Genomic DNA, 51,429 nt, shown 5'->3' with positions numbered 1-51,429 from the left:
CAGGACCGGCTTTTCATAGGTCTTCTTCATATCCAACTCTCCATTAATCGCGGTCGGATGATGTCAGACTCTCGTCCCCTGTCAACCTGAAGGCCCGATGTTGCCGTCTATTCTTGGGGAATCCGGCGTTTCTTCTGTCGTTATCCCAGTTGCGTTGCATCAAAGACACTCCGTGAACCCGGATAGTCACGTGGGGCACTGTTCTGCCGAGCGGATGCACGGATCACAATTTTAATCCTGCACGTGTGATTTCCGACACTTAGCCTGCGCGGAAAGCTGGGCTAGGATGTCGACATGGTCTTCTCCATACGCGGGAGAGGGTGGCCGGGGGGCATCATATGAACAGATCGACGGACAGGTTGCTCTCGCTTCCCTTGTTGGCGGCGGCCATCGCCTGCGTCATGCATGCCTGGCCGTTTCTGGCCACCGGGCATCCGCTGGCCGATTCCGCCTCGATGCGGCTGACCGGCTTCCTGGTGGCGGCGCTCGCTCTGGTGGTCGGCGCGTTGCTGTTCCTCGCCGGCCTTCTGCCGGGACGGCCGGCGCATCAGGCCGGAGCGCCACTGTTCGGCCGTGCGGCGGAGGTGCAGGAGCTCGGCCGGCCGCATCTCAGGCGCTTCTTCCAGGTCCTGCCGGCGGTCACTGTGCTGGCGCTGCTCGCCGACCAGCCTTGGCGGGGCGGCGAGGCGGCGAACGAACCGAAGGTCGGACAGGATGTCGTCAGCGCGCCGCCGGCCCTCGCAACGCCGCCGGCGGAGCTGGCTCTAGCGCCCGCGCCACCGGAGCAGGCGGTAAAGACGCCGCCTGCGGCTGAGCCAGCGCCGGCAAGTCCGGCCGTGCCGGCTTCGCCGCCTGCCGCGCCTGCCGAGCCGCCGAAGACCGTGCTGGCGCCTCCCGCCGCGCCACCCGAGGCTCCTTCGCCACCGCAACTGGCACCGCCACCCGCGACGGCCTCACCGCCCGAGACCGTCGCTCCGCTGCCGCCCGCGCCGCCGCCGCTGCCGACCCAGGCTGAGGGCCACCGCGACGCCGTCGTCTGGCTGGCGGTCTCGCAAGACGGGCGCGAGGTGATGAGCGCCAGCACCGACCGCATGATCAAGCTCTGGGACATCGACGGCAAGCGGCTGATCCGCAATCTGGGTGAGCACAAGGACATGGCGCGCACGGCGCTGTTCATGCCCGACGGCAAGACGGCGCTGACCGCTGGCGACGACGGCGAGATCGTGCTGCGCCAGCTTGCCGACGGCGCCGTGCTGCACGTCTTTTCCGCCGGCCAGAACGGCGGCGTCAGGAACATGGCGATCAGCCCCGACGGCAAGCTGGCCGTCAGCGGCCACGACACTGGCGCCGTCATCGTCTGGGATCTCGAGAAGGGCGACGTGCTGCACGTGCTGCCCGGCCATGACTGGTCGGTGAGCTCGGTCGCCGTCTCGCCCGACGGCACGAAAGCCCTGTCGGGCAGCATCGATGGCGAGCTGAAACTCTGGGACATCGTTTCGGGCAAGCAGCTGCGCAGCTGGCACGGGCACGAACAGGGCGCCTATGGCGCCCTCTTCACCGCCGACGGGCACCATGCGATCACTGGCAGCGGCGACTATACGATCAAGCTCTGGGACCTCGACAGCTTCAGGGAAGTGCGCCGCTTCGAAGGCCATTCCGGCACCGTCTATGAGATCGCGCTGTCCGCCGACGGCAAGCGGCTGGCATCGGTCTCGCTCGACGGCACGGCGCGGATCTGGGACATGGACACCGGCAATCAGATCGCCGAGTTCGACCCCGGCACCGGCCCGATCTATGCGGTCGCCTTCGCCGCGGACGGCACGCTGCTGACCGGCGGCTACGACCGCACCATCCGCGACTGGCCGGCAGCCGGCGGGGAGGGGGTGGTGCTGTTTGCGGGGGCGCCGCAGGAGTGAGGCTTTGCTGCTCGGCGCCTAGGCACCCCCCTCTGGCCTGCCGGCCATCTCCCCCGCAAGGGGGGAGATCGGCAGTGCTGGCGGCGGCGCCTTTCTTGCAACGTAGGTGATTGGCGAAAGCATGGCGACATCCGATCTCCCCCCTTTTGCGGGGGAGATGCCCGGCAGGGCAGAGGGGGGTGTGACGGAACGCGACCTGCAAATGTATGCCTGCTATGCAGCAATGAACATGACGAGCCGCAATTCACCCATGACCGACCTCCACCTCGTCGAAGCCTCGATCGCCGACCTGCGCCGCGCGCTGGAGGAAGGGACCGTCACCAGTGTCGAACTGGTGGGCGCCTACTTGCGGCGCATCGCGCATTACGACCGCCATGGCATCGCGCTCAACGCCGTGCCGGTGCTCAATCCCGACATGTTCGCGGAGGCGGAGGCTTCCGACCGGCGGCGGCGCGAGGGCAAGACACTCGGGCCGCTCGACGGCATCCCCTACACCGCCAAGGACAGCTACAAGGTGAGGGGGCTGACGGTGGCCGCCGGCTCGCCTGCCTTCGAGCATCTCGTCGCCAATGAGGACGCCTTCACCATAGCGCGCCTGCGCGCCGGCGGCGCGGTTCTGATCGGGCTCACCAACATGCCGCCGATGGCCAATGGCGGCATGCAGCGCGGCGTCTACGGCCGCGCTGAAAGCCCCTACAACAAGAACCATCTCACCGCCGCATTCGGCTCAGGCTCCTCTAACGGCTCCGGCACCGCCACGGCTGCCAGCTTCGCCGCTTTCGGCCTCGGCGAGGAAACCTGGTCGTCCGGTCGCGCGCCGGCCTCCAACAACGCGCTGGTCGCCTACACGCCGTCGCGCGGCGTCATCTCCGTCAGGGGCAACTGGCCGCTGGTGCCGACCATGGACGTGGTGGTGCCGCACACACGCTCCGTCGCCGACATGCTGGAACTGCTCGACGTGATCGTCGCCGACGATGCCGAGGCGAGGGGAGATTTCTGGCGGCTGCAGCCCTGGGTGCCGATTCCGAAAGCCTCGGCGCTGAGGCCGGCGAGCTACGCCGGGCTTCCCCTGGCGGGCGCGCTCAAGGGCAAGCGGCTCGGCGTGCCGAAAATGTACATCGGGCGCGACGCGCAAGCGGCGAAGCCGATCGAGACGCGCGCCTCGGTGCTCGACCTCTGGCGGCAGGCGGCGGCGGATCTTGAGGCGCTCGGCGCCGAGGTGGTCGAGGTCGACTTCCCTGTCGTCTCCAACTATGAGCGCGACCGCCCCGGCGCGAAGACCATGGTCGAGCGCGGGCTGGTCCCGCAGGATTTCGCCGAGCGCGAGATCTGGGACCTATGCATCTGGTCCTGGGACGATTTCCTGCGCGCCAACGCCGATCCGGCGATTCCCGATCTCGCTTCGGTCGACGGCGCAAAAATCTTCCCGCAGCCGCCGGGCGCGCTGCCCGACCGCTACGGCGACGACGGCTTCGACCTCGCCGACTATGTCGAGCGGGCGAAGCAGGGCGTGACGCCGTTCGAGCGCATCCCGACAATGCACGCCGGCCTCGAGGGGCTGGAGCAAACGCGCCGCCTCGATTTCGAGGATTGGCTGGACGCCAACAGCCTCGACGCCGTGGTGCTGCCCGCCGCCGCCGATGTCGGCCCGGCCGATGCCGACGTCAACGAAGCCTCCGCGCTGCTGGCCTGGCGCAACGGCACCTGGGTCGCCAACGGCAATCTGGTGTGGCGGCATCTCGGCATCCCGACGGTCACCGTGCCGATGGGCACGATGGCCGATATCGGCATGCCGGTCGGGCTGACCTTCGCCGGCAAGGCCTATGAGGATGTGGCGCTGCTCTCGATGGCCGGCGACTACGAGCGCGCCACGAGGCGCCGCACCACCGCGCCACGTACGCCGGCGTTGGCGGACGATGTGTTTGCGGGTGGCGGCGTCATTCCAGCACGGTCCGGCGACACGCCACTCGCCATCACGCTCACCGCCGAGACCATTCCTGCCGGCGACACCGCCGAGATCGTCGTCACGCTGGATGCCGGCGCTGCCGATGGGGCAAACGTCAAGGTTCACGTCAACGGCGAGCCGATGGCGATGCGGCGGGACGGCAACCGCTACACCGGCCGCGTCTCCGTGCCCGCCGCCACGCATCAGGGCTTCCACAGCGTCTGGCGCGGCGCTTATGGGTCGATCGTCACGGTCGTGGTGCGGCTGCCGGATGGGCGCAGCGCTGGCTCCTATGCTGTGGCGGGCGGGATCGGGTGAGGGGTTGAAGCTGCCAATCTCCCCCCTTGTGGGGGAGATGGCCGGCAGGCCAGAGGGGGGCGCTGCCCCGCCGACTTCTCAGCTAATCTTACGGCGCACGATTTAGGGTTCTGAGGAACAAGTGATCGAAGGCCGCGATCTTTCGCGCCCCCCTCTGCCCTGCCGGGCATCTCCCCCACAAGGGGGGAGATCATTTGTCATCGCCGCTTTCGCCAATCTCCGCCTTCGGGTGAAGCATCCATCCTTGACCCACCCTCCACCCACGCTATCTTCCCGCCCATGCCAGAATCCAGCCTTGCTCCGCTCATTGTCATCGATCTCCAGACCGGCATGTTCGACGGCCGCTTCGAGCCGCCGATCCATGACGCGGAGGGCATTGTCGCCCGTGCCCGCGCGGTGATCGACTGGGCGCGAGAATCCGGCCGCAAGGTCGCTTTCATCCGCCATGACGGCCCGCAAGGCGATCCGCTGGCGCCGGGCGCGAGCGGCTGGCCGGTATGGCCGGGGCTCGGCCAGGCCGATGACGAGCCGACCTTCGGCAAGCGTGTCGGCGATGCCTTCTCCAATGCCGCACTTGGCGAGTGGGTGGCCGGCCAGGGCGCCGGCGCTGTCATCCTGCTCGGCGCCCAGAGCGACTTCTGCGTCGCGGCGACCCTGAAGGGCGCGATGGCGCGAGGTCTCGGCGTCACCGTGGTGTCCGACGCGCACTCGACGCTGGATACGCCTGCCGAGAGCGCCGCAGCGATCATCGCCCGCCACAACGCGGCTTTCGAAGAGGCCGGCGCGAAGCTGGCGACGGCGGCGACGCTGAGCGGACGCTGAACCCTCTCCCGGAAGGGAGAAGGCAGGCGCCCTTCAACCAACCCGGGGAGGCCCCACCATGCCAAGCCTCAACCTGCCCGCCGAAGGCGGATGCCGCTGCGGCCGCGTTCGGCTGCGGGTCACCGCCCCGCCGCTGTTGACCATGGCCTGCCATTGCACCGGCTGCCAGCGCATGGCGGCCAGCGCCTATTCGCTGAGTGCGGCGATCCCGAGCGAGGCCTTCGTGGTCACCGAAGGCGAGCCGGTCATTGGCGGACTGCACGGCGCATCGCACCACTATTTCTGCCCGCATTGCATGAGTTGGATGTTCACCCGGCCGGAGGGGCTCGACTGGTTCGTCAACCTGCGCCCGACCATGCTCGACGATCCAGGCTGGTTCACGCCCTTTGTCGAGACCTGGACCAGCGAGAGACTGCCCTTTGCGGCGACGCCCGCCGTGCACAGCTACGCGGCGTTGCCGGCGATGGAGGAATACGGCGCGCTGATGGCTGAGTTTGCCCAGGCTCTCGCGAAGGAGGCTTTTGCAGCTGGTGGCTCCGCCGGCTGAGCGCATTGTTGGCGCCTTAACCGGCGGAGCGGGGGGCTGCCACCACTCAATCTCGTCGATGCTGCCCTTGGCATTTTTCGAACAGCAGCATTTTCGAATTGGATAATATTGCGGAACGTCCAGCGGACATTCCGTGAACCAATCGAAACCAAAACCCTCTACGACCGCGCCATGCCAATGGCGCGGGCCGTTTTGAAGAGAGCCGGCCGTGGTCGACGGGGCCGCGGGGGCGCATGTTGGGGTGCTTTCGGGCCCGCGTCGACCAGGGCGGCTCGTACCGCCGCGAAAACACCATCGCATATCGGCAACGAAGCGGAACTTCCGCGATAGCGGAATATGCCGGCGGGATTGTGCGGATTCGGGCCTGGAAGTTGCCACCCTGGCGCGAAAATGGCGATCGCCGGTTGCGTCATCGGCAAGAAACAGTTTCTCGGCCGGCTCGCATTGACCTTGGCCGGCCGAGCGGCGACGACTGGCGCAGCAACCAGACCGGACGGCGCCCTTGACCGAACAGACGATTTTCCGCAAAGCCAGGCTGGCCGATGGCTCGCTGGTCGACCTCCATGTTATGGACGGGCGCTTCAACGCCATCACGCCCGCCTCAGCGGCCGGCCTGTCGGCGGGCACGGATCTCGGCGGCCAGCTCGTGCTGCCGGGCTTCGTCGAGGGGCATATCCATCTCGACACCTCCTTCTACGGCGATGCCTGGCGACCGCACATTCCCTGCACCAACGGCTTCGACGTGCGCGAGCGCGTTGCCTTCCAGGCGCGCAACCTCAGCGCGGCCGCACCGATGGCAGAGCGCGCGAAAAACCAGCTCGAGCTGTGCATCGGCCACGGCAGCCTCGCCATGCGCAGTCACGTCATGGTCGACGGTTCGGTCGGCTTGAAGCATCTCGAAGTGATCCTCGCCATATGCGAGAAATATCGCGAGCTGATCGACATCCAGCTCGTCGCCTTCCCGCAGAGCGGCATTCTGTCGTCGCCCGGCACGCCGGAGTTCTTGGACGAAGCTCTAAGGCTCGGCTGCGACCTCGTCGGCGGGCTCGACCCGGCGAGCTTCGACCGCGATGTGAAGGCCCATCTCGACGTGGTGTTCGGCCTCGCCGGAAAGCATGGCGTCGGCGTCGACATCCATCTGCACGATGGCGGCACGCTCGGCCTGTTCCAGATCGAGGAGATCGCGGCGCGGACCACGGCATTGGGCATGGGCGGCAACGTCGCCGTCAGCCACGCCTACGCGCTGGGCGACATCCCGGCCGACGCGCTGGCCAGGGCCGGCGACATGCTCGCCGCCTCAGGCGTCGCCATCATGACCAACGCGCCCGGCAACCACGCCTTCCCGCCGGTGGCGGCACTGCGCAAGGCCGGTGTCACCGTCTTCAGCGGCTCCGACAACATCCGCGATTCCTGGTGGCCCTATGGCGATGGCGACATGCTGAACCGCGCCAGCATGATCGGCTGCCGCTCCGGCTTCTACGAGGATTGGGAGCTGGAAGCCGCCTATGACGTGGTGAGTTATGCCGGCGCGAAGGCGCTTGGGCTCGAAGGCTACGGCATCGAAGTCGGCGCCAGAGCAGATTTCGTGGTGCTCAAAGCCGAACATGTGCCGGAGGCGGTGGTGGCGGTGCCAGGGGAGCGTACGGTGTACCGGGCGGGCAGGGTGGTGGCGAAAGATGGGGCGGTGTTGTAGGCCGCGCGTACTCCAAATCAATTTGTATGCAAATGTTTCGCGCTGGCCTGTTTTGTGAAGTCTTTCACCGTTCTCGTGCAATCGATCGGATACACACGCGGCGCAAAACCGGTGCGGCGTGAGAGGGCAGCATCGCTCTTTGCGCCGCAGCGATACGGAGGATATCGATGTTCAAAACCCTTCGCAGGCTTGGAGCTGCTCTCAAGCGAGCCTCCAGGCACAAAGAAACAATGCGTGAATTGAACGAATTGCCGCCTGAGACCCAGAAGGATATCGGCTGGACGGAATCGGTTCAGCCCCACGAAATACGGCTGCCGTTCTAGGAGGCCGGCGCGCGGCGATCGACATGCCGCCGCGCGTCCAGCCGAACGGCGACGGCCGAGCGCCCGGCGGCCCGGCCATCGCAGATTGGCGACGCGCCCTAGTTTATTTCCGCGACGACCGTCCCCGACACCGGGTCGGTCACGCCGAGATCGCCGCCGAGGTCTTCAAGCATATCGCGAAACGTGTCGAGGACGCCGATCATCGACGGGCGCGCCGCCGCGAGGCTGTCCATGTCGTCCCATTCGCCGACCATGCAGAACGTGCGCTCGCCGGTCTTGATCAGGGCGCCCTTGCGAAAACCCTTGGCCGTCAGTGAGATCTTCTCATGCGCATCGACGAAGGCCTTCTCTTTGCCTGGCTTGGTGCGAAAGCGGACGACGTTGTAGGCGGTCATGGCTTGCTCCGATCGGTTGCGGTCAGCCGGCTGGCTTGTAGGCGCCGGCAGCCTTGTTGGCGGCCGCGAGCACGGCCTTCATGTCGAGTTCTTCGAGGATGACAAAGTCGCTCAACGAGCCGCTTGCCCGCACGGCAAGGGCGATGCCCATCCCGGCAGCCTGGTCCGGCACCTCACCATTGACGACGACGTCATAGGCGCCGCGCGTGAACATCAAGCCGGTCATCTTGCCGCCGACGCTTTCAAAAAGCGCCTTGACTGCAGCTTGCCGGTCCGAGCCCTGCATCAGTCCTTTGGCGGCGTGGGATGCATAATTTGCCAACACGGTGACCTTCATGGGTATCTCCTCCAAATATCATTGTCCCGGGCTGCCGGATTGTTTGAGCAGCACCCGAGTTGCTTGTCCTTTCACTGACATTTGACGTGGCCTCGACCGCCCGGCAGCCATGCCGACAGCGCCTTGCAACCGGAGCGACGCTTCGGCCTTCAGCAATATGCGCCTATTCTAATATGACGACAATCCCGCCCAAGGCGCGGTTGCATCGACGGTCATGAAGCGCAACAACTTTCCATGCATCGTCGCTGATATGCTTTTTTCTCCCTGGGCCACGCGGAACGCCCTTCTGCCTATTCCAACCGGCGATGGAGCCTGATAATAGGTCAGCTACATTGACCTAAATGCGCATGATCGCGGAAACCGGGAACCCGGATTTGCACAAGATCATGCCCGAGCAAGAATGACCATCCACTGGGAGGTGGGCCTTGACCCTGATGAACCTGTTGGCGTCGCGCGCTTCGCGCATGAAGGCGTCAGAAATCCGCGAGCTGCTGAAACTGCTCGACCAGCCAGACATCATCTCCTTTGCCGGCGGCATTCCGGATCCGGCGCTGTTTCCGGCCGACGCCATCAGCGATGCCTATGCCTCGGTGCTCGGCGGCCCGGAGGCGGGCGCGGCGCTGCAGTACCAGGTGAGCGAGGGCTACCTGCCGCTCAGGAAATGGCTGGCGGGCCAGATGGGCAAGCTCGGCGTCGCCTGCGATGAGCACAACATCTTCATCACCTCCGGCTCGCAGCAGGCGCTGGATTATCTCGGCAAGCTGTTTCTTTCGCCGGGCGACACCGCGCTCGTCACCTGGCCGACCTATCTCGGCGCGCTGCAGGCCTTCAACGCCTATGAGCCGCGCTACGACCGGTTGACCCCAGATGGCGGCAACATGACGCCCGCTGCCTACCACGCAGCGGCAGCCGCCGCCGGCGGCAAAGTGAAGTTTGCCTATCTGGTGCCGGACTTCGCCAACCCGACCGGCGAGACGCTCAGCCTGAAACAGCGCGAAGCGGTGCTCGACCTCGCCGGCGAACTCGACATCGCCGTCATCGAGGACGCCGCCTACCGCGCGCTGCGCTATGACGGCGAAGGCGTGCCGCCGATACTGGCGCTTGACTGCCAGCGCTCGGGCGGCATCGACAATGCCCGCACGCTCTATTGCGGTTCGTTCTCGAAGATCCTCTCGCCGGGCATGCGCGTCGGCTGGGTCTGCGCGCCGCGCCGCGTGGTGGAGCGCCTGGTGCTGATGAAGCAGGCCTCCGACCTCCACAGCCCCTCGATCAACCAGGTGGCCATGCATCGCGCCGCCGAGGCGATCTTCGACCAGCAGGTCGACAAGCTGATCGGCGCCTATCGCGCCCGCCGCGACGGCCTGCTCGGCGCGCTGGAGGCCCATATGCCCGAGGGCGTGACGTGGAGCCGGCCGGATGGCGGCATGTTCGTCTGGGTCACCTTGCCCGAGGGCAGCGACGCCACGGCGCTGCTTGCCCGCGCCGTCAAGGAAGTGCGCATCGCCTTCGTGCCGGGCAATGCGTTCCATGCCGACGGCACCGGCCGCAACACGCTCAGGCTGAGCTTCACGCTCGCCGACAGCCGCGCCGTGGGCGAGGGCATTCCGCGGCTGGCGAAGCTGCTGGGGTAGCGGGGCAGCGACACCGGAACCTGCAGGGGCGTCCTGGCGTTTCATTCGCACCGGGCTCTGAACCCAAGGAGAGCAGGGATGACGATGATCCTCATCGGTGCGCTGCTGGTCGTTGCCGGCGTCGTCTATATGGCCGGCGCGGCGCTCGGGCGCGGGCGGCTCAGCGAGCCGACACCGCTCGGCACAGCCACCGACCGGACGGCGTCAAGATTGGCCGCGCCGACACTCGAGCCGCGGCGGCGCGGACTCGGTTTCCTCGGTCTGTCGCGGAACTGGCCGGGCCTGCTGATGGCGGGCGTCGGCGCCATGCTGCTGCTGTCGGCGATGCTTTGAGGCGTCTCAGCGTTTCAGGGAAACGCTGAGACTGAACACACTTCCTGGAATTGCTGGGCCAAACTCCAATCCCGGAGATTGGCTCCTCATCCCTCAGCTTGCCTTGGCCAGAAGCTTGTCCTGCGTCTTCGTCTCGAAGTCGCTGGCGTCGTGGCGCTCGTGCAACTGGAAGGCCGGGTCGCCGGAGAGGCGGTTGACCATGCGGCCGCGCTTCACCGCCGGCCTCGCGTCGATGGCGTCGGCCCAGCGCTGCACATGTTCATACTCATGCACCGACAGGAACTGGTGGGCATCGTTGTAGCTGCGGCCCTTGGCCAGGCCGCCATACCACGGCCACACCGCCATGTCGGCGATCGTATAGTCCGGCCCGGCGAGGTATTCGCTCTCTGCCAGCCTGCGGTCGAGCACGTCCATCTGCCTCTTGGTCTCCATGGCGAAGCGGTCGATCGCATATTCGATCTTCTCGGGCGCATAGGCGTAGAAATGGCCGAAGCCGCCGCCGAGATAGGGGGCAGACCCCATCTGCCAGAACAGCCAGGAGAAGGTTTCGGCCCGCGCCGCCGGATCCTTCGGCAGGAATTCGCCGAACTTTTCCGCCAGATAGGTCAGGATCGCGCCGGATTCGAAGACGCGGATCGGCTTCTCGCCGCTACGGTCCATCAGCGCCGGGATCTTGGAATTGGGATTGACCTCGACGAAGCCTGAGCCGAACTGGTCGCCTTCGTTGATGCGGATCAGCCAGGCATCGTATTCGGCACCCTTGTGGCCGCGCGCCAGAAGCTCCTCAAGCATGATCGTCACCTTCTGGCCGTTGGGCGTGGCCAGCGAATAGAGCTGCAGCGGATGCTTGCCGACAGGCAGTTCCTTCTCATGCGTCGGGCCGGCGATCGGCCGGTTGATGCTGGCGAAGGTGCCGCCATTGGGCTTGCTCCAGGTCCAGACTTTCGGCGGTGTGTATTGGTTCATCGGGAGGCCTTATGGGGTTTGGCGGGGTGCGGGTTGATCGGTCGGTTCGAGCTAAACTTAGGTGCGACCGAGCGCGCGTCAAATAGGGAAGTCCAAAATTTGTTGAACTATTGTCGAGGCGCAGCCATTTCCGTTCTCACCCGCAAGGGGAAGGGGAGAGCAACCCTTGCGCCTCCCCCCATCCGCCATACCTATAGAGGAAACGATCTTGCCAGGATGAACCGATGACCATCGACCAGATTTCACGCTCCGTCGTGGCCGTCCGCGCCACGGTTCCCGACGATGCCTTCACCGCCAACACGCTAGGCACGCGCCGCGAGGGCAGTGGCGTCGTCATCCGCGACGACGGGCTGGTGCTGACCATCGGCTATCTCATCACCGAAGCCGAGGAGGTCTGGCTGACCGACCAGGACGGCCGCGTCGTGCCCGCGCATGCGCTGGCCTACGACCAGGAATCGGGTTTCGGCCTGGTCCAGGCGCTGTCGCCGCTCGGCCTGCCGGCGGTGGCGTTGGGCGACGCCCACAAGGCCAAGGTCGGCGACGCCGTGACGCTCGTCGACGGCATCGGCCAGAGCGTGCGCTCTCATATCGTCACCAAGCAGGAATTCGCCGGCTACTGGGAGTATCTGCTCGACGAGGCGATCTTCATCGCGCCCGCCCATCCCTCATGGGGCGGCGCGGCGCTGTTCGGCAAGGACGGCAACCTGCTGGGGGTCGGCTCGCTGCGCCTGCAGATGAGCCGCGCCGGCGAAGTCGCCGACATCAACATGATTGTGCCGATCAACCTTCTGCCGCCGATCCTCGACGACCTGCTAACGCGCGGCCAGGTGGTCAAGCCGCCGCGCCCGTGGCTCGGCGCCTTCTCGGCCGAGTCGAACGGCGTGGTGGTGGTGATGAGCGTCACCGAAGGCGGCCCCGCCGCCAAGGCCGGCCTGCGCCAGGGCGACATCATCTCCGACGTCAGGGACGGGGAGGTCGACGGCCTTGCCGATTTCTACCGCAAGCTCTGGCAAAACCCGGCCGGCTCCGAAATCCCGCTGCGCGTGGTGCGCGACGGTCGCGAGACCTGGCTCCGCGTGAAATCCGCCGACCGCAACAGCTTTCTCAGGAAGCCGCATCTGCAGTGAGGTTGAAGCTGCCGATCTCCCCCCTTGTGGGGGAGATGCCCGGCAGGGCAGAGGGGGCGCGAAGGATCGCATCCTTTGATCTATTCTCTACAGAGAATCATGAACGAAGCCGAGATGTAACTCGCTGATAGGCTGGCGGGACAGCGCCCCCCTCTGGCCTGCCGGCCATCTCCCCACAAGGGGGGAGATCGGCGGTTTCGGCGCTGCGCAACGAGGACCCGTCTGATGCCGCCCGTAAAAGTCGATCCCGGCAAGGTGCATGAATTCGCCGATGCCGATCGCTTCCGTGCCTGGCTCGCCCGTCACCACGCCAGCGAGACCGAGGTCTGGATCAATATCCACAAGGTCGGTTCCGGCCTGCCCTCGATCACGCCGAAAGAGGCCATCGACGTCGCGCTGTGCTTCGGCTGGATCGACGCGGTGCGCAAGAGCCTGGACGACAAGAGCTACCTGCAGCGCTATACGCCGCGCGGCAACAAGAGCACCTGGAGCAGGATCAACGTCGACAATGTCGCCCGCCTGGTCGAGGCGGGTCGCATGACCGAAGATGGGCTGCGGCAAGTCGAGGCGGCCAAGGCCGACGGCCGCTGGGCGCGCGCCTATTCGGCCAAGGAAATGACCATCCCGCCCGACCTGCAGGCCGCCATCGACGCCGAGCCGAAGGCGAAGGCGATGCTGGCCGGGCTCAACGCCCAGAACCGCTTCGCGCTCACCTTCCGCACCCACAACATGAAGACCGAGGCCGGCCGCAGGAAGAAAATCGCCGACCTCGTCGAGATGCTGAAGCGCGGCGAGACGATCCATCCGCAGGGCAAGAAATAGCTCGGCCGGCGCAGCCCGGCATCAACGGAAAACGCCGCCTCGGGTCGGAGGCGGCGTTTCCGGGGTGGGATGGTCCAGGGGGGTCGGGACCATCCGGCCATGAAAAAGCAATCCCGGTGGGAGGAGATCGGGACTTAGGCCGCCTTCTTGGCGACGTGCTTCTTCACATGGTGCTTCTTCACGTGATGCTTCTTGGCGTGATGCTTGCGGTGCTTCTTCAGGTGATGCTTGCGGGCGTGATGCTTGTGATGCTTCTTGTGATGGGTGGCCTTGGCGGCGGGCTTCGCCGTCTCGGTGGTCGCGGCCGGAGCAGCAGTGGTCGTGGTGGTGGTCGTCGTCGCGGCAGGGGTGGTGGTGCCCGCGTTGGCGGCGCTGGTGCCGAGCGCCGGCACCGCGAAAGCGAGCGCGACGGCCAGGCCGAGAACGGAGAGAAGGGTCTTTTTCATAATCGGCATTTCCTTTTCGAAGATCGATATGTCGCTGGCCGCACCCGGCTGCTCCGGGAATGGTTATGCCACCCGGTTTTTTCGCGAGTTTTTCCCAACTGTTGAATCTTGTTTCTGGATTGTTTCCGCCGGGCGGGGCCACCGCTGGCGCCAGATGTTCGCGGCAGTCCAGCCGGAACTGGCGCAACGAACGAAATCTTTTCTCTAATCAACTGGGCGCGGCAGTTGGAATGTCGCATTCTGGTTGTGAGGACGTTGAGGGAACAACATGACCGGCACGACAGCACACTCCGGCAAGGTCGCCCTCGTCACCGGCGGCAATCGCCATATCGCGTTGGAAACCGGCCGCCGGCTCGCGGCGCTCGGCTTCACTGTGCTCGTCGGCGTGCGCGACCTCGCCAAGAGCGGGGCGGTGGCGAAGAAGCTCGCGGGCAATGTCGAGGCGATCGCGCTGGACCTTGCCGCGCTTGATGGACCGGCCCTTGCCGCGGCCGAAGTGGAGCGCCGTTTCGGTCGGCTCGACGTGCTCGTCAACAACGGCGCCATCCGCTACGACCTGTCCGCTCGGGCCTTGCTGCCCCACCGGACGTTGGGCCGCAAGGCCTTCGAGACCTATGTCGTCGGCGCCTGGCGGGTGGCGTTCGCATTCGGGCCGCTGCTCGGCGCCTCCGGTCATGGCCGGCTGGTCATCGTCTCTCCCGAGGCCGGTTCCTCGGCCTCGACGGACGTCGGCGCGCCGGCCTATTCGACCGGCAGGGCGACGCTCAATGCGCTCACCCGGATCCTGGCGGACGAACTGCGCGGCGCCGGCGTCCTGGTTAACGCGATCAGCTCTGACTGGGTGGCCGACAAGGGCAAGCCCGACGGCCGTCCGGTCGCGCCAGGGGCGGCCGGCATCGTCTGGGCCGCGACATTGCCGGACGATGGCCCGACCGGCGCCCTGTTCCGCGACGGCAAAAGGCTGCCGTGGTGAGTGGGAATGCTCACCCCACCGGCACCTCCAGCCCGACCTTCACCCGGTCCATCGCCACAAACGTGCGAAACCGCTTCACGTTGTTGTTTGCGAAGAACAGCCGCCTTGTCAGCGCCTCGTAGTCGGCCATGGTCGCCACGGTGACGACGAGGATGAAGTCGGCCTCGCCGGTCACGTAATAGCATTGCTGCACCTCAGGCACTTCGGCGAAGCCGCGCTTGGCGGCGTCGATCAGTTCGGCGCGCTCGCTCTCCACCTCGACCTCGACGAAGATCGTGATCGGATGGCTGACCTTGGCCGGATCGACCAGCGCGACATTGGCGCGGATGACGCCGGTTTCTTCCAGGCGCTTTATGCGCCGCTGCACCGCCGGCGCCGACAGGTTGACGGCCTCGCCGATCACCCGCTGCGGCGTCGTGTTGTCCTTCTGCAGGACGGCGAGGATGGCGCGGTCGAAAGCGTCGAGATCGGGTGAGGCGGACATGGCGAGGGTTCCAAACGAAACAAACTTGCATTTCAGGCAGCAAAACAGAGCGCCTTTCTCGCCCTCCTTGCAATAAATTTCCGCCATCAAGACGGAGGAAGCCGGCCCATGTTCCTTAACCACCACCCGGATCATCGCCAGCCGCTGACCGAGCAAGACGCCGCGACGCTCGGCACGGCCGGGGCCGTCGAAGCGGAACGCTTCCTCGCCGCGCGTGACAACCATGCCGAGACGCCGCTGCACGCCCTGCCGGCGCTCGCCGGCGAACTGGGCATCGGCGCCCTGCACGTGAAGGACGAGGGGCAACGCCTCGGCCTCGGCAGCTTCAAGGCGCTGGGCGGCGCCTATGCCGTGATGCAGCTGGTGCTGGAGGAGGCTGGCAGGAGGCTTGGTCGCACCGTCGATGTCGCCGAGCTGCATAGCGCTGACGTCAAGGCGATTGCCGCCGGCATGACCTTCGCCTGCGCGACCGACGGCAATCATGGACGCTCGGTCGCGCAGGGCGCCGGCTTGGTCGGCGCGCGTTCGGTCATCTTCGTCCATTCTGGTGTCAGCAACGAACGCGTGGCGGCCATTGCCCGCTTCGGTGCCGAGATCGTGCGCATCGCCGGTGACTACGACCAGTCGGTCAGGGAAGCCGCCCGCGTCGCCGCCGAGCGCGATTGGACGGTCGTCTCCGACACATCCTGGCCGGGCTACGAGCGCATACCGGGACTGGTGATGCAGGGCTATACCGTGATCGTGCGCGAGGCGCTGAAGCGCTTGGCTCAGCCGCCCACACACATCTTTCTGCAGGCCGGCGTCGGCGGCTTCGCCGCGGCGGTGGCCGGCCATTTCGCCATCGTGCTTGGCGAGGGTCGCCCGCGGGCAATCGTGGTCGAGCCCGCGCGGGCGGCCTGCCTCTATGAAACCGCAAAGGCAGGACATCCCATCGCGATAGCGCACAGCAAGCCCACGGTAATGGCGATGCTCGAATGCTATGAGCCGTCGCTCGTCGCCTGGCGGGTGCTGTCGCGGATCGGCGATGCTTTCATGACCGTGGACGAGGCCGACGCGGTTTCGGTGATGAGCCGCCTGGCGCGGCCTTCAGGCGATGATCCGGCGATCGTCTCCGGCGAGAGCGGCGGGGCAGGGCTCGCCGGGCTGATCCGCGCTGCCGGCGATAAGAAGCTGCGGGCCGCCCTCGGGCTCGATGCCGATTCGCGCGTGCTCATCGTCAATTCCGAAGGCGCAACCGATCCCGGCCGCTATGCCGATCTGGTCGGGATGGCGCCGGAGGAGGTTGGCCGGGCGAGGCAGCCGGCATGAGCAATCTAACGATAAACGCCGACCGTCTTCTGCGCCGTATCGATGAGCTCGGCAGCATCGGCCGCGATGCGCAGGGCCGGCTCGTCCGCGTCGCCGCTTCCGATATGGACAGGCTCGGCCGCGACCGCCTCGTCGGCTGGCTGCAGGAGGCAGGGCTCGAAGTCGCCGTCGACCGCATCGGCAACATTTTCGGCATCTGGCAGGACGATGCCAATGCCGGCCAGCTGCCGGTCATGCTCGGCTCGCACATCGACACGGTGATCGACGCCGGCATCTATGACGGCTGCTATGGCGTGCTCTCGGCGCTCGAGGCGATCGAGAGCCTGAAGGAGGCAGGTTTCGCGCCGGCGCGCCCGCTCGTCGTCGCCGCCTTCACCAACGAGGAGGGCGTGCGCTATTCGCCTGACATGATGGGCTCGCTGGTCTTTGCCGGCGGCGTCGGGGTGGACGAAGCGCTCGCGGCAGTCGGTACCGACGGCTCGGTGCTGGGCAAGGAGCTGGAGCGCATCGGCTATGCCGGCCGGCATCAGCCGGGATTCCTCAAGCCGCAGGCCTATGTCGAGCTGCATGTCGAGCAGGGGCCGGTGTTGGAGCGCGAAGGCATTGCCATCGGCGCGGTCGAGAACCTGCAGGGCATTTCCTGGCAGCGCATCATGATCGAAGGCGAGGCCAACCACGCCGGCACCACGCCGATGTCGATGCGCCGCGATGCCGGCGTCGCCGCCGCGCGGGCGATCGGCTTCCTGGCGGACCGCGCCGGCGCCTCGCCGACGCCGACGGTCGCCACCGTCGGCACCATCGCCTTCGAGCCCAACGCCATCAACGTCATTCCGTCGCGGGCGACCTTCACCGTCGATCTCCGCGATCCCGACGAAACGCACCTTCGCGAGGAAGAGGCGGCGCTCGCCGCCTTTCTCGACGACCTTGCTGCAGGCGCCGGCGTCACCGCCCGGGCTGAAAGCCTGGCGCGTTTCGGGCCGGTGACCTTCGATGCCGGCATCGTCTCGCTGATCGAGGAGATTGCCGGAGCCGCCGGCCTTTCCTGCCGGCGCATCACCTCGGGCGCCGGCCACGACGCACAGATGATTGCGCGCATCGCGCCGTCCGCGATGATCTTCGTGCCGAGCCGCGGCGGCATCAGCCACAACCCGGCAGAGTTCACCGCCGCTGGCGAACTGGTTGCCGGCGCCAACATTCTGCTCGGCGTCGCCGCGCGATTGGCGGCCGATTGAGCAGCAGAAAACGCGGCTCGCCGGCTTCGGCGGCACAGTGTTGCCAAGCCATGACACCACCAAAAATAGTCAGGCCGAAGGCGTCGAGTCTCGCAGGGGTTCGCATCCGGCGACATCGGGCCGAAACAAACTTCAATCATTCAGCGAGTTTAGACAGCGAATTTTCGCGCGCGCCAATAAGTTCAGTGCCTCGAAGAAAGAATGCCATGCTGCTGCTCAACCAACGACCCGAACATAACCAGCCGTTGGTTGCGGCCGATGCCGAGTCCCTCGGCGTGGCGGGAAGCGAGCGGGCCGAGCACTATCTCAAGGCGCGGCACAACCATGCCGAAACGCCGCTGCACGCCTTGCCGGCACTGGCTAATGAGCTCGGCATCGCGGCACTGCACGTCAAGGACGAGGGCCAGCGTCTCGGCCTCGGCTCTTTCAAGGCGCTGGGTGGCGCCTATGCCGTCATCCGGCTGGTGCTGGAGGAGGCAGGCAAATGGCTCGGTCGCATCGTCGATATCGGCGAGATCAACGACGCCAAGGTGCGCGAGATCGCGTCCGGCATGATCTTTGTCTGCGCCACCGACGGCAATCATGGCCGCTCGGTCGCGCAGGGCGCCGGCCTGGTCGGCGCGCGCTCTGTGATCTTCGTCCATGCTGGCGTAAGCCGTGAGCGTGTCGCTGCCATCGCCCGCTTCGGCGCCGAGATCGTCCAGGTCGAGGGCGGCTACGATCATGCGGTGCGCGAAGTCGCCCGCGTCGGCGCCGAGCGCGGCTGGAAGATCGTCTCCAACACGTCCTGGCCGGGCTATGAACGGGTCCCCGGCCTGGTCATGCAGGGCTATACGGTGATCGTGCGCGAGACGCTGCGGCACATGGCCGAGCCGCCCACGCATATCTTCCTGCAAGCCGGCGTCGGCGGCTTCGCCGCGGCGATCGCCGGCCATATGGCGATCAGGCTTGGCGGGCGGCGGCCGAAGGCCGTGGTGGTCGAGCCGGGGCGCTCGGCTTGCGTCTACGCCTCGGCTGAAGCCGGGCGTCCGGCAACGATCGCGCATCAGCAGTCGACGGTGATGGCGATGCTCGAATGCGCTGAGCCGTCCCTGGTCGCCTGGCGCGTGCTGGCGCGCGTCGGCGATGCCTTCATGACGGTGGAGGAAGAGGATGCGGTCGCCGTGATGAGGCGGCTGGCGCGACCCTTGGGCAACGATCCGGCAATCATCTCCGGCGAGAGCGGCGGTGCGGGGCTCGCCGGACTGATCCGCGCGGCAGGCGACAGGCATATGCGGGCGGCACTCGGCCTCGACAGCCATTCGCGCGTGCTCGTCGTCAACTCGGAAGGAGCGACCGACGCCGGCCGCTATGCCGAACTGGTCGGCGTGAGGCCGGACGACGTGCTGATGCAGCTTGCCTGAAGCTTCGCCGTAGCAGGCTTGGCGACTCGCCGTAGCAGGCTCGGCGACTTCGCCGTAGCAGGCTTGGCGACTTCGCCGTAGCTTCCGTCCGGATGCGTAGAGAACAGACTTAGGGACGAAGATGGCCAAGCTCGACGAACTGGCACTGCACCGCGAGATGACGGCGTGGCGGCATGATCTCCACACCCATCCCGAATTCGGTTTCGAGGAGAAGCGCACCGCCGCTTTCGTCGCCGAAAAACTGCGCGAATTCGGGCTGGAGGTCGCCGAGGGTATTGGCGGCACCGGCGTCGTCGGCACGCTGACCAGGGGCAGCGGCAACCGCGCGATCGCGCTGCGCGCCGACATGGATGCGCTTCGCATCGCCGAGCAGGGCACGATGGACTACCGCTCGCAGACGCCCGGCACCATGCATGCCTGCGGCCATGACGGCCACACCTCGATGCTGCTCGGCGCGGCCAAGCTGCTCGCCAATGAAGGCGGCTTCGACGGCACGGTGCGATTCATCTTCCAGCCGGCCGAGGAGTGGGGCAGGGGTGCGCTCGCCATGCTGGACGACGGGCTCCTCGAGCGCTTCCCCTTCGAGGAGATCTTCGGCCTGCACAATATGCCGGGCCTGCCCATCGGCCATTTCGAGACCCGCGTCGGGCCGATCATGTCGGCCGAGGACAATTTCGAGATCGTGCTGAAGGGTGTCGGCGGCCATGCCGCGCGTCCGCATGCCGGCCAGGAGACGCTGGTCGCCGCCTGCGCGCTGGTCGTCAATCTGCAGACCATCGTCTCGCGCCGCTTGAGCCCTGCCGACATCGGCGTCGTCTCGGTCACCGAGCTGATCACCGACGGCACCCGCAACGCGCTGCCCGGCTTTGCCCGCATCCTCGGCGACGCCAGGAGCTTCCGCCCCGAGGTGAGCGCGGCGATCGAAAGCGAGATGCGCCGCATCGCCCAGGGCACCGCGCAGGCCTATAACGTTGCTGCCGACGTCACTTACACGCGCGAGTTCGTGCCGCTGGTCAACGACGCCGGCCTTGTCGACGAGGCTTTTGTCGCGGCCCGAAGCGTGCTGGCCGACGACGCCGTCGGCGCCGCGGCGGAGCCGATGACCGGCTCGGAGGATTTCGCCCGCTTCCTCGTCCACGTGCCCGGCTGCTTCGTCTTCCTGGGCAATGGCGCCAGCGCGCCGCTGCACAACCCGTCCTACGACTTCAACGACGAAGGCCTGCTGCACGGCGCGCGATTCCATGCTGCAGTGGCGCGGCGGCGGCTGGCGGCAGGGTCATAGGGGCTCCTACACCCCATCCGCCTTCTCGATCTCCTCGAGATAAAACATCTTGCTCGGCTGCAGATGGTCGACGCAGAGCTGCGCCAGCACCCAATTGTCCCGGCGCTTCATCGCCTCGATCATGAACCAGTGGTGCTGGCGCGAGACTTCGAGCTTGTCCGGGTCGGCGAGCGAGTTCGCCCGCACCGGCAGGCTGAGCCGCATGTAATGGTCGATCGACGACACCAGATAGTCGTTGCCGCAGGCCGAGAACATGGTGAGGTGGAAACGGTCGTTGGCCTCGTGGATGCCGCGTAAATAGTGGGCGTCGACATGGGCGCTGTAGATCCGGTGGATCTCCATCAACTCGTCGATCAGCGCATCGCTTGCCGGCAGCGGGATCATCAGCGCCGCCTGCCGCTGCAAGAGCTCGCGCACTTCGTAGATCTGGCGCACCTCTTCCGGCGATAGCCGCCTCACCATCGCGCCCTTGTTGCGCTCGCGGGTGACGACGCCGAGCTTCTCCAGCTGATAGAGCGCCTGGCGGATGGTGTGGCGCGACACCGGGAAGCGGCCAAGCAGCACGTCCTCGACCAAACGCGTGCCGGGCGCCAGGCGGCCGAAGATGATGTCCTCCTCCAGCGCCCGCACGACGTCGGCTTCCTTGCCGCCATAGTCTGCCACGTGGAGCATTCCCTTGTCCTTGCCGCGTCCTTTGCGGTCACTCTAGCCGCAGACAGAGCCTTTCCGCAACTGCAGGGAACGGTCACGATAATCGATAATACTACACGCATAGCAAGTCAAAACCGCCCATATCTTGGGTATTCCCGCCGGAGTATAGTTCATAATTATTGACAATATGAGCCGTTGGCCTATGATTCCGGTCAGCGGCAGCCCACCCGGGCGCCCGCAGTCAGCGTGAGTTTCAGCCCAAAGGTGTCGATTGCCGTATCGCGGCCTCAGGAAGGGAGTGACCAGCTACGGCGACGCGGCCTTCTCGCTGTTCCTGCGCAAGGCCTTCATCAAGGCGGCCGGCTATTCGGACGATGCGCTGGAGCGGCCGATCGTCGGCATCGTCGACACCGCCAGCGACTACAATCCCTGCCACGGCAACGCGCCGCAGCTGATCGAGGCGGTCAAGCGCGGCGTCATGCTTTCGGGCGCGCTGCCGATGGTGTTCCCGACCATCTCCATCCACGAATCCTTCGCCCACCCGACCTCCATGGTGTTGCGCAACCTGATGGCGATGGACACCGAGGAGATGATCCGAGCGCAGCCGATGGACGCGGTGGTCGTCATCGGCGGCTGCGACAAGACCTTGCCGGCGCAGATCATGGGCGCCATCAGCGCCGACCTGCCGACGGTCGTGGTGCCGGTAGGCTCGATGGTCGTCGGCCACCACAAGGGCGAGACGCTGGGCGCCTGCACCGACTGCCGGCGCCTGTGGTCGAGCCACCGCGCCGGCGATATCGACGCCGCCGAGATCGACCTCGTCAATGGCAGGCTGGCGCCCTCGGTCGGCACCTGCATGGTCATGGGCACCGCCAGCACCATGGCGATCATCGCCGAGGTGATGGGCTTCTCGCTGCCTTTCGCCGCCTCCATTCCGGCGCCCCATGCCGAGCGCGTCCGCTCGGCGGAAGCGAGCGGACGCGCCGCCGCCACGCTTGCCGTCTCCGGCGCACCGCTGCCCGGCGCCATCGTCACGCCGGCGGCCATCCGCAACGCCATGGTTGTCATGCAGGCGATCGGCGGCTCGACCAACGGCATCATCCATCTCTCCGCGATCGCCGGCCGGGCCGGGCATCCGGTCGATCTCGCCGAGTTCGACAGGATCGGCCGCGAGGTACCGGTGCTGGTTGACCTGAAGCCGTCTGGCGAACACTACATGGAGCATTTCCACCAGGCCGGCGGCGTGCCCAGGCTGCTGGCCGAGCTCGTCGATGTCCTCGACCTGACGACGCCCATGGTCGAGGGCGGCACGCTCGGCGACCGGGTCATGAAGCCCGGGGACATGCATGCGCAGGACGTCATCCGGCCGCTCGGCCGGCCGGTGACTGGGCAGGGCGCCATGGCCGTGCTGTCGGGAAATCTCTGTCCGCGCGGCGCGGTCATCAAGCATTCCGCTGCCTCGCCGGCGCTGATGCGGCACAGCGGGCGCGCCGTCGTCTTCGAATCCGTCGCCGACCTGGCCGAGCGCATCGACGATCCGGCGCTCGACGTCACCGCGGACGACGTGCTTGTGCTGCGCAATGCCGGACCGCGCGGCGCGCCCGGCATGCCCGAGGCCGGCTACATCCCGATCCCGAAGAAGCTGGCGGCGCTCGGGGTGAAGGACATGGTGCGTCTCTCGGATGCCAGGATGAGCGGCACCGCCTTCGGCACGGTGGTGCTGCATATCTCGCCGGAGGCGGCCGCCGGCGGTCCGCTCGCTTTGCTGCAGAATGGAGACATGATCCGCCTCGATGTGCCGGCGCGGCGCATCGACATGCTGGTCGACGACGCCGAACTGGCGCGCCGGGCGGCGATTGCCCGCCCGGCGGTGGAGCGGCCGGCGCGAGGCTATGCCCGGCTCTACCACGACCACGTGCTGCAGGCCGACCAGGGCTGCGACTTCGATTTCCTGACCGCGTCCGGCGTCGCCGCGGAGGGCCCCGAATGAGCGCCGCGCATCTCCCGGCGGGGACGGAGCCCGGCAGTGCCTGCCGCCGCTGGCGCCGGCGCGGCGCACCGCCCTGCGCCTGCCGGAAGGCAGTTGCGACGCCCATGCCCATGTCTTCGCCTCGGCCTGTCCGCTCGACCCGGCGCGGCTACACGCCGGCGATGGTCACGGTCCAGGACTACCGCCGGGTCATGGACGCCTATGGCATCGATCGCGCCGTGCTGCAGCCAAGCGTCTACGGTTTTGACAACAGCGCGCTGCTGTCGGCGCTCGCGGCCATGCCCGGCACGCTGCGCATCGTCGATGAGGCCTATCGCAGGCCGCGCCCGGCCTGATCCAGGCGGTAACGGTTTCTTCTCTGGTTTTGTGCACACTGCCCTGCAACAGGGCGGATAAAAACCGGGCATGGCGGACGACAAGACACGCAAGGGGGAGTTCTGGGCGCTGGCGCTGGAACGTGCTCATCTCGGCGTCTGGGACTGGAACGTCGCCAGCGGCGATTGCTACTACTCGCCGACCTGGTTGAAGATGCTCGGCTACGCCGAGGGCGAGCTTGCCGCCACGGCGGATCTCTGGCTGACGCTCACCCATCCCGACGACCGCGAGCGGGCGCTGGCCAGCGGCGAGCGCCACATCGCCGGCCTGACGGAGTCCATCGAGACGGAGCTGCGCCTCAGGCACAAGGATGGCCACTGGGTCTGGGTGCTCGACCGCGGCGGCATCGTCGAGCGCGACGCCGAGGGCCGGGCGCTGCGGCTGATGGGCGTGCAGACCGATATCACCCGGCGAAAACAGGCCGAGGCGGCACTCGATGAGGTCAATGTGCGCTTCCGGCTGGCGCTCGCCGCCAGTGGCACCGGCATCTGGCACTATGACATCGCCACCAACAAGAGCTTCTGGGATGCCCGCAGCCGGGAAATCTTCGGCCTGGTCAGCGATACCGACGAGGTCTCGGCCGGCCTCTGGCACACCTATCTGCATCCCGATGACAAGGAGGCCACCGAGCAGGCGCACCTGCCGCCGCCCGGATCGGAGGCGGTAACCGCTTCGCAATACCGCATCATCAGGCGCGACGGCGAGATCCGCCACCTTGAATCGCTGGTCCGCTTCATCGCCTGCGCCGGCGGCGCCGGCCAGATCCTCGGCACCGTGCGCGACATCACCGAGGACAAGAAGCGCTCGCAGGAACTCACCTACGCCGCCAACCACGACGCCCTGACCGGCCTGCTCAACCGCGCCGCCTTCGACCGACTACTGGCTGACCACATCGCCACGCAGCGCCGGCTGCCGCTCGCCGTCTTCTATGTCGACCTCGACTACTTCAAGGCGCTGAACGACTTCGCCGGCCATGCCGCCGGCGACCTCGCGCTGAAGAGCATCGCCGCCGGCATCCTCGCCAGCCTGCCGTCATCGGCGCACGCTGCACGCCTTGGCGGCGACGAGTTCGCGCTGCTGGTGCCGAACTGCGGCCAGGCCGAGGCCGAGCGGCTGGCCGGCGCGGTGCTTGCCGCGGTGCGCGACGCCGAGCTCGGCGCCACGACGCGAAGGCTCGCGGCCAGCATCGGCATCGCCTTCGTCGCCCATCGCGACACCACGGTAGCCGATGCACTGGCCTGCGCCGACGACGCCTGCTACGCGGCCAAGGCCGCCGGCCGCAACCGCTTCGCGGTGTTCTCGGCCGAGACGGCTTCCGGCTCCGGCGGCCTCAACGCGGCGCGGCTTGCCGCCGACCTCGTCGATGCCATGGAGGACGGCAGGCTGAAACTGTTCGGCCAGCAGATCCATCGGCTCGGCCAGCCCTGGCGCTACAGCCGCCAGGTCGAGGTGCTGGCCAGGCTTTCCGCCCGCAACGGCAAGATGATCCCGCCCGGCGAGTTCATTTCGGTGGCGGAGCGCTTCGGCATCGCTTCCAGGCTCGACCGCTGGATCGTCAGGGCGGCGCTGGAAATGCACGGTCCGGCGATGCGCTCGGGCGCCATTTCGCTCGGCTTCAACCTTTCGGCGCAGACGCTGAGCGACCCGCAGCTCTGGGAGTTCGTCGATGCCGTCATCGCCGAGACCGGCGCGCCGCCGGCCGGCATCGGCTTCGAGATCACCGAGACCGCCGCCGTCACCAATTTCGACGCCGCCGAGGCCTTCGTGCGCAAGGCGCGCGAGCGGCATTGCCGGGTCAGCCTCGACGATTTCGGCGCCGGCATGAGCTCGTTCGAATATCTCAGGCGCTTTCCGGTCGACGCCATCAAGATCGACGGCTCCTTCGTCGAGCACATCGCCGAGAGCCGCTTCGACCGCGAGATCGTCTCGGCGATTTCCGGCATCGCCAGGAGCCTCGGCTGCAGCGTCGTGGCCGAGAAGGTCGAACAGCGGGTGGCGATGGACATCCTTCGCGACATGGGCGTCGCCTACGGCCAGGGCTTTCTGCTGCACCGGCCGGAGGCGCTGGAGGCGATCGTCGCCAGGGCGGTTGGCGAGGCGGCCCTTCCGGCTCGGTTGACCCGGTCGGCCTAAGAAATTCTTAATCGGGGTCAGGCTAATGCTCTGCCGGACCGATTGTTCCGCTCAAGGCATGATGTCTTGGCTCGATGTGCGGTGCCCCGTTGCATGACGAACGGGCGTGCCCGAGAGACCGGCAATGTCCTCACTGTCCGCGCTGAACAACGCCGCCCTGCTGATCCTGCAGCAGCAACGCCCGCAATCGGCGGCGGCTGAAGACAGTCTCGTCGCCGGCATCGATGGCGTTTCCAGTCCCGACGGTTCCGGCTCGGGCTCGCCTCTGATGCAGGCGCAGGCCAGGATCTCCGGATCCATGTTCAGCGTGAACAGCCTCAACATCACGGCAATGAAGGTCCGGCTGATGGAGCGCGTCGGCAAGGAATTCGGCATCGACCAGGGCGACTACCAGTCCCTGTTTTCCTACGGCACGGCCGTCAAGAACGCGGTCGAGGCGTTGAAACAGAAATCCGCTGCCGAGATCATCGCGATCGAAAAGAAGCTGGGGTTGGACCAGCTCGGCGTTTCGCTCGACACGCTCGTCAATGCGATCATCGATCCGCAAGGCAGCGATGGCGACAGGCTGGACGCGGCGCTGAGCAAGCAGGCTGGCGGTCACGCCAAGGGCGAGGGGAAGGCCGCCGGCCCGATCCAGCCGGACGAGATCGGTCTCTACGGCCGCTGAACGGTTGCGCGTAAGGACGGCAGGCCTGGTGCCGGCTTCCTCATCGGGTCACGAAAATAAGCGACTGCTAAAATTGAAGCTGCGCATTTAAGGGCGCCGTAATCCGGCCGGACAGATGATCCGCCATCGACAATGGCGGCCGCGTGCCGGGTGGGAGACGATGATGAAGCCTTTTCCTTTGCTGCTGGCCGCCTCGGTCGGCCTGTTCGGCATTCTCGCGGCGCAGCAATCCCTCGCGGGCGAGTTCTCGGACCATGGCGGCCCGGTGACGGCGACGCTGCCCGACGAAGTCGACGAAGGCACCACCGCCAGCCATGAAGGCGACAAGGGCGATCACAAAGGCGATCATAAGGGCGAGGGCGCCGGCGCCGGCTCGCATGAGGGCGACCAGGGCGACGGCGACCACGATGGTGATCACGAGAGCGGCGATCATGAAGGCGACGGCCATGATGGCGGCGATGGTGGCGGTGACGGCGGCAGCGGCGGTGACGGTGGCGGCGGTGATGGCGGCGGCGACAGCGGCGGCGATGGCGGCAGCCATGAAGGCGGCGGCGACGCCTGAGTCGCGGCGCCTGAAACTGCCAATCTCCCCCTCGTGGGGAGATGCCCGGCAGGGCAGAGGGTGCTGTCCCCGCCAGCCTAGGTGACTACCCCATCAACCACCGCAACACCCCGGACGACGCCACGCCGATCACCACGGTCGGCAGCATCGACAGCCGGGTCGCCGCGAGCAGCGTGATGGCGAGCGCTGCCAGGTCGGCGGGGTTCTTCGAGACGAAATCCGGCGCAATGACCGAGATCAGCACGCAGCCGGGCGCGGCTTCCATCACCGCCGTGGCGCGGCGGCCGAGCGTGCGGTTGCGCAGCACGACATAGCCGCCGATCCTGGTCAGATAGGTGACGCTGGCCATCAGCACGATGGCGATGAGGTTGGCCGGATCGATCATGGCTCGTCTCCCGAAAACATATAGGCCGCGACCAGCCCGGAAAGCGCGCCGGCCGCCACATACCAGGCGCCGGGAACGATGAGATAGGTGAGCGCCGCCACCACCAGGCTGACCAGCCACGGCCGCGCTGCGGCAAAGCCCTTCCACATGCCGCGCATCAGCACCAGGAACACCGCCGGGAAGGCCATGGCGAAACCGTAATCCTCGACATTGCCGAGCACCGGGCCGAGTGCTGCGCCGGCGGTGGTGAAGGCCACCCAGGCGAGGTAGAAGGGCAGGGCGGTGCCGGCATAGTAGGGCAGGCTGAAGGCCGGGTTCAGGCCCGCGGCCGCCCTTTGCCTTGCATCCGCCAGGCCCAGCGCCCAGCTCTCGTCGCACATCAGGAACAGTGCCGGAAACACCTTGCGCAGGGGCAGCTCGCGCAGGAACGGCGCGAGTGCCGCCCCCATCAGGAAATGGCGGCTGTTGACCAGCAAGGTGATGGCAGCGATCAGAAGGATATGCGGCGGCGAGGTCCAGAGCTGGATCGCCGCGAACTCGGAGCCACCGGCGAAGTTCATGCCGGTCATCAGCGGAACCTCGGCGACGCTCAGGCCCTTCTGCGCGGCCTGCGCGCCGAGCACCAGCGCATAGGGAACGATGCCGAGCAGCACCGGCGTCGAGGCGGCCACGCCGCGCCGGAATTCGGACCGCTGGCGGTACGGCGCCTCGTCCAGGGTCAGGCTTGCTTGCGAGATGCTCATGGGACTCCTTGCGCGAACGAAGCCGGGCGCGCCTCGCGGCCGCCTGCGTCCGAACCATCCGATGTCGATGACTATATGCCGGTAAGCATAGGCCAAACGCCGAGCAATTTGGTTGCGAAGATTCGCCTTTTCTGCCAGGAATTGGCATTGGATATCGCAATCAGGCAGAAAGATGGAATCCTGAGCCATGAAGCTGGATGAGATCGACAAGCGCATCCTGCGCGCCCTGCAGCGCGACGGGCGCATGGCCAACAACGATCTGGCGCGGGAAGTCGGCCTGTCGCCCTCGCCGTGCCTGAGACGGGTCAAGCTGCTGGAGGAGGCCGGCGTCATCGACCGCTATGTCGCCGTGCTCAATCCGGCCAAGGTCGGCCGCGGCCACACCTTCTTCACCCGCATCTGGCTGAAGCAGCAGGACGAGGACACGATCGAGCATTTCGCCGCCGAAGCCGCCAAGCTGCCCGAGGTGATGGAGTGCTACCTGATGCTCGGCGACTGCGACGCCATGGTGCGTGTTGTGGCCGCCGGCATCGACGAATACCGCCGCTTCCAGTCGGAGCATCTCAGCCGCATCAAGGGCGTGCAGAACGTCAAGACCGAGGTGCCCAGCCAGACGATCAAGCAGACCTCCGAGATGCCGCTTTAGGGCGGAACGGCCAATCTCCGCCCTTGTGGGGGAGATGCCCGGCAGGGCAGAGGGGGGCGCTGTCCCGCCGGCCTTAGCTTCGGCGTCGGCCCCTAATGATGCGTGTGGCTGTCGTTGCGCTTGCGGGTCGCCGCCGCCTTCTTGGCCGAGGCCGACCGGCTGGCCGCCGGCCTCTCGCCGGAGGCCTTGCCGCCCATCCTGCCGCCCTTGTGCGCGGCCGGGTTGCCGGTGTGCTTGCCGCGTCCCGAGCCGCCTTCCTTCTTGCCGCCGCCATCGTCCTTGTTGACGGTCGCCCAGGCGCGCCGCTCGGCCTCCTTCTCGGACACGCCGCGGTGCTCGTAGCCCTCGGCGATATGGTCGGCCTTGCGTTCCTGCTTGTCGGTGTATTTCGATTTGTCTCCGCGTGGCATTTTTCTGCTCCATTGGATGCCGATCAAGGGGAACGGCCGGCGTCGAGCCTCGTTCCGATCATCCTCGTCCCGGCACGTCTCTTTGGTGGAATGGTCTTGGCGCCGCGAAGCCGGTTGAGGACGCGCAGGCCGGTTTCGTATTTCGCGGTCGAAACACCGGCCTGGCGCGCCTGCCAGAGATTGTCGTTCAGGTCGGCCCGCTTGACCGGCAGCGCAAGCCGGTTCGACGCGGCCCTGCACAGGAACCCTTGCTCGGTCTCGTCCAGCCTTCTCGTCAGCGCATCGACGGCGGCGACGACGGGCGAGCCGAAGCCCGCCGTCCTTAACCGGGCGAGGGTCCAGCCTTCGCCTTTCTCGACGACGTCATGCAGATAAGCGACGATCTTCTGGTCGAGCGTCTCGACCTGTTCGGCGACGCGCCGGCTGTGCTCGATATAGGGTTCGCCGGTCTTGTCGGTCTGCGACCGATGCGCCTCCTGCGCGATCCTGGCCGCGCGGTACAGCATGCTCATTCTCTTGTTTCCTTGCCTGGTCCTCGGTCAGCCCTCAGCCTTCATCGTGCGCGCTATCTCCAGCAGCCGCTGCCGGTCGTGGCCGTGCTCGCGGATGAGTTCCCGGGCCTGTTTCGGCGAAAGGTCGGTGTTTTCCGCCAGGAACCGCACCAGCGGATCGTCGCCGCCCTTGGTGGGCAGCCCCGTCGCCTCGGGAGCATGGCCCGCACCGGGCCGCCGCGGAACGGCGCCAGCGGCGCCAGTATCCTTGTCGCGAGCATCCTTGTTCTTGTTCATTGCGTGCTCCTTCCTGTTGGGAGGAGAACCCTTCGCGAAGCATCAGGTTCCCCCGCAGGAACTTTGCCCGCGCCGTCGCATTGCAACGAAGCCCGGCAGGTCGCACCAGCCGGGCTGCGGCACCCCGTAGAAAGCCGCGCAGGCGGCGGGAGAGGCGATGCCAGAGAATACGAAGAACCAGATCCTCCGTCCGATCCCGGCAAATGCGATCCACATCTGCGTGGATATGCAGCAAATGTTCATGCCGCCGGGCCCGTGGGCCGTCGACTGGCTCCCCGAAACATTGCCGAAGGTCATCCAGCTTGTGGAAAGGCAGCCAGCGAGAACGGTCTTCACGCGGTTCATTCCGGCCCGCAGGCCGGGCGATGGCACCGGCCAGTGGCGCGATTACTATTTGCGCTGGGCCGACATGACGCTCGAGCGCGCAGGCGCCGACATCATCGAGCTTGCACCGGAGCTGCGGCGGTTCGTTCCGCCCGCGCGCCAGTTCGACAAATTCGTCTATTCGCCCTGGTTTGGCGGCCGGCTGCAGCGGGCCCTGGCGCAGGACACCGTCGACACGGTGATCGTGAGTGGCGGCGAGGCCGACATGTGCGTGCTGGCAACGCTGCTAGGCGCGATCGACTTCGGCTACAGGACGGTCCTGGCTCAGGATGCGATCTGCAGCACCTCGAACGAGGCCTACGACGCCATCGTCAGCCTTTTCAGCAAGAGATATTCACATCATGTCGAGGTCGCTCCGGTCGAGGTCATCCTGGAGCTTTGGCGCTAGGCTGAACCGCCATATCGCTTCGCCTTGACCCAAATTCCGGGACGGCTATTCGTTCTTCTGCGCCTCCCGGGCGGCAGCCTCCTTCTTCTGCCGCAGCACCTCGTCGGTGCCGACAATCTCCTTGGCGCCGCCGGAAATGGCAGTGGAGACCACGGCCGGCGGATCGCTGGCCGGAAAACTGTCCTCCAGGCCCGCCTCCAACTGCTCCTCGAGCGTGTCCGGACTTTCCGAACGGCCCTGCGTGCGGCGGCCGGCGATCTCCTCGAGATCGCTCTTGGAGTCGGGGTGGTCGCGGACGTTCTTCATCGTCGACACCACCAGTTCGATCGCGAACTCCTTCATCGCCTCGACCTGCGGTGCGGCGACGTCGGAGTCTTCGACAAGGCGGATGAGCGACTTCTCCACCTCCGCCAGTTCCTTCGTTCCCTGGCAGCGGGCCAGCCGCAGCGCCAGCGAATTGAGAAGGGCAGGGGCGAAGGTCGAATAGGCATTCATGCGGGTTTCATCGACATGTTCGGGATGAAGGGTGTGCAGCGACATCGGTTCCTCCGGCAAAAAACTGTCCTCGGGCCTCGGGCAGCCGAGCCATTTTTGGCCGCCAACCCGCGAGAGACGTCCTAATGGAACTGAGGGAGGCGGAACTGGTTCCATTGAGGCATGCGCTCGGCCATCGCGGCTGCCCAGACCCGGCCGCCGGAAGAGAAGTTGGACTGAAGTCCGATCGAACTGCGCAGAGGGCCGGTGTCCGGTCCGCTCCATCATTTGTTATAGTGCCGTGGCCCCCAACCGGCCTATCCTCCACCATCGGCGGTAATTGACACGGGCATCGCCGACAGCAAGCGAACAGAGCGCTTCCGCCCCAGCACGAGGCAGGAAGCGATGTTCGATCCTACCAAAACCAGCGGCGTGGCTTACCCGGAGGATATGGCCCTCCTGCAGAGGGTCTATGACCGCATCTGCCAAGACCTCGCCATTCTGCCCGGCACCCGCGAAGCGCATACCTTGGCCGCACAGATAATGGATATCTTCGCCAGCGGCGTATCGGACGAGGAGTCGCTTTTCCAACTTCTCAAGCGCGAATTCTGACCCGTCGGTCGTTTCCCTGAAATTCCGCGGCAAGGCTGGGCCCGAGCCGAGCGACTTGAGCTGGCGCATTCCGCGGCGTAACCGCTCCGCCTTATCCACCCTCTTTACAGCCATTAAGCGATATAGGATTATTATCCTATATGAGGCGATACTCGGGGGATCGCAATGGTCAGGCGCAACAAGCCCAGGCAGCTATCCGGTCCGGATTTGGAGCGGTTCCTACAGGCAGCGGAGGCGCTGCATAAGAGCATCGTCGGTCCGCTGATATCGCCGCAATGCGATCACTACCGCTCGCTCCAGCTTCTGCATGAGGCGTTGTTGAGGACGGTGCGGGAGGTCACCGGCAAGGAGGTGGCGTTCATCCGGTGGAACGGCACAGGACCAGCCCGGCGCCTTTAGCGACAACTAACGTAGCTAGGAACGCCTGCCGGACGTTCCGTGAACGAAGGGCTGTCAGTCTAGCTCCAATGGGCTATCTTCGCGGCATGAGCATCAAGGACGACATCGCCAGGGTCGAGCAGCACATCCGCGAGATTGAACAGCGGTTGGAGCATCAGCTCGAGGTCATCGCCCAGGCCGAGCAGAGCGGCCTGCCGACAGAGAGGGCGCGCGCCTTCCTGGTGGTTCTGAAGCAAACGCTGGGCTTGAGCCGTGACCATCTGGCCAGGCTTCTGTCGGATGAGATGGAAGAGGGCAACTCCGGAACGGGAGGCGTCCGGTGAAGTCGCCTCCGAGAGCTTTCACTCGGCCATGGCCTCGCGGCGTTTCGAAAACAACCGGCGCAACGCGACTTCGTCGCAGATGCCGTTCTCGAACGCCTGGATGACTTCGTAGGCAAGCTGCTCCCTCTGTTCCCGGTCTTTGAGGGCCAGACGTCGCTCCGCGCATAATTGGTCAAAAACCCTCTGGAGAATCTCCAGATCGACGGGCGTGAATATGCTGCTGTATTTTTTGAAAGCCATGACGCTTTCTCCCTCACCCGGGCGAAAGCGTGATCTGCTCTTTCAAGCATCCGCTCGCCTCGGTTGGGTGCGGACGACGAGAGAATTGTATTCCTGCAATGTGACGTTAGCGAGTCGATTCGGCGTAGGACCGAATAGCCCGGCTTTGCTCCTCCACGGAGTGACAGGAGTTAGGGAAACCGGGCTATCCAGCAACCCCGCTGCCATCTGAAGGATGGGTGGCAACGGGATTTTTGGGACGTGACTAAACGCATGCCCCGCCGCACGGTTCCCCGACATTGGATCTGTCAAAATTGCGCTGGAAAATGGATCGATCCATGGGCCGTTTACACGAGCAGAAAGCCGGCAATGAGCACTGTGAGAACCAGTGAAGCGGGCACGGCGAGCAGCCACCGGGCCTCAAGAACGCTGTTGTCTCTGTCGTCCATCGTTCCTCTCCCAAATAGATATCCCTCCGTTGCGCAACGGAGCCTGCCTGCATTCGTTCCCGGGCTTGGGCCACGGTCTATGGCTTGGTCCGACTGAGGTCTCAGCTCCGGCGGCAAAGGGCCCAGGCGCGGCAACCAACATCCCGGCAACCCATTGGTAGGGCACCGTCGACAGCTAGCCCCTAATCGGCGGTCATCACGGGTGCCCGCCATGTGTCCCTTTCAGCATGGTGGGCGCTTGCAGCAAGGAACGAAACTTGGTTGGCGTCCCCGGTAATGGCGACTGAGGTCCGATGGCCGCACGCAGAGGTCCGAACACGGGAAACAACGGCCCGCCAGTCCATTGGTAGAAGTCGCAGGAGATCATCCCCTCCATCTGCGGCAACCCTGAACTGCCCGCCGCTAACTCCTTGGCGGCGGGCTTTTTGGATCTGACTCTGAAATCCTGCGGAGAGGCCAGCCACCCGAACCCCGAATGGCGGGTTCAGTTTGGCCGCCATGTTTCCATTGCTCGGCCGTTGCTTATTCCATCGCGCTGCAGGCTCGAACAGAACCTCCTAGTCGGTCCGATCGCAAGGTCTAAGCCTTGAGCTATTTCGCCTGGAACTGGGGAACGCTGCTGCTTTGCAAAACCCAATCCAACAGGCGCTGGTCGACATCCTTTTTGCCGGTAAGCTCGCGGATCAAAAGCGCGGCGTGGGCCGCCCATCTGTCTTCAGGAATTCCGTCTTCGATGACCGATCTTACGAAGGCACACCGAAGGACCTCGCAGTCGAAAGACGACACTGCTCGCCGGTTCATGATGCAAATCCCTCCGACTTCAATGCTCCGCAAAACGGGGCCTGATGTCATTCGTTCCGATGGGGGACTGCAGTCGCAAGCCCGCTGCGACTGAAGTCGCAGCGACAAAGGCAAAGGACTGGATGCGGCAACCAGCAAACCGCTACTCCATTGATTGCGGGGGCCGCCGACAAATCCGACCCACTCCGTCGTCGGTCTTCCCGGGTGCCTGCCATGCTTACCTTTCGAACATGGTGGGCGCCTGGCTTTGCCAGCAAGCGGTGTCTGACAGCGAGACGAATATGACCCTTGTCCAAAGCAGACCGGAGATACCTGCGATGCAGGTCGGTTCGCAAACGACGCTCCCACCCCGGCGGGCCAACGGTAAGCTATCCATATTAGCATCCGCTTGCTAACCAAGTCGCCACGCCGTTGGCGATCAGCATGGTTCGCGAGGTCCTATTCGGGCGAGGTCCTATTCGGGCGAGGTCCATGCAGCAAGCTCATAGAGGTTGCAGAGCACTCTTGACGACAAAAGTCCTCAAACCCATATCGCCGCTGGGCTAGGGATACTGCCGTAGGTCTCGGCCCTCCTGACACTCAATTGTTCGTTCGATTTGGAGGATCTTATGAACGACCGGATGTTCGACAGCCCTGTTTTCGTCAAGAGCGGAAACAGCCTGATCCAGGAAATCGCATGCATCGAGGACGCCCTGGAATTTCTCTACGAATGGCCGAAAAATAGGCGCGGCCCGATTTACGACACTGCGCTGCGAGCCTGCCAAAAGGCATTCGACAGCGATTACCCGCGAAACGCCGCAAGGGAGGCCTTCTGCGGTTTCGCAAAATCAGCCAAGGTTCTTGAAGAACTGAGCGCACCGCCGCCATGGATGGCCAGCGTCGGCGGCCGCGGTGGGCTAGCCGCTTGAAGTCTCGCGATGGAGGTCGCGATGCTCTCAAAGCCATTCGAAAAGCCGATCCGAGTTTGGGTTGGAATGGGTTTTCCCCGTCAGCTCAACACCGTGGTTGACGCATACCAGTTTGCCACCGATTGGTGCGGCAACAGTCCCGAGCAGAAAGCTGCCATCCGCGCGTGCAAGGCGGCACTGGTCGGAGACATCGACGCGGAGACGGCCAGGGGAGTCTTTGCCGCCTTTGCCCGGAAGAAGGACATCCTTATCGAGGACGGAAATATGCCGCCGCCTTATTGGAAGGTGCGGCCTTCGCACGTCTAAGCTGGTGAGGCGGCGGTCAACGTCGCCTCACCATACTTCAGAGCCTGTTCCCCTATGACCGCCTCTAGGGTGTCCCTACCTCGCGGAAGTCCTGCAAAGACGCGTGGCGCAGATCGTCCTCGCCCCGCAGATGCTTCACACGGCCAATCAGCCCTGGCCTTACCCACTGCGTCGCCGGCCGCTTCATGCCGTTCGGCGCCGTGCCTGCGTGCTCCAGGGCGCGCTGCCACAAGCGTTCCCGCATTTCCCTATTCAGGGTGATAAAGGCGCTGCCGACATAGCGCCCGGTGCCGCGCTCCGCCAGGAGGGCGAAGGCAGGCTTGCCCGCCTCGCGCTCGACGCCAAGCAGATCGTATTCGTCGATCGCGTAGCACTTAGCCTTGAGCCAGGCCGTAGAATTGCCGGATCGATATTTGCTCTCCTTGCGCTTCGAGACCATGCCCTCGAGGCCGGCTTGATCGATGAGATGGAAGATGGACTTGGCATCGCCCGGCAACGATTGACTGAACTGGATGCGCCCGCCAGGCGGGATCATCTCGGCAAGGATCTCGCGCCGGTCCTCCAGCGGCATGTCGCGGAGATCGCGGCCATTGAAGTGGAGAAGATCGAAAGCGACGAAATAGAGGTCCTGTTGCCGACTGGTGATGGCCTTGCGCAGCGCCTTGAAGTCGGACAGCCCTGCCTCATTCGTGACGATCACTTCGCCGTCGATGATCGCGTCCTCAGCGTCGAGCTCGCTCGCGGCCTTGGCAAGGTCGCGATATTTTGCTGTCCAGTCGAGACCGCGGCGGCTGAAAATGCGCACGCCGTCCACGTCCCGAACAATTTGGGAGCGGTAGCCGTCGAATTTCACTTCATGAATCCAGCCGTCGCCTTCCGGTGGCTTGTCGACGAGCGTCGGCATCAGCGGCTCGATGAATGACAACCGGTCCCTGCCGGCGGGCTTAGGCATCGGGACTCCCCGCGCGATACTCGAATTTGAATCAATATCGCACGGCCGGTTGTGTTCCGTTAGCAATTGCTTAAATAAAATTGTCGGCCGACGTCACAGACGCTCCGGCCTTGCCATACCGAGCCCCATGGTCAGGGCTTCTTCCAGGCTGGTCGTATAAAGTGCCGTCTCTTCGAGCCCGCCGAAGTAGTTGATTCTGTGCACTTCGCCCTTCTTGCTCATGACAATCCCGGCCTCGCGAAGCCGTTCCTGGACTGATTTGTATGTGACGCCCACGCCTACCTCCCAAGCTGCTTGGCACCGTCCCGAAATCAGTAGGCGCCCTCAGAACGCAGTTGAGCCTGCTTGGCCTCGGCGCACCGATTTCTGAATTCCTGCACCTCGGCTTCCGTGAGGTGCTCGATGCCGATGAAGTCGTTCTTTCCCTGTCCGGACCGTATGAGTTCGTCGAGCTTCGCCTGAATGGCCGCACCATCGCGGTTCTGGGTGTTCTGGATCAGGAACACCATCAGAAAGGTGACGATGGTGGTCCCGGTGTTGATGACGAGTTGCCAGGTCTCCGAAAAGTCGAACACCGGTCCGGACAAGGCCCAGGCGACCACGCAGGCCAGGCATGAGGCGAAAGCCCAGGGGCGACCCGCGGCATGGGCGACCGCCTCCGCGACACGGTTGAATATTCGTTCCAACCCTAAATCCTCCGCCTGCTGCGCCATGCTCGATGGCGTCGTGCCAAAGCTTGAGCCCGTCGGCAGCAGGTTGCGGCCGATACGCCCGGTTGTTCATGGAATCCTGGTGATCGCACGCGGCCCCGGTGCCGACCGGGACCGCAATTGCGGACGATCGCGTGCGCGGCGGTTCAGGCGGCCGCCTGCAACGCCCGCTGGTTCGCGCCACTTTCGCCCAAAGCGCTGAGCGCCTCGTCGGTGGCGGACTCCTGCGCCAGCGTTTCGCGCAGCAACGGCACTGCGTCCTTGAGGCCCAGTTGCTCCGCCCAGGCGACCAGCGTGCCGTAGCGGGCTATTTCATAATGCTCGACGGCCTGGGCGGCCGCCACCAGGCCCGCGTCGAGCGCCGGCTCGTCCTGGTACTCCTCGAGGATTTCCGAGCCTTCTTCGAGGATGCCGTCGATCGCCGGACAGGTCTTGCCCCTTGCAGCCTTGCCCATCAGCTCGAACACTTGTTCCAGGCGATCGACCTGTCCCTCTGTTTCCATGCGATGCTTCTCGAAGGCTGCGCTCAGTTCCTTCGACTGGGCGGCCTTCGCCAGCTTGGGCAACGTCTTCAGGATCTTCTTTTCCGCGTAGTAGATGTCCTTCAGGCCGTCCACGAACAGGCTCTCCAGGCCGTTCGCCGCGCCAGACGAATTCTTCCTTGCCATCACTTTGCTCCATCGTTTGATGCGACTTGAGGGGGCAAAGAAACGGCGCTCGTGAAATCGCAAGCGCCGTTTCCTTGCATCACGATAAGCGCGGCCGGGAACGGATGTTCCATCCGAAATATTTCGTGAACCCAAGTCGTGGACGGCGCCCGGCGCGCAGGTCTGGACGGCTCTCCTGTCTGCAAGTCTCCCGGCGCGCCTGCCGATCGTCAGCCGCGCTGGCTGCAACCAGGCGCCCGCTGCGGCGTTTGCTCTTGGCGGTGCACGCAGGATCGGAACCGAATGCTCGAATCCCTCTATCTGAACCTTGGCCAGCACGACCTCCTCTCGGAGGCGGAAAAGGAATTGCTGGCGGGTGCCATCTCGACCGAACGACATGTCGCCACGGGGCAGGACATCGTTTCCGAAGGGTCGAGGCCGATCCACAGCACCCTTATCCTCGACGGCATCGCCGCGCGCTACAAGGTGCTGGAGGATGGCGGACGGCAGTTCACCTCACTGCAGGTCCCCGGCGATTTCGTCGACCTTCACGCCTTCCTGCTGAAGACAATGGACCATGGCATCATCGCGCTCTCGCCCTGCCATGTCGCCGCCGCCGACCACGCCAAGCTGCGCGCCATCACCGAGCAGGCGCCCCATCTCACCCGGCTCCTGTGGCTGGACACGCTCGTCGACGGCGCCATTCACCGAGAGTGGATCGTCGCCATGGGCCGGCGTTCGAAGACCTCGCATCTCGCCCATCTCATCTGCGAGCTGTTCGTCCGCCTCCAGGTCGTCAAGCGCACGTCCGGGATGAGCTTCCAGCTTCCCTTGTCGCAAGCCGAACTGGCCGACGTGCTTGGGCTTTCGGTCGTCCATATGAACCGGGTCATCGGCATGCTGCGCAATATCGGCCTGGTCAGCTGGTCGAACTATATCGTGACCATCCTCGACTGGGATCTGCTGGTGGCGATGGCCGAGTTCGACCCGACCTATCTCAGCATGAACCGCGAGCCGCGATAGGCGTCAGGGCGGATCGCGAAGCACCGACTTCCAGGCAGCGACCGACGCTATGTCGACGGTGACCAGGCCGCCCGCCTTGAACGTCACCCTGCCTTTGTCGTGGTCGACCTCAGTGACGTGACCCGCGATGGTGATCCGATCGCTGGCCTTGGCGCCGGCCGGCGGGTCGATCGCACAGGGATAATTGTGAGTCGGGATGCGGACCCGCGCGCGACCGCTGCCGAGCAGCGTAAGCACGGTGGCGTTCACGATCACTTCGTCGCCGATCCGTACATCCCAGGCCATGGCGTGGTTCAATCGGGCTCTCGGTCGGGCTTGCTGCCCGGCGACCACAACTGGTCCAGCATGGTAAGCGCGGCACTCGGTGCGGCCGGCCTCAGTAGTCCTTGCTCGGCGGCGGCCTTCTTGAACGCTGCGAAGGCGACGGCGGGCCGGCAGATCCCTTCGAGCGCGTCATCCACCAGACGCGCCGCTGCGACATAGGCCGGCGCGTCCTTGTCCTTCCATGCCCTGGCGAGTGCCTTCTTCGCCTCGGCGATGGATGAAACGACCATCGAGCCGCCGTCGGCGAACCTGATCGTCAGGGGCAGGAACCGGCTCATCGCCGTTCACCAGCCGAACCACTCCCTCGTTCGCCACAGCAGCCCCGCGAAGGGCGCGATCGTGAAGGCGGCGATGCCAAGCACCAGAAGCGGATGAGTCATCTCAAGCGATCTCATGTTTGCCGATTTCATCTCTGCCGATTTCATGCCTGCCCATTTCATGGTCTGCTTGTCTCCGCCTTGGCTGCGTCGGTGGCTACATGTTGCTTGCCGGCCGGATCGGCGGCTGCGGCCGAAATGGTGGCCGCGGTCGCGGCTTCAGCGGGACGTCGGCGAGCGCGTCGCGGCTCGGCCTGAAGGCAGCCGGCGACGCGGCCGCGCGCTGGCGCAGCAAGGTGGAGGACAATCTGCCGATCAGATTTCGAACGTCCATGGGCTCCTCCCAGTGCCCCCGCCGCCAGTGACCTACCACCTCACGCCTGTCGGCCGCATTTAACTTTGATGTATCCGTCGGACGGGTGGACCCGGTTCATTTGCGACCAGGTTTTCGCCCGCCAACCTTTTCGGCCGGCATGCGTTGTCCCTTCGAACCGAAGGAGAAACCGATGCTGACAAGGTCCGACACGTCGAAAGCCGCCCAGAAGCAGCGCCGGGTGCAGCGCAAGGTCGACGCCCGCGACCGCCGCAGCCCGAAGGCTAAGGAGCCGGCCGCCATGCAGGCCGGCGCACGCCGCTATCCCGAACCGCCTTTTCCGAAGCAGCATCATCCGAAGCCCGGCCAGGAGTGGGCGATCGAGCCGGCGCCGCTCTACGACGCGCCGTTCTGGCAGGGCTCGAAGAAACTCGACGGCAAGGTGGCGCTGATCACCGGCGGCGATTCCGGCATCGGTCGCGCCGTGGCGGTGCTGTTCGCGCGCGAAGGCGCCGACGTCGCCATCGCCTATCTCAGCGAGGATCGCGACGCGGAGACGACGAAGCGCGCCGTCGAGGCCGAGGGCAGGCGCTGCCTGGCGCTGCGCGGCGACGTCGCCAAGCGCGCCTTCTGCCGCAAGGCGGTCGAGCAGACGGTGAAGGCATTGGGTGGCCTCGACGTGCTGGTCAACAACGCTGCCTTCCAGATTCATTCGACCGATTTCGCCGACCTCACCGAGGAGCATTTCGACACCACGCTGAAGACCAATCTCTACGGCTATTTCCATATGGCGCAGGAGGCCGTGCCGCGCATGAAGCCGGGCTCGGCCATCATCAACACCGGTTCGGTCACCGGCATCGAGGGGTCGAAGCATCTGGTCGACTATTCGATGACCAAGGGCGGCATCCACGCCTTCACCCGCGCTCTGTCGGGCAACCTGATCGGCAAGGGCATCCGCGTCAACGCGGTGGCGCCGGGCCCGGTCTGGACGCCGCTCAACCCTTCGGAGAAGGAGGCCGAGGATGTCGCCCAGTTCGGCGCCAAGACGCCGATGAAGCGGCCGGCCCAGCCGGAGGAGATCGCGCCGGCCTATGTGTTCCTCGCCTCGCCGCAATGCTCAAGCTACATCACCGGCGAGATCCTGCCGATCGTCGGCGGCTATTGATGGGGTCAGCCGCTGGCAAGCGCGGGTGCCTGCGCATCGAAAAAGTTTCGGGAGGGGATTGCCGTCTGGCCTAACCCTTGCCCTTGCCTTCGGAGGGTGCCTTCACGACGACCTGCGCCTCGCGCATTATCCGGAGCGCCTCGTCGCGGGTCAGGCCGCATTTGCGGGCGAAGTAGGATGCCTCATAGGCCTCGGCCGCGGAGGCGGCCGGGATCGCGGAAAGCATCGGTCTTGGTTTCTTCTTGGCCATCGGTTCACGATACCACGAATCGTTTAGTCAGCTAATATGGCAACTTTGTTTGCCAATGCAAATTTTTGCTATTTGCAATGCGGTCATGGGCGAACGTGCTGATGGCCCGAGGGTTCCTCCAAAAAAGCGACGCATCTCCAGCCGGCGGCACGGAGGCCGCGGGTCAGGCAAAAGTAGCCTAAACCTTGAAGGATTTTGAAACGTAATTATATCAATGACTAAGCGTGCTCTTGCACGCGAAACGTAGTGCTTTGGTCAAGCTTCATCTTCATGGAGGTTGTCTATGGCAATGATGATGGAAGGAAAGAGGGGCCAGGATTGGATCAATCTTGTCCTCGCGATCTGCCTGTTCATCTCCCCCTGGATCATCGGGTTCGCCGCTGAGACGATGCCCGCGTGGAACGCCTGGATCGTAGGCGTTGCGCTCGGCGCGCTGGCCTTGGCGACGCTTTCGGTGTTCGCGGAGTGGGAAGAATGGGTCAATCTCGTCCTCGGCCTTTGGCTGATCGTCTCACCCTGGCTGCTGGGCTTCATGGCAAACGCCAACGCGATGGCGACCCATGTTGTCCTCGGCATTCTGGTGGTTGCCGCATCGGCCTGGGCGGTCTGGGATGTCCATCATCCGCACGCGCATGCGTGACGGGTGATTAACTGGGAGCCCGCCGCGCGAGCGGCGAGCTCCTTTGAAGCAATTCCAAGAGTATCGGAGCATGGGCGGGCAGCTTCGTGCGCATCACGAATTGCTGCAACCGGAAAGCTTTTCGTGCATTCTTGGGAATGGCCACGATGCTCTACCCCGAAACGCCTGCGAAATGCTGCTCCTACTGCGGCGGCCGCGACCACGATTTCGAGGATTGCCCGAAGCGCAAGGCCGATGCCGAGAAGCAGAAGGAGGAGGCTGCCAGGCGCGAGGCCCAGAATTCGAAGGTCCCGTCCGGCTAGCATCGGCCCGGTCAATCCGTGCCTGCATCCAGCAGCGCAGTTCGCCCGGCCTCGCTCGCGAAAGCCGCCAACAGTTTCATTCCCTCGGCCCAATCACCCAGTCCGCTGTCGCCATTGATGTGGCCGAGCGCTCCCGCAACATGGAGGCCGCTTCCCCATTGCGCGGCCTTTGTCTCGGCATGATCGAGCGAGCCGTAGGGGTCGTCGCTGCTGGCGACGATGAGCGAGGGAAAGCGGAGCCGTCCCGCCGGCGCGCCGGCAAAACCGCGCACCGAGGCCGGAAAGGCCTGGCTCGCCGGATCGGGAACCGCGACCAGGAAGGCGCCGGCGCAGGCATCCTTCGAGACAAGCTGCCAATGCGCGACCAGCAGGCAGCCGAGGCTGTGGGAAATCAGCACAGGCGGGGCATTCGCCGCCGCCACCGCAGCGTCGAGGGCGCCGATCCAGTCGTCGAGGTCCGGCTGCTCCCAACTTGCCGGGCTGAAGCGGCGCATGGCCGGGTTCGCCCGCTGCCAGCGCGTCTGCCAGTGTGCTTCGCCCGATCCGCCGATGCCGGGCACGATGATGAATTCGTTCATGGACATTCCTGTCGATGCGATGCCGGCAATTCTAGGCCTTTCGCCGGCCGGCGGAATGAGAGATCATCGGAAAGCAGGCAGGTTTCCCGATGGATTGAAGGCAGGCATGGCAAACGGCGAGACAAGAGCGAGGCTCGACCCCACCGACATGGCGATCGTGGAGATCCTGCAGGAGGACGGCCGCATCGGCATTTCCGCGCTTGGCCGGCGTGTCGGCCTGTCCCAGCCCGCTACTTCCGAGCGGGTGAAGCGGCTGGAAGAGCGCGGCATCGTCGCCGGCTATCGCGCGGTGGTCGACCCGACCGCCCTCGGGCTCGGCACCATGGCCGTCATCCGGCTGCGCACCACGCATGAGCACATCCAGGCCTGCCTGAAGAAATTCGCGCAGATGCCGGAGGTGATCGAGGTCCTGCGCGTGACCGGGGAGGACTGTTTCCTGGTCAAGGTGCTCGTCCCGTCGCCGCCCGATCTCGAGGCAATCGTCGATGGCATCGGCCGCTACGGCGCGGTGACCACGAATGTGGTGCTGCGGGCCGAGCCGCCGAAGCGGCTGGGGCGGGAGCTGGTCATGAGATGAGCGCCGAGGTGCAGTCTACCGCCGCCGGTGGCGCACCGCGCATCGGCCACAAACGCGGCCTCGAGCCCTGACTTTTTCTGGGAGGAGTTGAAAAACGGGCGTCGAACCGGTCTATATCGGGGCGGGGGTGCGCGGGTGACGGATATCGTCTCGATCAGGGTGAGTGCGGAGCCTGCCGGGCGGCTGTCGGCAGGGCGCTTGCGGTTGTTCGCATTCATCGCCATCGCCGCGTTCATGATCGCCGGTCCGGTCGCGGAGCAGGTGTTCGGGGTCCGATCGGCATGGCTGCGCTCCTGGACCATGTTCAGCGCGATCGGGATGGGCGTGATCGACGCTTCCTTCGAAATCCGCCGGCCCGACGGCGCGCTTGTCCCGCTCGACCGCTTCGAGATGCTCGGCGCCTCTCGCAACGGCAGGCTTAAGCGGATCGAAAGCCGCGACGAACTCGCTTCCGTCATCAAGCGGCTCTGCGCGGCCGCCGGGCAGGGCGCCGACATCCGTGTCCGCGCGCGCCAGGCCGCCCGCGGCGGCTGGCAGATCATCCATAGCGATGCCGAAAATGCCTGCGCCGACTGACGCCATCGCCGGCTGGCGTCCGATTGATGCCGTGGCGGCACGCTTCGTCGGCTGGGCGGTCGACACCGAGGGCTCGTCGCGTTCGTCCGCGTTGATCCGTATCGGCCTGGCGATGCTGTTCTGGTCGCGCTGGGCGGGCGAACTGCTGCTCTACATCGACCAATCGCCGGCCGGCCTGTTTCTGGCCGTCAACTTCTTCATGGCGACAGCGCTGCTCTTCGTCGGCTATCACAGCCGCATCGCCGCCGTCTGGACCGGCTCGGTCGGGCTGGCGATGTACTATTATTTCGGCTTCCAGCTTGGCCACGAGCCATGGACCCACCATCATGTCTATCTGCTAGCCGTCGCAGCCCTTCTGATCGCACTCACCCCCTGCGGCCGCTCCTACTCGCTGGACCGCTACCTGGCGGTGATGCGCGCCGAACGCGCCGGCCTGCCACCGCCGGCGGAACGCGGCAATCTGTGGGGGCTGCGGCTGATCGTGGTGCAGCTCTCGGTGCTCTATTTCTTCGCCGCCTTCGACAAGTCGAGCTACGCCTTTTTGAGCGGCGCGCGGATCGAGCAGATATTCCTCTGGTACTACGCCGGCTCGGACTATCCGGCCGGCCTTGCCTGGATCGCAATCATCGTTTCCGTCGCCGTGGTCGTGCTCGAATACTGCCTGGCCTTCGGCCTGCCGTTTCGCCGCAGCAGGCGCTATCTGGTCCTGCCTGGCCTGGCCTTTCACGCCATCATCTATCTGACGCTGCCGGTCTATACGTTCAGCGCCACCATGGCGTTGCTCTATCTCGCCTATTTCGATGCCGATGCCGTCGACAAGGTCATTGCGCGTCTCCAGGGGAACGGAATGGCGGGGACTGCCGGAGAGGAAATTTCGTGAAGCGTGGTTTGTTGTTTTCGGGCGCACTCGTGGCCGCGGGGGCCATCGGTCTGGCCATGATCTGCGGCGCGGCGCGTGCCGGCAGTGCTGAGGCCTATTATCCCAAGCGCGCGTGGGGTTCCTTCAACGGCGGCCAGATGAACACGTCGCTGCTCGTGTTCCGCGACCTCAACAGGAACGGCGTCTACGATCTCGGCGACCGGCCGATGTCGCGCGCGGCCGTCGAGCTCGACAAGCCGAACGGCAGCACCATCATGCGGTTGACCAATGTCGACGGCTTCGCCAATTTCCGGATGTCGGTCATTCAGCGCGATCTCGAAGTCGTCGACCCCGGACATTACGCGTTTCGGGTCGTGCCTCCGCCGGGCTTCTCCGTCACCACCGGCAACGCCTCGCAGGAAAGCGACTACGTCGTTTCGCCCGGATCGCCGGGCGACATGATCGCGCTGCGCACGACGCACCCGGTCGGGCTCGCGGCGGATCTGACGATCAGCGGCGCGGTCGCCGCCGGATCGCGCGTTTCCTTGACAGGGCCGGACGGCGTCACGGCCGCTGCCAAGGTCGGACCGGACGGGCGCTTCAGCGCACCCGCGACATCGGGCGAATGGCTGGTCGACGTCTCGGTCGGCGGGGCGACGCAGCGCCGGCTCGTTGTCGTCGGCGCGGCGCCGGTGGTGATCTCAGCGGACTCGGGCAAAGGCGGACCTGAGGAGGAGCCGCTGCCCAACCAGCATGTTGTCGGCTTCGACGACCTGATGACGTCGCCCGGCGTGTTCGAAATTCCGTCCGGTTATGGCGGGCTCAACTGGTACAACCTCGTTGCCATGCACCAGAGCTTCACCGCTGGCCCGGGCTACATCAACACCACCATGTCGGGCGAATTCATCGCCTACAACAGCTCGGGGCACCCGGCGCAGGTGTTCAGCGACAAGCCGTTCGATTTCACAGGCGCCTATTTCGGCGTGGGCTGGGACGACGCGGAAGGCGAGACGCTTATCGTCAAAGCCTGGCGGGGCGATGAGCCCGCATATGAGGATCAGTTCGTGCTGTCCGCTAACGGGCAGGTCTACTTCGCGGCCGACTACAGGCGCATCACGCGGCTCGAGATCCGGACACTGCATTACTGGCAGGCGGCGATCGACGATTTCGCCTACCGCGCGGGTCGGTAGCGGTCCAGGGAGCGACCCGCCGCGTTCCGACGTTCGCCCGGTTCCGGGCCTAATGTTTGTCGCCCGGCTGCACGGGCGCCATGCATCAAAACAGGAACCTGAAGCGCGTCATCCGCACCCGCTTAAGCGCGACGCCCTTCAAGGCCAGGCCGGATCAGCAAGACGATGCCTGGGAGGTTGCGCAGGAACGCGGCCCGCCATCCGAATGGCCGGTATCGTGACGGCTGCCGCCATGGCCGCCGGAGTTGCCATTGCCGCCCGAGCTGCCGTTGCCGCCGGAGCTGCCGTTGCCTCCCGAGCTGCCGTTGCCGCCGGAACCACCGTTTCCACCGGAACCACCGTTTCCACTGGATCCGCCGTTCCCACCCGAGCCACCGTTGCCGCCGGATCCACCGTTGCCGCCGGACCCACCGTTTCCACCGGAGCCGCCGTTTCCACCGGAACCACCGTTTCCACCGGATCCACCGTTGCCGCCGGACCCACCGTTTCCGCTCCCGCTGTCTCCGCCATTTCCAGCGGAGCCGCCGTTCCCGCCGTTGCCACCGTTCCCGCCATTGCCGCCAGCGTCTCCGCCATTGCCGCCGGCGTCGCCACCATTGCCACCTGCGCCACCGCCGTTGCCGCCGGCGTCGCCGCCATTGCCGCCTGCGGAGCCGCCATTGCCGCCTGCGGAGCCGCCATTCCCACCGTTGCCACCAGCGGAACCGCCATTGCCGCCGTTGCCGCCATTACCGCTTGCGGCTTGCGCCAGAAGTGCGCGCTTGGCCTCCAGCAACTGGGCTGCCGGATCCATCGACCGGTGGAATCCGTCGCGCGGCCCCGGCACGACCGACGCCGCCCGAGGTGCCGTCGGCAGCAGCATCGTCGACGCGAGCAGCGCCGCCCCCAGAACACGCCTGATCTGTGGGGCGGTATTGGCATTCGCCATGAGTGCGAAAAACCCTGAGCGTCCTGCCATCGCCCGCCCGGCAGGCTCCGCACTGATTCTGATTGAGATCACATCCACCACCCGCGTATCCCCGTCCCGGCTTATAGACCGGTTCAACGCTCGTTCTTAAACCCTCCCAGAAAAAGTCAGGGCAAGACGCCGCGCCTTTGCCAATCTCTAACGTTGCGGAAAGAGCGGCGCGCGCCTCATCTCCTCAGCGCATGCGCTGCCGCGTCGGCAAATGAGATATCGCCCTTGATCTCGCGCATCGCCATCGAGGTGATGGTCCGGCGCACGCCGGGCAGCCGGCTGAGTTCCTCGCGCAGCATGCGGTCGAGCGCCCTCATGTCGACCGTCACGATCTGCAGCAGATAGTCAGCTTCGCCGGTGGTGGCGTAGCAGCGGCGGATCAGCGGATGCCGCTTCACCGCCGCCTCGAAGGCATCCGACACCTCGAAGTCGATCGACACCTGGATGAAGGCCTCGATGCCGAAGCCGATGCTGGCTGGATCGATGCGGGTGGAATAGCCGCGGATGACGCCGGCTTCCTCCAGCGCCTTGACCCGCTTCCAGCACGGCGTCTTGCTGAGGCCGACCGCCTCGGCCAGCTCGCCGAAGGAGAGGCGCGCGTCGCGCTCGAGTGCCGCGACGATCTTGCGGTCAAGGGCATCCAGCATAGATCGTTCTCCAACTATTGCCAAAGAAGACATGTTCGTCCTTCGATTTCCGGTATCTGGATAACAGAAAGGAACAATGTTCAAGGAAAAAAGCCTATTCTGGGACCTCAAGATCCAACGAATGCCCCGCGCCGCAGGCCGGGCAGGGGAGATGAGCCATGCTGAAGTCCGAATACCATGCCCGCATCGAGGCGCCGGAGATGCGCGACTACGGCGTCTATCTGCAGTGCGACAAGCTTCTGCAATGCCAGAAGCCGCTGGCCGAAATGGTCAATGCCGACGAGCTGCAGTTCCAGATCGTGCACCAGGTCGAGGAGCTGTGGATGAAGCTCATCGCCTACACGCTGGCCGACGTCCTCGACTATCTGGAGAAGGCGGACACGCACCGCATCGTCACCCTGATGGGCCGCGTGCACCGGCTGATGCGGCTGATGACGGCGCAGCTCGACGTGCTCGAAACCATGTCGCCCAAGGAGTACCAGCAGATCCGCCTGCAGCTTGGCAATGGAAGCGGCCAGGAATCGCCCGGCTTCAAGCTGCTCTTGCGCATGCCGCCGGACCTCTGGCGGGCCTTCAAGGCTGCTTATCTCGACGGCCGCGGGCTTTCCGTGGAGGATGTCTATGACGCGCGTTACGATCATGGCGACGCCTATGTCGTCGCCGAGGCGTTGATCGAGTTCGACGAACTGTTCCAGAAATTCCGCGCCAACCACCTCTACCTTATCCACCGTTCGATCGGGCTCGGCTCCAGGTCGCTGAAGGGCCGCCCGGTGGAGATGCTGGAAGGCGGCGCCCGGCACCGCTTCTTCCCCGAGCTGTGGGATATACGCTGCGACATGACCGACCGCTGGGGCGCCGAGTACGGCACGGTCAGGGAGTCGATCAGCCATTGTCCGCACGCGAAGGCGGGGTAGGGCGGCGGCGCGAGACGATCGTACGCCGAGTTCCTTCGCGCCCCCCTCTGTCCTGCCGGACATCTCCCCCACTTGGGGGGAGATTAGCTGTTTCGGCGCCCCCGCTTGTCCTGCAACGTTGGCGATTGGCGAAAGCTGGCGTCACATCTGATCTCCCCCCTTGTGGGGGATCTGTCCGGCAGGACAGAGGGGGCGCTGTCCCGCCGACGTCGGCCTTGTTTGGCCTCAAGGGCAACAAAATTTCCCGACCCTGTCGGAACCATCGCCCTTCCTCCGTCCTTGGAGCATCAACAAGCTTCAATCCGGAGGACTATCGTGGAAAATGTTCAATCGACCTGGCAGACCGCAGTCATCCTCATCGCCCGCCTGATCTTCGCCGCCATGTTCGCGATGGGCGTGGCCTTCAAACTCATGGATATCGGCGCCACCGCCGGCTACATCGCCGCCGCCGGCTTCCCGTTCCCGCTGTTCCTGGCATGGTGCGCGGCGATCCTCGAAACCCTGCTGGTGATCGCCTTCCTGACCGGCGCCTTGCTGACCCCGGCGGCGCTGATCGGCGCGGTCTATGTCACCTTCCTCGGCTTTGCCTTCCACGGCCCTTCGCACTGGGCCGGCAACCAGGCCGAGTTCGGCGCCTTCATGTCGCATTTCCCGTTCGCCGCCGGCCTGCTCTTCGCCGCCGTTCACGGACCGGGCAGCGTGCTTTCGCTGCGCCAGGGCTGGCCGGGCAGGGCGTGAACGGTTCCTTCGCCCCGTTCACGGGGAGAAGGTGCCCCGAAGGGGCGGATGAGGGGCGGCGCGGCATTTGTGATTGGCACCGCGGCCCTCACATCTGATCGTTGTAAGGTTCCTTCATCTGGCCGACCATGCGGGCGAGCTTCGAGAAGGACGGCATGTCCGCCTCCGGCTGGCAGCGGTTGGCGAGCTCCAGGAGCCGGATCGGGAAGTTGACGGCATCGCGGCTCGATGCCGACATGCCTTCGGAGCGTTCCTCGCCGGTCTCGCTGGCCTCGGCCCGGCGCAAGGCGATGTCGATCTCATCGACGGTCAGCACTCCCTTGCGCACCAGCACCTGGTTGATCGACGCGACGGCCATCAACAGGCCCTCGAGCTGCAGATTGGCGACGTTCATGGCGGTTCCTCCCCATTGGTTTGCGCTTTAACGCGCGAAGGGGCGTTTCCGATCCGATGTGGGTGGGTGGCTCACCCTACGCCTCCAGCAGGCGCTCGCCATATTCCTGCCAGAGCGCCCTGACCTCGCGGCCGCCGAGCGGCGGGGTGGCGCGGTCGCCGTAGGAGATGGCGACGGCGCTGAGGTCGTACTGGCCGTCGGACCGGACGATGAAGCGGATCGCCTCGCCGAGCGGCCTCGAGTGGAAGACCGGATCGGCCTGGCCCGTGCCAAGACTGCGAACGCCAGAAATGATTGCCGGCTGATGCCGCATCCTGAAGACGGATGCCATGGCGGGTCTGTCCATGCTGCTTCCCCCGAGTCTCCGGGGCAAAATGATCCCATAAGCGCCGGCTAATGGCCAGACGGGGTCAAAACCATGTTGTGAATACCGCAGTGCCAGCAGGGGCGGTGAGGGGGGAGCAATTATTCCTAGGAAAATTTACCCATAACCTATTGCCCGCTGCAGGCAGCTATGCTACTCTTTTGTCCATGGTGCTGATTTGCGCCAACGACCCGCCGCGAGGCGGGTTTTGTGTTTCAGCCTTCCTCGATCTTAGCCCTCCGGGTCAAAGCTGGCGGGACAGCGCCCCCCTCTGTCCTGCCGGACATCTCCCCCACGAGGGGGGAGATTGGCAGCTTTGCCGCCGGCTCTCACCTTTGCGACCTTGGAGGTTGGCGAAGGCCGTCATGATTGCTGATCTCCCACCCGTGGGGGAGATGGCCGGCAGGACAGAGGGGGCGCGAAGGACCGCGCCTCTCAGATCAATCCACACCACCCACGAGCGCCCCATGCCCCGCTACGCCACCATCATCACTGCCGACGACGGAAGCGACACCGTCAGCGCCATCGGCATCTTCGAGGGCGCCGCCAGGCCGCTGCGCCCCGGATGCGTCGAGGAAGTCGCGCCGGGCGTGCTGATCGGCATGGTGCGCGGCGGGCCGGTCGACCCGGTCGGCGGTTTCGGTTTTCCGTTGGGGGCGCAGGGCGGTCGAATGATCGGCATCGCCAGGATGGCGAGGCCCGACAGGCGCGAGCCGGCCGCCGCCCCGATCGAAGCCGCGCCGACCGGCGCGGCGGCATCTGCCGAGGGCGATGCGCCCAAGCCGGTGCGCAAGCCGGCCAGGCCAAGGCGCGCCAAATCCGGCAAGCGCCGGAAGCCGGCCGGCAAAACCGCCAAGCCGGCGGTCGCAGCTGCGCCCGGCAGCAACGAACCGGACGGGTCCCATGGCTGATGCGCCGTTGCGGTCGCGCCGCGCGCGCGAGCCGGCGGGCGTTGCTGGCCGCCCGAAGCGGACGAAAAGAACCATCGGCGATGATTTCACCGCCGCTTTGCGCCAGGATTTTCGCGATCATGGCGCCGGGGTCATCGCCAAGGTCAGGGCGGAAAAGCCGGACCAGTATCTGAAGATCGTGCTGTCGGTGCTGCCCGGCCCGAAGGACCCCGATGCCAACACTCTGGACACGCTGAGCGATGAGCAGATCCGCGCCCGCATCCGCGCCCTCGAAGCGATCGTCAGGCCGTTCCTCGGGGACGCAGTACCTGGCGCTGCTGACGGAGCTGGAGCGCCGCCGCCGCGCTAACCTTTTGGCCGCCTACCGGCCGTATCCCAGGCAGGCGGAGTTCCATGCCGCGGGCGCCTTGAACCGCGAGCGCCTGTTCATGGCCGGCAACCAGCTCGGCAAGACCAGGGCAGGCGGCGCCGAATGGGCGGTGCATCTCACCGGACGCTATCCGGACTGGTGGCGTGGCAAGGTGTTCGACACGGCCGTGCGGCTTTGGGCCGCCGGCGTCACCGGCGAGGGAACGCGCGACAACCCGCAGCGCGTGCTCATCGGCCCGCCGCAGCAGCAGGCCGACTGGGGCACCGGCATGATCCCCGCCGACGCGATCGCCCATACCGTGATGGGACGGGGCGCACCGGGGGCGCTGGACAGCGTCGTCGTGCGTTGGGGCGGCGGCGGTGACGTCCAGGCCTCCGAGAGCGTGCTCTCCTTCAAGTCCTACGAGAAGGGCCGCGAGAAATGGCAGGGCGAGACCCTGCACGGCGTCTGGTTCGACGAGGAGCCGCCGCTGGACATCTATAGCGAGGGCCTGACGCGCACCAACGCGACAGGCGGGATAACGATCGTGACGTTCACGCCGCTCTTGGGCATGTCGGACGTGGTGCTGCGGTTTCTGTCGGCGCAGGAGGTGGAGAGGATGGGGAAGGGGTGAGGCGCGGACTCACCTTCTCCCCCTGTGGGAGAAGGTGGCCTCGCGAAGCGAGGTCGGATGAGCAACTGTGTTCGTCAGGACCTGTTTGGATTCCAAGGTTCGTTGTTTTGGATCATCGCGCTGAGGATGGTCAGGATCTTTCGTGCCACGGCGACGAGAGCGACCTTCGGCTCCTTGCCCT

Annotated in this window: 68 protein-coding genes and 1 pseudogene (1 of these 69 only partly in view); 41 read left to right on the top strand and 28 right to left on the bottom strand. The window is 65.6% G+C overall.

From position 1 onward, the window contains the following. A protein-coding gene (locus EN786_RS33810; RefSeq protein ID WP_187331514.1) for a putative RiPP precursor crosses the window boundary here: on the bottom strand, window positions 1–30 show its 5' end (the start). 66 nt of this gene lie to the left of the window's left edge; only the first 30 of its 96 coding nucleotides appear in the window; it begins with the start codon at window positions 28–30; its stop codon lies beyond the left edge, outside the window. 308 nt (window positions 31–338) lie between these two features. Here EN786_RS33810 and EN786_RS33805 point away from each other — a divergent pair, with 308 nt between their 5' ends. The 5 genes from EN786_RS33805 to EN786_RS33780 all read left to right on the top strand — a co-directional run bounded on the left by EN786_RS33805 (window position 339) and on the right by EN786_RS33780 (window position 7,241). Then, window positions 339–1,916, top strand: coding sequence for a WD40 repeat domain-containing protein (locus EN786_RS33805; RefSeq protein WP_135909665.1), 1,578 nt, complete (start codon window positions 339–341; stop codon window positions 1,914–1,916). A 250-nt stretch (window positions 1,917–2,166) separates the two neighbouring features. Next, entirely contained in the window at window positions 2,167–4,179 is a 2,013-nt protein-coding gene (locus EN786_RS33795; protein ID WP_135909663.1) for an amidase, read from the top strand. A gap of 279 nt (window positions 4,180–4,458) precedes the next feature. Then, window positions 4,459–5,001 (top strand): isochorismatase family protein, encoded by a 543-nt coding sequence (locus EN786_RS33790; RefSeq protein WP_127287336.1) that lies wholly within the window; start codon window positions 4,459–4,461, stop codon window positions 4,999–5,001. Window positions 5,002–5,059: 58 nt separating this feature from the next. Continuing rightward, entirely contained in the window at window positions 5,060–5,548 is a 489-nt protein-coding gene (locus tag EN786_RS33785; RefSeq protein WP_127287335.1) for a GFA family protein, read from the top strand. Window positions 5,549–6,050: 502 nt separating this feature from the next. Next, window positions 6,051–7,241, top strand: a complete 1,191-nt coding sequence (locus tag EN786_RS33780) for an amidohydrolase family protein (RefSeq protein WP_127311032.1) — start codon at window positions 6,051–6,053, stop codon at window positions 7,239–7,241. 421 nt (window positions 7,242–7,662) lie between these two features. Here EN786_RS33780 and EN786_RS33775 read toward each other — a convergent pair whose 3' ends face one another. Next, window positions 7,663–7,959 carry an antibiotic biosynthesis monooxygenase gene (locus EN786_RS33775; protein WP_127286275.1) on the bottom strand — a complete coding sequence of 99 codons (297 nt, stop codon included), beginning with the start codon at window positions 7,957–7,959 and terminating at the stop codon, window positions 7,663–7,665. Window positions 7,960–7,981: 22 nt separating this feature from the next. Then, window positions 7,982–8,296, bottom strand: a complete 315-nt coding sequence (locus EN786_RS33770; RefSeq protein ID WP_127286276.1) for a GYD domain-containing protein — start codon at window positions 8,294–8,296, stop codon at window positions 7,982–7,984. 434 nt (window positions 8,297–8,730) lie between these two features. Here EN786_RS33770 and EN786_RS33765 point away from each other — a divergent pair, with 434 nt between their 5' ends. Both EN786_RS33765 and EN786_RS33760 read left to right on the top strand, forming a co-directional pair. Next, window positions 8,731–9,927, top strand: a complete 1,197-nt coding sequence (locus EN786_RS33765; protein ID WP_189340599.1) for a PLP-dependent aminotransferase family protein — start codon at window positions 8,731–8,733, stop codon at window positions 9,925–9,927. Window positions 9,928–10,005: 78 nt separating this feature from the next. Then, window positions 10,006–10,260 (top strand): hypothetical protein, encoded by a 255-nt coding sequence (locus EN786_RS33760; RefSeq protein WP_127286278.1) that lies wholly within the window; start codon window positions 10,006–10,008, stop codon window positions 10,258–10,260. Window positions 10,261–10,353: 93 nt separating this feature from the next. Here EN786_RS33760 and yghU read toward each other — a convergent pair whose 3' ends face one another. After that, window positions 10,354–11,226 carry a glutathione-dependent disulfide-bond oxidoreductase gene (yghU, locus tag EN786_RS33755; protein WP_127286279.1) on the bottom strand — a complete coding sequence of 291 codons (873 nt, stop codon included), beginning with the start codon at window positions 11,224–11,226 and terminating at the stop codon, window positions 10,354–10,356. Between the two features lie 224 nt (window positions 11,227–11,450). Here yghU and EN786_RS33750 point away from each other — a divergent pair, with 224 nt between their 5' ends. Then, window positions 11,451–12,353 (top strand): S1C family serine protease, encoded by a 903-nt coding sequence (locus EN786_RS33750; RefSeq protein WP_127286280.1) that lies wholly within the window; start codon window positions 11,451–11,453, stop codon window positions 12,351–12,353. 225 nt (window positions 12,354–12,578) lie between these two features. Further along, the gene (locus EN786_RS33745; protein WP_127286281.1) at window positions 12,579–13,175 is read left to right on the top strand and encodes a YdeI/OmpD-associated family protein; all 597 of its coding nucleotides are present in this window, start codon (window positions 12,579–12,581) and stop codon (window positions 13,173–13,175) included. A 134-nt stretch (window positions 13,176–13,309) separates the two neighbouring features. Here EN786_RS33745 and EN786_RS33740 read toward each other — a convergent pair whose 3' ends face one another. Beyond that, window positions 13,310–13,621: a hypothetical protein gene (locus EN786_RS33740; protein ID WP_127286282.1), complete on the bottom strand. Its 312-nt coding sequence runs from the start codon at window positions 13,619–13,621 to the stop codon at window positions 13,310–13,312. A 28-nt stretch (window positions 13,622–13,649) separates the two neighbouring features. Between EN786_RS33740 and EN786_RS33735 the strand changes: the two genes are divergently transcribed. Together EN786_RS33735 and EN786_RS33730 are read left to right on the top strand one after the other, a co-directional pair. Further along, window positions 13,650–13,829 carry a hypothetical protein gene (locus EN786_RS33735; protein WP_127286283.1) on the top strand — a complete coding sequence of 60 codons (180 nt, stop codon included), beginning with the start codon at window positions 13,650–13,652 and terminating at the stop codon, window positions 13,827–13,829. Window positions 13,830–13,889: 60 nt separating this feature from the next. Next, complete coding sequence (locus EN786_RS33730) at window positions 13,890–14,594, top strand: SDR family NAD(P)-dependent oxidoreductase (RefSeq protein ID WP_135909661.1); 705 nt, start codon at window positions 13,890–13,892, stop codon at window positions 14,592–14,594. A 10-nt stretch (window positions 14,595–14,604) separates the two neighbouring features. On the opposite strand, the gene EN786_RS33725 is transcribed toward EN786_RS33730, so the two are convergent. Beyond that, window positions 14,605–15,078 (bottom strand): Lrp/AsnC family transcriptional regulator, encoded by a 474-nt coding sequence (locus EN786_RS33725; protein WP_127286778.1) that lies wholly within the window; start codon window positions 15,076–15,078, stop codon window positions 14,605–14,607. 108 nt (window positions 15,079–15,186) lie between these two features. On the opposite strand from EN786_RS33725, the gene EN786_RS33720 reads away from it, so the two are divergent. From EN786_RS33720 to EN786_RS33705, 4 genes are all read left to right on the top strand, one after another. After that, window positions 15,187–16,386, top strand: coding sequence for a diaminopropionate ammonia-lyase (locus EN786_RS33720; RefSeq protein WP_127286779.1), 1,200 nt, complete (start codon window positions 15,187–15,189; stop codon window positions 16,384–16,386). Then, entirely contained in the window at window positions 16,383–17,618 is a 1,236-nt protein-coding gene (locus tag EN786_RS33715; RefSeq protein WP_127286780.1) for a Zn-dependent hydrolase, read from the top strand. Before EN786_RS33720 ends, EN786_RS33715 begins: the two co-directional genes overlap by 4 nt. 206 nt (window positions 17,619–17,824) lie before the next feature. Then, a complete protein-coding gene (locus EN786_RS33710) occupies window positions 17,825–19,021 on the top strand; it encodes a diaminopropionate ammonia-lyase (protein WP_127286781.1) in 1,197 nt (398 codons plus the stop codon). Between the two features lie 121 nt (window positions 19,022–19,142). Beyond that, a complete protein-coding gene (locus EN786_RS33705; protein ID WP_127311267.1) occupies window positions 19,143–20,303 on the top strand; it encodes a M20 aminoacylase family protein in 1,161 nt (386 codons plus the stop codon). A 6-nt stretch (window positions 20,304–20,309) separates the two neighbouring features. Here EN786_RS33705 and EN786_RS33700 read toward each other — a convergent pair whose 3' ends face one another. Continuing rightward, window positions 20,310–20,975, bottom strand: a complete 666-nt coding sequence (locus EN786_RS33700) for a GntR family transcriptional regulator (protein WP_127284576.1) — start codon at window positions 20,973–20,975, stop codon at window positions 20,310–20,312. Window positions 20,976–21,252: 277 nt separating this feature from the next. Between EN786_RS33700 and EN786_RS33695 the strand changes: the two genes are divergently transcribed. The 5 genes from EN786_RS33695 to EN786_RS33675 all read left to right on the top strand — a co-directional run bounded on the left by EN786_RS33695 (window position 21,253) and on the right by EN786_RS33675 (window position 26,681). After that, the gene (locus EN786_RS33695) at window positions 21,253–22,944 is read left to right on the top strand and encodes a dihydroxy-acid dehydratase (RefSeq protein ID WP_135909659.1); all 1,692 of its coding nucleotides are present in this window, start codon (window positions 21,253–21,255) and stop codon (window positions 22,942–22,944) included. Window positions 22,945–23,054: 110 nt separating this feature from the next. Continuing rightward, window positions 23,055–23,279, top strand: coding sequence for a hypothetical protein (locus EN786_RS33690; protein ID WP_127311712.1), 225 nt, complete (start codon window positions 23,055–23,057; stop codon window positions 23,277–23,279). 70 nt (window positions 23,280–23,349) lie between these two features. Further along, entirely contained in the window at window positions 23,350–25,452 is a 2,103-nt protein-coding gene (locus EN786_RS33685; RefSeq protein ID WP_127311711.1) for an EAL domain-containing protein, read from the top strand. Window positions 25,453–25,576: 124 nt separating this feature from the next. Continuing rightward, complete coding sequence (locus EN786_RS33680; RefSeq protein WP_127311710.1) at window positions 25,577–26,119, top strand: hypothetical protein; 543 nt, start codon at window positions 25,577–25,579, stop codon at window positions 26,117–26,119. Between the two features lie 163 nt (window positions 26,120–26,282). Then, the gene (locus EN786_RS33675; protein WP_135909657.1) at window positions 26,283–26,681 is read left to right on the top strand and encodes a hypothetical protein; all 399 of its coding nucleotides are present in this window, start codon (window positions 26,283–26,285) and stop codon (window positions 26,679–26,681) included. Window positions 26,682–26,766: 85 nt separating this feature from the next. Here the strand turns inward: EN786_RS33675 and EN786_RS33670 are convergent, their stop codons facing one another. Beyond that, a complete protein-coding gene (locus EN786_RS33670) occupies window positions 26,767–27,066 on the bottom strand; it encodes an AzlD family protein (RefSeq protein WP_127311682.1) in 300 nt (99 codons plus the stop codon). Further along, window positions 27,063–27,809: an AzlC family ABC transporter permease gene (locus EN786_RS33665; protein ID WP_127311681.1), complete on the bottom strand. Its 747-nt coding sequence runs from the start codon at window positions 27,807–27,809 to the stop codon at window positions 27,063–27,065. Before EN786_RS33665 ends, EN786_RS33670 begins: the two co-directional genes overlap by 4 nt. A 187-nt stretch (window positions 27,810–27,996) precedes the next feature. Here EN786_RS33665 and EN786_RS33660 point away from each other — a divergent pair, with 187 nt between their 5' ends. Then, complete coding sequence (locus tag EN786_RS33660; RefSeq protein WP_127284584.1) at window positions 27,997–28,455, top strand: Lrp/AsnC family transcriptional regulator; 459 nt, start codon at window positions 27,997–27,999, stop codon at window positions 28,453–28,455. A 92-nt stretch (window positions 28,456–28,547) separates the two neighbouring features. Here the strand turns inward: EN786_RS33660 and EN786_RS33655 are convergent, their stop codons facing one another. The 3 genes and pseudogenes from EN786_RS33655 to EN786_RS33645 form a co-directional block, all read right to left on the bottom strand. Continuing rightward, the gene (locus tag EN786_RS33655; RefSeq protein WP_127284585.1) at window positions 28,548–28,865 is read right to left on the bottom strand and encodes a plasmid stabilization protein; all 318 of its coding nucleotides are present in this window, start codon (window positions 28,863–28,865) and stop codon (window positions 28,548–28,550) included. 104 nt (window positions 28,866–28,969) lie between these two features. After that, window positions 28,970–29,377 (bottom strand): annotated as a pseudogene (locus EN786_RS33650) (HD domain-containing protein); the annotation flags it as partial. 27 nt (window positions 29,378–29,404) lie between these two features. After that, window positions 29,405–29,653: a hypothetical protein gene (locus EN786_RS33645; RefSeq protein ID WP_127311679.1), complete on the bottom strand. Its 249-nt coding sequence runs from the start codon at window positions 29,651–29,653 to the stop codon at window positions 29,405–29,407. A 157-nt stretch (window positions 29,654–29,810) separates the two neighbouring features. Here EN786_RS33645 and EN786_RS33640 point away from each other — a divergent pair, with 157 nt between their 5' ends. Beyond that, window positions 29,811–30,425, top strand: coding sequence for an isochorismatase family cysteine hydrolase (locus EN786_RS33640; RefSeq protein ID WP_127311678.1), 615 nt, complete (start codon window positions 29,811–29,813; stop codon window positions 30,423–30,425). 45 nt (window positions 30,426–30,470) lie between these two features. Here EN786_RS33640 and EN786_RS33635 read toward each other — a convergent pair whose 3' ends face one another. Further along, window positions 30,471–30,965, bottom strand: a complete 495-nt coding sequence (locus EN786_RS33635) for a hypothetical protein (protein WP_127284588.1) — start codon at window positions 30,963–30,965, stop codon at window positions 30,471–30,473. 339 nt (window positions 30,966–31,304) lie between these two features. Here EN786_RS33635 and EN786_RS33630 point away from each other — a divergent pair, with 339 nt between their 5' ends. The 3 genes from EN786_RS33630 to EN786_RS38025 all read left to right on the top strand — a co-directional run bounded on the left by EN786_RS33630 (window position 31,305) and on the right by EN786_RS38025 (window position 32,233). Continuing rightward, the gene (locus tag EN786_RS33630) at window positions 31,305–31,511 is read left to right on the top strand and encodes a hypothetical protein (protein WP_127284589.1); all 207 of its coding nucleotides are present in this window, start codon (window positions 31,305–31,307) and stop codon (window positions 31,509–31,511) included. Window positions 31,512–31,676: 165 nt separating this feature from the next. Then, window positions 31,677–31,910, top strand: coding sequence for a hypothetical protein (locus EN786_RS33625; RefSeq protein ID WP_127284590.1), 234 nt, complete (start codon window positions 31,677–31,679; stop codon window positions 31,908–31,910). An 86-nt stretch (window positions 31,911–31,996) separates the two neighbouring features. Beyond that, a complete protein-coding gene (locus tag EN786_RS38025; RefSeq protein WP_127393308.1) occupies window positions 31,997–32,233 on the top strand; it encodes a hypothetical protein in 237 nt (78 codons plus the stop codon). A gap of 18 nt (window positions 32,234–32,251) precedes the next feature. Here the strand turns inward: EN786_RS38025 and EN786_RS33620 are convergent, their stop codons facing one another. Continuing rightward, the gene (locus tag EN786_RS33620) at window positions 32,252–32,473 is read right to left on the bottom strand and encodes a hypothetical protein (protein WP_189340404.1); all 222 of its coding nucleotides are present in this window, start codon (window positions 32,471–32,473) and stop codon (window positions 32,252–32,254) included. Window positions 32,474–33,492: 1,019 nt separating this feature from the next. After that, window positions 33,493–33,702, bottom strand: a complete 210-nt coding sequence (locus EN786_RS33615; protein WP_127309791.1) for a hypothetical protein — start codon at window positions 33,700–33,702, stop codon at window positions 33,493–33,495. 608 nt (window positions 33,703–34,310) lie between these two features. Between EN786_RS33615 and EN786_RS33610 the strand changes: the two genes are divergently transcribed. Continuing rightward, complete coding sequence (locus EN786_RS33610; protein ID WP_127284591.1) at window positions 34,311–34,610, top strand: DUF982 domain-containing protein; 300 nt, start codon at window positions 34,311–34,313, stop codon at window positions 34,608–34,610. 21 nt (window positions 34,611–34,631) lie between these two features. Further along, a complete protein-coding gene (locus EN786_RS33605; protein WP_127309802.1) occupies window positions 34,632–34,916 on the top strand; it encodes a DUF982 domain-containing protein in 285 nt (94 codons plus the stop codon). A 64-nt stretch (window positions 34,917–34,980) separates the two neighbouring features. On the opposite strand, the gene EN786_RS33600 is transcribed toward EN786_RS33605, so the two are convergent. From EN786_RS33600 to EN786_RS33585, 4 genes are all read right to left on the bottom strand, one after another. Continuing rightward, the gene (locus tag EN786_RS33600) at window positions 34,981–35,820 is read right to left on the bottom strand and encodes an ATP-dependent DNA ligase (RefSeq protein ID WP_189340406.1); all 840 of its coding nucleotides are present in this window, start codon (window positions 35,818–35,820) and stop codon (window positions 34,981–34,983) included. 141 nt (window positions 35,821–35,961) lie between these two features. Next, window positions 35,962–36,144, bottom strand: coding sequence for a hypothetical protein (locus EN786_RS33595; RefSeq protein ID WP_245478216.1), 183 nt, complete (start codon window positions 36,142–36,144; stop codon window positions 35,962–35,964). Window positions 36,145–36,179: 35 nt separating this feature from the next. Continuing rightward, window positions 36,180–36,581, bottom strand: coding sequence for a low affinity iron permease family protein (locus EN786_RS33590; protein ID WP_127309793.1), 402 nt, complete (start codon window positions 36,579–36,581; stop codon window positions 36,180–36,182). A 143-nt stretch (window positions 36,582–36,724) separates the two neighbouring features. Further along, window positions 36,725–37,246 carry a ferritin-like domain-containing protein gene (locus EN786_RS33585; RefSeq protein ID WP_127285780.1) on the bottom strand — a complete coding sequence of 174 codons (522 nt, stop codon included), beginning with the start codon at window positions 37,244–37,246 and terminating at the stop codon, window positions 36,725–36,727. Window positions 37,247–37,528: 282 nt separating this feature from the next. On the opposite strand from EN786_RS33585, the gene EN786_RS33580 reads away from it, so the two are divergent. Further along, window positions 37,529–38,248 carry a Crp/Fnr family transcriptional regulator gene (locus EN786_RS33580; RefSeq protein WP_127309794.1) on the top strand — a complete coding sequence of 240 codons (720 nt, stop codon included), beginning with the start codon at window positions 37,529–37,531 and terminating at the stop codon, window positions 38,246–38,248. A 3-nt stretch (window positions 38,249–38,251) separates the two neighbouring features. Here EN786_RS33580 and EN786_RS33575 read toward each other — a convergent pair whose 3' ends face one another. The 4 genes from EN786_RS33575 to EN786_RS38015 are packed head-to-tail and all read right to left on the bottom strand — an operon-like array spanning window position 38,252 to window position 39,223. Further along, window positions 38,252–38,545, bottom strand: a complete 294-nt coding sequence (locus tag EN786_RS33575) for a hypothetical protein (protein WP_127309795.1) — start codon at window positions 38,543–38,545, stop codon at window positions 38,252–38,254. Continuing rightward, the gene (locus EN786_RS33570) at window positions 38,542–38,850 is read right to left on the bottom strand and encodes a DUF982 domain-containing protein (RefSeq protein WP_127285776.1); all 309 of its coding nucleotides are present in this window, start codon (window positions 38,848–38,850) and stop codon (window positions 38,542–38,544) included. The genes EN786_RS33575 and EN786_RS33570 overlap by 4 nt, the downstream gene beginning before the upstream one ends. A 6-nt stretch (window positions 38,851–38,856) precedes the next feature. Next, window positions 38,857–39,012 (bottom strand): hypothetical protein, encoded by a 156-nt coding sequence (locus EN786_RS38020; RefSeq protein ID WP_187331517.1) that lies wholly within the window; start codon window positions 39,010–39,012, stop codon window positions 38,857–38,859. A gap of 34 nt (window positions 39,013–39,046) precedes the next feature. Beyond that, window positions 39,047–39,223 (bottom strand): hypothetical protein, encoded by a 177-nt coding sequence (locus EN786_RS38015; RefSeq protein ID WP_189340408.1) that lies wholly within the window; start codon window positions 39,221–39,223, stop codon window positions 39,047–39,049. A gap of 172 nt (window positions 39,224–39,395) precedes the next feature. On the opposite strand from EN786_RS38015, the gene EN786_RS33565 reads away from it, so the two are divergent. After that, window positions 39,396–40,367 (top strand): SDR family oxidoreductase, encoded by a 972-nt coding sequence (locus EN786_RS33565; RefSeq protein WP_127285775.1) that lies wholly within the window; start codon window positions 39,396–39,398, stop codon window positions 40,365–40,367. A 70-nt stretch (window positions 40,368–40,437) separates the two neighbouring features. Here EN786_RS33565 and EN786_RS38010 read toward each other — a convergent pair whose 3' ends face one another. Then, entirely contained in the window at window positions 40,438–40,593 is a 156-nt protein-coding gene (locus EN786_RS38010) for a hypothetical protein (RefSeq protein ID WP_245478217.1), read from the bottom strand. A 307-nt stretch (window positions 40,594–40,900) separates the two neighbouring features. On the opposite strand from EN786_RS38010, the gene EN786_RS33560 reads away from it, so the two are divergent. Then, window positions 40,901–41,257: an SPW repeat protein gene (locus tag EN786_RS33560; protein WP_127285774.1), complete on the top strand. Its 357-nt coding sequence runs from the start codon at window positions 40,901–40,903 to the stop codon at window positions 41,255–41,257. Between the two features lie 146 nt (window positions 41,258–41,403). Further along, window positions 41,404–41,559, top strand: coding sequence for a hypothetical protein (locus EN786_RS38005; protein ID WP_187331518.1), 156 nt, complete (start codon window positions 41,404–41,406; stop codon window positions 41,557–41,559). 11 nt (window positions 41,560–41,570) lie between these two features. Here EN786_RS38005 and EN786_RS33555 read toward each other — a convergent pair whose 3' ends face one another. Beyond that, window positions 41,571–42,137 carry an alpha/beta hydrolase gene (locus tag EN786_RS33555; RefSeq protein ID WP_127285773.1) on the bottom strand — a complete coding sequence of 189 codons (567 nt, stop codon included), beginning with the start codon at window positions 42,135–42,137 and terminating at the stop codon, window positions 41,571–41,573. 106 nt (window positions 42,138–42,243) lie between these two features. Between EN786_RS33555 and EN786_RS33550 the strand changes: the two genes are divergently transcribed. The 5 genes from EN786_RS33550 (at window position 42,244) to EN786_RS38000 (ending at window position 46,285) form a co-directional block, all read left to right on the top strand. After that, complete coding sequence (locus EN786_RS33550; protein WP_135909655.1) at window positions 42,244–42,714, top strand: Lrp/AsnC family transcriptional regulator; 471 nt, start codon at window positions 42,244–42,246, stop codon at window positions 42,712–42,714. Window positions 42,715–42,741: 27 nt separating this feature from the next. After that, window positions 42,742–43,290: a hypothetical protein gene (locus tag EN786_RS33545; RefSeq protein WP_135909653.1), complete on the top strand. Its 549-nt coding sequence runs from the start codon at window positions 42,742–42,744 to the stop codon at window positions 43,288–43,290. Beyond that, window positions 43,274–44,170: an HTTM domain-containing protein gene (locus tag EN786_RS33540; RefSeq protein ID WP_189340414.1), complete on the top strand. Its 897-nt coding sequence runs from the start codon at window positions 43,274–43,276 to the stop codon at window positions 44,168–44,170. Before EN786_RS33545 ends, EN786_RS33540 begins: the two co-directional genes overlap by 17 nt. Further along, a complete protein-coding gene (locus tag EN786_RS33535) occupies window positions 44,167–45,339 on the top strand; it encodes a hypothetical protein (RefSeq protein WP_127309799.1) in 1,173 nt (390 codons plus the stop codon). The genes EN786_RS33540 and EN786_RS33535 overlap by 4 nt, the downstream gene beginning before the upstream one ends. Before the next feature lie 205 nt (window positions 45,340–45,544). Next, entirely contained in the window at window positions 45,545–46,285 is a 741-nt protein-coding gene (locus tag EN786_RS38000) for a hypothetical protein (protein ID WP_189340415.1), read from the top strand. A 188-nt stretch (window positions 46,286–46,473) separates the two neighbouring features. Here EN786_RS38000 and EN786_RS33525 read toward each other — a convergent pair whose 3' ends face one another. Then, window positions 46,474–46,944: an Lrp/AsnC family transcriptional regulator gene (locus EN786_RS33525; RefSeq protein ID WP_127309800.1), complete on the bottom strand. Its 471-nt coding sequence runs from the start codon at window positions 46,942–46,944 to the stop codon at window positions 46,474–46,476. A 158-nt stretch (window positions 46,945–47,102) separates the two neighbouring features. Here EN786_RS33525 and EN786_RS33520 point away from each other — a divergent pair, with 158 nt between their 5' ends. Then, window positions 47,103–47,858, top strand: coding sequence for a tryptophan 2,3-dioxygenase family protein (locus tag EN786_RS33520; protein WP_127309801.1), 756 nt, complete (start codon window positions 47,103–47,105; stop codon window positions 47,856–47,858). A gap of 315 nt (window positions 47,859–48,173) precedes the next feature. Further along, window positions 48,174–48,596, top strand: a complete 423-nt coding sequence (locus EN786_RS33510; RefSeq protein WP_187331521.1) for a DoxX family protein — start codon at window positions 48,174–48,176, stop codon at window positions 48,594–48,596. Between the two features lie 88 nt (window positions 48,597–48,684). On the opposite strand, the gene EN786_RS33505 is transcribed toward EN786_RS33510, so the two are convergent. Next, window positions 48,685–48,990, bottom strand: a complete 306-nt coding sequence (locus tag EN786_RS33505; protein ID WP_127286845.1) for a hypothetical protein — start codon at window positions 48,988–48,990, stop codon at window positions 48,685–48,687. A gap of 76 nt (window positions 48,991–49,066) precedes the next feature. Further along, window positions 49,067–49,336, bottom strand: coding sequence for a hypothetical protein (locus EN786_RS33500; protein WP_127286844.1), 270 nt, complete (start codon window positions 49,334–49,336; stop codon window positions 49,067–49,069). Between the two features lie 485 nt (window positions 49,337–49,821). On the opposite strand from EN786_RS33500, the gene EN786_RS39015 reads away from it, so the two are divergent. From EN786_RS39015 to EN786_RS33490, 3 genes are read left to right on the top strand one after another with little or no spacing between them, the layout of a single operon-like run. Continuing rightward, entirely contained in the window at window positions 49,822–50,265 is a 444-nt protein-coding gene (locus EN786_RS39015; RefSeq protein ID WP_189340417.1) for a hypothetical protein, read from the top strand. Next, window positions 50,258–50,614 (top strand): hypothetical protein, encoded by a 357-nt coding sequence (locus EN786_RS33495; protein ID WP_245493556.1) that lies wholly within the window; start codon window positions 50,258–50,260, stop codon window positions 50,612–50,614. Before EN786_RS39015 ends, EN786_RS33495 begins: the two co-directional genes overlap by 8 nt. 58 nt (window positions 50,615–50,672) lie before the next feature. Next, the gene (locus tag EN786_RS33490; protein WP_189340717.1) at window positions 50,673–51,248 is read left to right on the top strand and encodes a terminase family protein; all 576 of its coding nucleotides are present in this window, start codon (window positions 50,673–50,675) and stop codon (window positions 51,246–51,248) included. The last annotated feature ends 181 nt before the right edge of the window (window positions 51,249–51,429 follow it).

Origin of the sequence: Mesorhizobium sp. M4B.F.Ca.ET.143.01.1.1, assembly GCF_004792275.1 — a bacterium.
GTDB classification, from domain to species: Bacteria; Pseudomonadota; Alphaproteobacteria; order Rhizobiales; family Rhizobiaceae; genus Mesorhizobium; species Mesorhizobium abyssinicae.
Note: the sequence above shows the minus strand (reverse complement) of the source record. Positions and strands in the feature narration are given on the sequence as shown.

Excerpts from the sequence above, each read along its gene's own strand:
- EN786_RS33565 (WP_127285775.1), top strand. The coding sequence starts at position 39,396 with ATGCTGACAAGGTCCGACACGTCGAAAGCCGCCCAGAAGCAGCGCCGG.
- EN786_RS38020 (WP_187331517.1), bottom strand. The coding sequence starts at position 39,012 with ATGAAATGGGCAGGCATGAAATCGGCAGAGATGAAATCGGCAAACATG.
- EN786_RS33760 (WP_127286278.1), top strand. The coding sequence starts at position 10,006 with ATGACGATGATCCTCATCGGTGCGCTGCTGGTCGTTGCCGGCGTCGTC.
- EN786_RS33495 (WP_245493556.1), top strand. The coding sequence starts at position 50,258 with ATGGCTGATGCGCCGTTGCGGTCGCGCCGCGCGCGCGAGCCGGCGGGC.
- EN786_RS33600 (WP_189340406.1), bottom strand. The coding sequence starts at position 35,820 with ATGCCGACGCTCGTCGACAAGCCACCGGAAGGCGACGGCTGGATTCAT.
- EN786_RS38015 (WP_189340408.1), bottom strand. The coding sequence starts at position 39,223 with ATGGACGTTCGAAATCTGATCGGCAGATTGTCCTCCACCTTGCTGCGC.
- EN786_RS33710 (WP_127286781.1), top strand. The coding sequence starts at position 17,825 with ATGCTGCTGCTCAACCAACGACCCGAACATAACCAGCCGTTGGTTGCG.
- EN786_RS33660 (WP_127284584.1), top strand. The coding sequence starts at position 27,997 with ATGAAGCTGGATGAGATCGACAAGCGCATCCTGCGCGCCCTGCAGCGC.
- EN786_RS33625 (WP_127284590.1), top strand. The coding sequence starts at position 31,677 with ATGGTCAGGCGCAACAAGCCCAGGCAGCTATCCGGTCCGGATTTGGAG.
- EN786_RS33735 (WP_127286283.1), top strand. The coding sequence starts at position 13,650 with ATGTCGCTGGCCGCACCCGGCTGCTCCGGGAATGGTTATGCCACCCGG.
- EN786_RS33605 (WP_127309802.1), top strand. The coding sequence starts at position 34,632 with ATGCTCTCAAAGCCATTCGAAAAGCCGATCCGAGTTTGGGTTGGAATG.
- EN786_RS38005 (WP_187331518.1), top strand. The coding sequence starts at position 41,404 with ATGCTCTACCCCGAAACGCCTGCGAAATGCTGCTCCTACTGCGGCGGC.
- EN786_RS33640 (WP_127311678.1), top strand. The coding sequence starts at position 29,811 with ATGCCAGAGAATACGAAGAACCAGATCCTCCGTCCGATCCCGGCAAAT.
- EN786_RS33610 (WP_127284591.1), top strand. The coding sequence starts at position 34,311 with ATGAACGACCGGATGTTCGACAGCCCTGTTTTCGTCAAGAGCGGAAAC.
- yghU (WP_127286279.1), bottom strand. The coding sequence starts at position 11,226 with ATGAACCAATACACACCGCCGAAAGTCTGGACCTGGAGCAAGCCCAAT.
- EN786_RS33635 (WP_127284588.1), bottom strand. The coding sequence starts at position 30,965 with ATGTCGCTGCACACCCTTCATCCCGAACATGTCGATGAAACCCGCATG.
- EN786_RS33715 (WP_127286780.1), top strand. The coding sequence starts at position 16,383 with ATGAGCAATCTAACGATAAACGCCGACCGTCTTCTGCGCCGTATCGAT.
- EN786_RS33700 (WP_127284576.1), bottom strand. The coding sequence starts at position 20,975 with ATGCTCCACGTGGCAGACTATGGCGGCAAGGAAGCCGACGTCGTGCGG.
- EN786_RS33740 (WP_127286282.1), bottom strand. The coding sequence starts at position 13,621 with ATGAAAAAGACCCTTCTCTCCGTTCTCGGCCTGGCCGTCGCGCTCGCT.
- EN786_RS33785 (WP_127287335.1), top strand. The coding sequence starts at position 5,060 with ATGCCAAGCCTCAACCTGCCCGCCGAAGGCGGATGCCGCTGCGGCCGC.
- EN786_RS33630 (WP_127284589.1), top strand. The coding sequence starts at position 31,305 with ATGTTCGATCCTACCAAAACCAGCGGCGTGGCTTACCCGGAGGATATG.
- EN786_RS33770 (WP_127286276.1), bottom strand. The coding sequence starts at position 8,296 with ATGAAGGTCACCGTGTTGGCAAATTATGCATCCCACGCCGCCAAAGGA.
- EN786_RS33665 (WP_127311681.1), bottom strand. The coding sequence starts at position 27,809 with ATGAGCATCTCGCAAGCAAGCCTGACCCTGGACGAGGCGCCGTACCGC.
- EN786_RS33685 (WP_127311711.1), top strand. The coding sequence starts at position 23,350 with ATGGCGGACGACAAGACACGCAAGGGGGAGTTCTGGGCGCTGGCGCTG.
- EN786_RS33540 (WP_189340414.1), top strand. The coding sequence starts at position 43,274 with ATGCCTGCGCCGACTGACGCCATCGCCGGCTGGCGTCCGATTGATGCC.
- EN786_RS33500 (WP_127286844.1), bottom strand. The coding sequence starts at position 49,336 with ATGGACAGACCCGCCATGGCATCCGTCTTCAGGATGCGGCATCAGCCG.
- EN786_RS33750 (WP_127286280.1), top strand. The coding sequence starts at position 11,451 with ATGACCATCGACCAGATTTCACGCTCCGTCGTGGCCGTCCGCGCCACG.
- EN786_RS33520 (WP_127309801.1), top strand. The coding sequence starts at position 47,103 with ATGCTGAAGTCCGAATACCATGCCCGCATCGAGGCGCCGGAGATGCGC.
- EN786_RS33680 (WP_127311710.1), top strand. The coding sequence starts at position 25,577 with ATGTCCTCACTGTCCGCGCTGAACAACGCCGCCCTGCTGATCCTGCAG.
- EN786_RS33795 (WP_135909663.1), top strand. The coding sequence starts at position 2,167 with ATGACCGACCTCCACCTCGTCGAAGCCTCGATCGCCGACCTGCGCCGC.
- EN786_RS33745 (WP_127286281.1), top strand. The coding sequence starts at position 12,579 with ATGCCGCCCGTAAAAGTCGATCCCGGCAAGGTGCATGAATTCGCCGAT.
- EN786_RS33590 (WP_127309793.1), bottom strand. The coding sequence starts at position 36,581 with ATGGCGCAGCAGGCGGAGGATTTAGGGTTGGAACGAATATTCAACCGT.
- EN786_RS38025 (WP_127393308.1), top strand. The coding sequence starts at position 31,997 with ATGAGCATCAAGGACGACATCGCCAGGGTCGAGCAGCACATCCGCGAG.
- EN786_RS33570 (WP_127285776.1), bottom strand. The coding sequence starts at position 38,850 with ATGAGCCGGTTCCTGCCCCTGACGATCAGGTTCGCCGACGGCGGCTCG.
- EN786_RS33725 (WP_127286778.1), bottom strand. The coding sequence starts at position 15,078 with ATGTCCGCCTCACCCGATCTCGACGCTTTCGACCGCGCCATCCTCGCC.
- EN786_RS33805 (WP_135909665.1), top strand. The coding sequence starts at position 339 with ATGAACAGATCGACGGACAGGTTGCTCTCGCTTCCCTTGTTGGCGGCG.
- EN786_RS33620 (WP_189340404.1), bottom strand. The coding sequence starts at position 32,473 with ATGGCTTTCAAAAAATACAGCAGCATATTCACGCCCGTCGATCTGGAG.
- EN786_RS33720 (WP_127286779.1), top strand. The coding sequence starts at position 15,187 with ATGTTCCTTAACCACCACCCGGATCATCGCCAGCCGCTGACCGAGCAA.
- EN786_RS33765 (WP_189340599.1), top strand. The coding sequence starts at position 8,731 with ATGAACCTGTTGGCGTCGCGCGCTTCGCGCATGAAGGCGTCAGAAATC.
- EN786_RS33555 (WP_127285773.1), bottom strand. The coding sequence starts at position 42,137 with ATGAACGAATTCATCATCGTGCCCGGCATCGGCGGATCGGGCGAAGCA.
- EN786_RS33615 (WP_127309791.1), bottom strand. The coding sequence starts at position 33,702 with ATGAACCGGCGAGCAGTGTCGTCTTTCGACTGCGAGGTCCTTCGGTGT.
- EN786_RS33730 (WP_135909661.1), top strand. The coding sequence starts at position 13,890 with ATGACCGGCACGACAGCACACTCCGGCAAGGTCGCCCTCGTCACCGGC.
- EN786_RS33670 (WP_127311682.1), bottom strand. The coding sequence starts at position 27,066 with ATGATCGATCCGGCCAACCTCATCGCCATCGTGCTGATGGCCAGCGTC.
- EN786_RS33790 (WP_127287336.1), top strand. The coding sequence starts at position 4,459 with ATGCCAGAATCCAGCCTTGCTCCGCTCATTGTCATCGATCTCCAGACC.
- EN786_RS33655 (WP_127284585.1), bottom strand. The coding sequence starts at position 28,865 with ATGCCACGCGGAGACAAATCGAAATACACCGACAAGCAGGAACGCAAG.
- EN786_RS33645 (WP_127311679.1), bottom strand. The coding sequence starts at position 29,653 with ATGAACAAGAACAAGGATGCTCGCGACAAGGATACTGGCGCCGCTGGC.
- EN786_RS33675 (WP_135909657.1), top strand. The coding sequence starts at position 26,283 with ATGAAGCCTTTTCCTTTGCTGCTGGCCGCCTCGGTCGGCCTGTTCGGC.
- EN786_RS33550 (WP_135909655.1), top strand. The coding sequence starts at position 42,244 with ATGGCAAACGGCGAGACAAGAGCGAGGCTCGACCCCACCGACATGGCG.
- EN786_RS33705 (WP_127311267.1), top strand. The coding sequence starts at position 19,143 with ATGGCCAAGCTCGACGAACTGGCACTGCACCGCGAGATGACGGCGTGG.
- EN786_RS33585 (WP_127285780.1), bottom strand. The coding sequence starts at position 37,246 with ATGGCAAGGAAGAATTCGTCTGGCGCGGCGAACGGCCTGGAGAGCCTG.
- EN786_RS33525 (WP_127309800.1), bottom strand. The coding sequence starts at position 46,944 with ATGCTGGATGCCCTTGACCGCAAGATCGTCGCGGCACTCGAGCGCGAC.
- EN786_RS33505 (WP_127286845.1), bottom strand. The coding sequence starts at position 48,990 with ATGAACGTCGCCAATCTGCAGCTCGAGGGCCTGTTGATGGCCGTCGCG.
- EN786_RS39015 (WP_189340417.1), top strand. The coding sequence starts at position 49,822 with ATGCCCCGCTACGCCACCATCATCACTGCCGACGACGGAAGCGACACC.
- EN786_RS38000 (WP_189340415.1), top strand. The coding sequence starts at position 45,545 with ATGGCCGGTATCGTGACGGCTGCCGCCATGGCCGCCGGAGTTGCCATT.
- EN786_RS33690 (WP_127311712.1), top strand. The coding sequence starts at position 23,055 with ATGTCTTCGCCTCGGCCTGTCCGCTCGACCCGGCGCGGCTACACGCCG.
- EN786_RS33775 (WP_127286275.1), bottom strand. The coding sequence starts at position 7,959 with ATGACCGCCTACAACGTCGTCCGCTTTCGCACCAAGCCAGGCAAAGAG.
- EN786_RS33560 (WP_127285774.1), top strand. The coding sequence starts at position 40,901 with ATGGCAATGATGATGGAAGGAAAGAGGGGCCAGGATTGGATCAATCTT.
- EN786_RS38010 (WP_245478217.1), bottom strand. The coding sequence starts at position 40,593 with ATGCTTTCCGCGATCCCGGCCGCCTCCGCGGCCGAGGCCTATGAGGCA.
- EN786_RS33580 (WP_127309794.1), top strand. The coding sequence starts at position 37,529 with ATGCTCGAATCCCTCTATCTGAACCTTGGCCAGCACGACCTCCTCTCG.